We start from the raw sequence: 56,500 nt of genomic DNA, 5'->3' as shown, positions 1-56,500 counted from the left end.
CAGCCGGCCGAAGGCGCCTTCAACGTCGCGCAGATCGCGCACCAGGTCTGGGCCGAGGGCGTCAAGCGGCTTGCGATCGTCTCGGACGATCCCAGCAAATATCCGGAAGGAAACTACTTCCCGCAAGGCGCGACGATCCATCACCGCCGCGAGCTCGACGCCGTGCAGCGCGAGCTGCGCGACATCCAGGGTCTCACCGTCGTCATCTACGACCAGACCTGCGCGGCGGAAAAGCGCCGCCGCCGCAAGCGCGGGCTCTATCCCGATCCCGCGAAGCGCGCCTTCATCAACGAGCTCGTCTGCGAGGGCTGCGGCGATTGCTCGCAGGCCTCCAACTGCGTCTCGGTGCAGCCGCTGGAGACCGAGTTCGGGCGCAAGCGCCAGATCGACCAGTCGAACTGCAACAAGGATTTTTCCTGCGTCGAGGGCTTTTGCCCAAGCTTCGTCACCTTGCATGGCGGTTCGCTCAAGCGCATGAAGACTTCGGCGGTGGATTCAGGCCAGCTGTTCGCCGATTTGCCGCTGCCGCCGGCGCGTGAGCTTGACGGCCCCTACAACATCCTCGTCACCGGCATCGGCGGCACCGGCGTCATCACCATCGGCGCCCTGCTCGGCATGGCCGCCCATGTCGACGGCCGCGGCTGCTCGGCGCTCGATTTCACCGGCCTGTCGCAGAAGAACGGCGCGGTGATGAGCCATGTCCGCATCGCGCCGAAGCCTGAAGACATTTCCGCGGTCCGCATCACCAGCGGCGGCGCGGACGTCATCCTCGGCTGCGACATGATCGTGTCGGCCGGCCCGACCGCGCTGAGCCGCGCCGAGCGCGGCGTGACCAAGGCCTATGTCAACGCCGACCTGCAGCCGACCGCGAGCTTCGTGCAGAACCCCGACCTCGATTTCGAGCTGGGCACGATGCAGACCGTGCTGCGCGATGCCGTCGGTGACAAGAACCTCGACATCATCGACGCGACAGGCATTGCCGCGGCGCTGATGGGCGACAGCATCGCGACCAATCCCTTCATGCTCGGCTTCGCCTTCCAGAAGGGCGCGATCCCGCTGTCGCTGGAGGCCCTGCTCCGCGCGATCGAGATCAACGGCGCCGCAATCGAGATGAACAAGCTTGCCTTCACCTGGGGCCGTCTCGCCGCCCACGACATGTCGCGGGTGCGCAGCGTGCTGCAGTTCAAGGCCCGGGCGTCCGCGCCGACCAAATCGCTCGACGACATCATCGCGACCCGAGCGGAGTTTCTGACCAATTATCAGGACAAGGCCTACGCCGACCGCTATGTCGCGGCGGTTGCCAAGGTGCGCAAGGCGGAAGCCGCCGCCTCGCCCGCATCCACGGAGCTGACCGAGGCCGTCGCCAAGAACCTGTTCAAGCTGATGTCCTATAAGGACGAGTACGAGGTCGCCCGCCTCTATACCGACGGCAGCTTTGCGAAGAAGGTGTCGGAAAAATTCGACGGCGACTTCACGCTGAAGTACCATTTGGCACCGCCGATCTTCGCCAAGCGCGATAAGACGACGGGACGGCTTCAGAAGCAGGAGTTCGGCGGCTGGATGATCCACGCCTTCCGCATTCTTGCAAAACTGAAATTCCTGCGCGGCGGCGCCCTCGATCCGTTCGGCCGCACCGAGGAGCGCCGGACCGAGCGGAAGCTGGTCGAGGATTATTTTGCGATGATCGACCAGCGGATCGCCAGACTGACGGCGGAGCAGATCCCGCTGCTGGCGCGGCTCGCGAGGGTGCCGGAGACGATCCGCGGCTTCGGGCATGTCAAGGAAGCCAATATCAAACTGGCCGCCGCCGAAACGGCGCGGCTGGACGCGGAGCTGGAGAATAGCCGCTTTGCGGCGGCGGCGGAGTAGCGACTAGCCTACTCCCTCTCCACTCGTCATTGCGAGGAGCGAAGCGACGATGCAATCCAGACTGCCTCCGCGGAGAAATTTCTGGATTGCTTCGCTACGCTCGCAATGACGTGGAATAGCGCGGGCACAATCAGACAGCCGCATTCGCAGCGTTCGTCGTGCTTGCCCCAGCCCCCTCCGCCAGATGCCTCCCCGCGATATACCCGAACGTCAGCGCCGGGCCGAGCGTGATCCCGGGCCCCGGGTAATTCCCATTCATGATCGAGCCCATGTCGTTGCCGCAAGCATAGAGCCCCGCAATCGGCGTGCCGTCCTCGCGCAGCACGCGCGCCTGCGCATCCACCCTCATCCCGATCGCCGTGCCGAGATCGGCCGGATGGATGCGCATCGCGAAGAACGGCGCGCGAACTATCGGCGCGACGCAGGGATTCGGCTTGTGAGCGGCATCACCAAGATGCCGCTGATAGATGGTGCTGCCGCGGCCGAATTCGGGATCGCGGCCTTCCCTGGCATCCGCGTTGTAATTCTCAATCGTCGCCGTGAGGGTGGTTGGCTTGATGCCGAGCTTCGCCGCCAGCTGCGCAATATCAGGAGCCTCGACCAATTCGCCGCTGGCTACATAGCGCCGCACATTGCGCGTGAACGGCTTGATGCGGCCGAGACCGTAAGCCCGCAGGAAGTGGCGGTCGCAGATCAGATAGAACGGCCGGTCCGGCTCGCCATTGCCGTCGCGCAGCATCGCGAGCACGAACTCATGATACGACAGCGCCTCGTTGACGAAGCGGCGGCCGGCGGCATTGACAGCGATCACGCCGGGCTTGGCGCGGTCGGTCACCGTATGAGGGAAGACACCACGGCTGCCGTCGGCGCGACGGAACAGCGAGGCCGGCACCCAATAGGCCGGGCTGGTGGCATCCGTGTTGAGGGCAGCGCCCGTCGCGGTCGCGAGTCGGAGGCCGTCCCCGGTGCCTGATGTGTTCGTCGCTGAGACAAATCCGGCCGCCGCAGGGAAGAAGCGCTTGCGCAAAGCAGCATCATGCGAGAAGCCGCCGGTCGCCAGCACCACGCCGCAGCGCGCCGCGATCGGGCGATCACGGGCGCCATGGCGGATCACCACGCCCGCGACGCGATCGCCCTGCATCGATAGATCCTCGACATCGGCGCTGAAGAGGATCTCGACCTCCCGCGCCAGCAGCGAGGCGTAAAGCCGCGCGGCCAGAGCATTACCGAGATGCAGCGTCGTGCCGCGCGGGCTGCGCAACCGCTGCAATGCGTATGCGGACACCAGTTGCGCCGCACGCAATGTCGAGCGCAGCGATTTGCCGATCCGGCGCAGATGCGGGATGTCGAGCCGGTTGACCATCATCCCGCCGAACAGCGTGAACTCCGGCAGCGGCGGCCGCAGCCGCGCGAAAGCCCGGCCAAGCCGTGTGCCGTCGAACGCCACCGGCTCCAGCACGCGCCCGCCCGGCGTCGCGCCGAGCCGCTCCGGATAATAATCGGGATAGGCTTTCACCGGCTGAAGGCGGACCTCCGTGTTGGCTTCGAGATATGCGACCGCCTCCGGCCCACGCGCGAGGAACGCAGCACGCAAGCTGGCATTGGCAGGCTCGGGGACCATGCTCGACAGATACTGGACCGCATCCGTGATGCTGTCGGAGAGCCCCGCTTCCTTCATCTTGGCATTGGCGGGAATCCAAACCATGCCGCCGGACCAGGCCGTGGTGCCGCCGACAAAGGCGGTCTTCTCGATCACCAGCACGCGCAAGCCTTCAGCGGCGGCCACTGCCGCAGCCGTCATGCCGCCGGCACCGGCGCCGATGACAATGACGTCGTAGGTCTCATGCGCCGGCATCATGCGGCGGGGGTCCGGAGGCGAGGCATGCGATCGTCATACCCCGCCCGCGGGCTCGCAGCTAGCGCTGTGGCTTGCGCTCGATCGGGTCGATGTCGATCGCCCGCAGGCGGCCGAGCCGCAGCACGTCCATGGCGAGCCGCCGGCCGATCCGGTCGCGGTCGAGCACGCGGATCAGATCGTCGACGCCGTTGATGTCGACGCCGTCGAGCCTGATCACGACGTCGCCGGGCAGCAGGCCCGCCTTGGCCGCCGGCCCGTCCGGCTCGATCTGCATCAACAGCGCGCCCATCTTGTTCTCGACGCCGGCCAGCACCGCATGCCGTCGCGGGACCGGCGCGGTCTGTCCAGCCACGCCGATATAAGCGCGGCGGACATAGCCGTGGCGGATGATCTCCGAGAGCACGAATTGCGCGGTGTTGCTGGCGACCGCAAAGCAGATGCCTTGCGCGCCGTTGATGATGGCGGTGTTGATGCCGATCACCTCGGCATTCGACGACACCAGCGGGCCGCCGGAATTGCCGGGATTGAGCGCGGCATCGGTCTGGATCACGTCCTCGATGGTGCGCCCGCTCACCGAGCGGATCGAGCGGCCGAGCGCCGAGACCACGCCGGCGGTCACGGTCGATTCGAAGCCGAGCGGATTGCCGATCGCGATCACGAGCTGGCCGCGCTTGAGGCTCTTGGAATTGCCGAGCGCAGCATAGGGCAGATCGCGCACGCCGTTGGCGCGGAGCAGCGCAAGATCGGTGTCGGGATCGACGCCCAGCACCCGCGCATCGCCGACATGGCCCTCGACGTCGCGCAGGCGGATCTCCCTGGAGGAGCCGACCACGTGGCTATTGGTGAGCACGAGTCCGTCCGGCGAGATCACAATGCCCGAGCCAAGCCCGCCGCGCTCGCGGCCGTTCGGCACCTTTGGCCCGGTCTCGACCCGCACGACGGCGGGGCCGACGCGGTCGGTGACGTCGATCACGGCGTTGGAATAGGCGTCCAGCAGCGCCCGGTCATCGGCCGGCGCAGCCGCCGCCGTTCGCGATGACGGGGCGTCATCGGCGATATCTGAGGTAAAATCCAGCATGGTAGGCGTCCTTGAGGCTCACACAGATGGTGGCCTGTTCCCTCCGGCGCAAGTAGCCCACCGGGCGCGCAAGGCTGGACTGCCCAGGTGGCTAGGGCGCCCGCCGCAGCGTGCCCGCCCTCGCCTTGACCGGATCGAGCAGCGACCAGTCGCCGTCCGGGAGCACATGGCCCTTGGGGAACGGCGCACGCAGCTCCAGCCCGAGCGAGCGCAACACGCGGTCGTCGCGGTAGTAGCATTGCAGCACGACGCGAACGAGCGTTGCGGCAGGCGCGCCGCCGGAGTTGCGAAACTCCTGCGCCACCGCGTCGCGCGCGGCAGGTTCGAGATCAGCGAGCGGCATGCCCGCAAGCCGCGCCACATGATCCAGCGCTGCCGCGACAGGTCTGGTGTCGCGGCCGAGCGTTGCAAGGATGTCGGCCTGGATGATGTCGTCATCAGCGCCGGGCACACGGTATTCCTCGCTCGGTGGAATGATCATCGCGGCGATGGTGCGCAAGTCCTGGCGCTGCCGCGGCGAGAGGGTAATCTGCTCGGACATGTCGGTCCTCTAATCGAACAAATTTGCCAGCCGCTGCTTCATCTGGTCGGCGATGTAGAGCGCGAGGGCCTGGATGGTGGAGGTCGGGTTCACCCCGCCCGAGGTGACGAAGATGCTGCCGTCGACGATGAAGAGATTCTTCACGTCATGCGTGCGGCCCCATTCGTTGACGACGGAGCGTTCGGGCTCGGTGCCCATCCGCGCGGTGCCGAGCAAATGCCAGCCACCCCAGGGGATCGGCGAGTTGACGCAGATGTCGGTTGCCCCCGCCGTCTCGAGAAACTCCCGGCCGCGGGCGAGCGCATGCTCCATCATCTTCCGGCTGTTTTCGCTGATGGTGTAGTCGATCTTTGGGGCTGGAATGCCGTGACTGTCCTTCAGCACCGGATCGAGCGTGACCTGGTTGTGCTCCTCCGGCAGGTCCTCGCAGATCGCGGAGAAGCCCAGCCGATGACCGTTGAGCTTGCGGAAGACGCGGTGATGATCTTCGCCCCAGGGCAGAATTCCCTTCTGCTCGCTGACCACCGCCTCGAACACCGGCCCTGCGCCGCGCACGAACTGGACGCCATAGCCGCGCACGAAGCCGCGCGACAGGTCCGTGTCATACCACTCCTTGCTCCACAGGCAGGTCGGCGGCGCGCGGTTGCTGTCGGTCGGCTCCTTCACGTAGCCGTAGATCTGCGCATAGGGGTGGAACATCAAATTCTTGCCGACGAGGCCGGATGAATTGGCAAGACCGTTCGGGAAACGGTTCGATTTCGAATTGAGCAGCAGCCGCGGCGTACCGACGCCGTTGCAGGCGATAATGACGACATGCGCCGGCTGGAACTGCTCGACGCCGTCCTTGTCGTAATAGACCACGCCCGAGGCCATGCCGTTCTCGTCGGTGGTGATCTCGCGCACCCGGCAATGGGTGCGCAGCTCGACGCCGGCGCGGATGGCGTGCGGCCAATAGGTGATGTCGGTCGAGGACTTTGCGCCCTGCGCGCAAGCCGGCGTGCAATGGCCGAGATTGATGCAGCGCGCGCGGCCCTCATAATCCATGGTCGCGACCGTGGTGTCCGACGGCCACCAGTGCCAGTCGAGCTTGTTCATGGCCTTGCCGATGATCACGCCGGACAATCCCATCGGCTGTTGCGGCATCGGCGGATGCGTCAGCGGCGACAGCGGATCGCCCGATAGGCCCGACGTGCCCATCATGCGGTCGTTCTCTTCGAAGAACGAGGTCAGCGCGTCGTAATCGATCGGCCAGTCATCGGCGACGCCATCGAGCGTCTTCACCTTGAAGTCGGAAGGATGCAGCCGTGGCCAGTGCGCGGTGTACATCACGGTCGAGCCGCCGACCGCGTTGTAGTTGACGACCTTGATCGGCGAATTGTCGTCATTGATCGGGTAATCCTCGGGCCGGCCGCGCACGTTCGGGCTCGACGACCACTCGCCGTAGAACTTGGCCTCCCAGTCCCGGCCCGTGCTCGGATATTCCGCCGGGTTCATCCAGCCGCCTTGCTCCAGGCAGAGGATGTGCATCTTGGTCTCGGCCAGCGACCACGCCACCGCCGCGCCTGACGCGCCGGCACCGATGATCAGGACGTCCACGGGATCTTTCATTGCAACCTTGTCCTCCCCCCTCGCCGCTTTCCGGGCGATTCGGCCTCCGCAGTCCGGAAGGCTGTGCAAACGATAGGGGCAGAGCGACGGCTGAGTAAAGCCGCGAGGCCGGAATGTCGCACTTCGCAGGGCGCAGACCATTGGTAACGCCTCGCCCGGATGCTAGGAACAAGGCGCCAGAGCAATCGATAGCGAGACCGTATGTCCTTCCGAAGTTTCTTTGCCGCCGCCCGCGCTTTTGCGCTCGTTTCGTTTTTCGCTCTGCCCGGATTACTGGTCCCGTCCGAACCGGCCGCCGCGCTGACCGCTGCCGCGACGGTCCGGGACGGCAACTCCATCCAGCTCGGCGATGTGACCTATCGGCTCGACGGCGTCGATGCGCCCGAGCTGGACCAGGTCTGCATCGACGACCACGCCGATCCCTGGACCTGCGGCATCGAGGCCCGCGAGCAGCTGAGCAAGCTGATCAACAAGCGCTCGGTGCGCTGCGACGACGTCGGGCCGGAAAAGAGCTTTGGCAAGCGGCACCGCGCGATCTGCACCGCCGAGGGCGACAAGGCGAGCTTGAACGAGCAGCTGGTCAAGCTCGGCTACGCCATCGCGCGCGAGCCGATCAAGGCCAACGTCAAGCCAGCGGCGGCCGACGCCAAAACTGCATCAACCGGGATCTGGAAGGGCTGCTTTGTTGCACCGCAAGATTTCCGCACCGGCAAGAAGGACGGCGCGCTGCTGGGCGCCGCCTGCCGCGCCGACCGCGACAAGGAAATCCGCGCCGTACTCTTTCCGGAGGATCTGACCATGCCGCCGAGCTGCAGCATCAAGGGCAAGCTTGCGGTGCGCGCACGCGTCACCGGCAATATCGGCATCTACCATTTGCGGGGTTGCCCGAGCTACCCGGCGACCACCAAGCCGGACCGCTGGTTCTGCTCCGAGGACGACGCCCAGGCCGCGGGGTTCCGCAAGGCCTACAACTGCCGCCGGCCAAAGTGAACAAGGGGTTTCACGCAGCCGTGAGTGGTACTCCGAGACAGTATTGATCCGGAATTGAACTTCAGCGGGAGTTGCTGCACCTATATGTGTACGCAAGCGCTTTGCGCGAGCGTTTCCTTGGCAGCAATCCGGCTTCGGCCGATTGTCTTTGCTCGGGCGTTTCCTCCCTAGACTTGGGCCGCTTGTCACAAACAAGCGGCTCTTCTTTTTTGCGGAGCTGTGGGTGCCAACTCCGGCCGTCATGCCCGGGCATCCACGTTCTTCATGCCGAGAAGCAAGACGCCGATAGCCGGGTCAAGCCAGGCCATGACGACGCGGTGAGATCAACGCATCAAGCTCAAGACTTCCTCAGCTGCCATGCGAGCTACTGGCGCATCATGATCTGATCCATCGGCGGCATGTTCTGGTTGAGATGCGACATGATCCAGACGGTGCCGCCAACCACCAGGAAGACGACCAGCAGCCCGAACGCCAGCGCCAGTACGTTGTTAGTGTTGTCCGGGCCCGTGGTGATGTGCAGGAAGAACACGAGATGCACGCCCATCTGCGCGATCGCGAGCACGATCAGCGCGACGGGGATCGAAGGCTGCCAGACAAGGTCGGTCCCCGCGATGAAGAACGACGTCGCCGTGAGCAGCAGCGCCAGGACGAGGCCGACGACATAGCCGAGGATCCGTTCGCCGACACTGTGTTGCTCTTCCTCGCCTGGTGCGAGGTCATGTTCGGCATGCATGTGCGTCTGATCGCTCATACGGCACTCCCGAGCAGGTAGACGACGGAGAAGACCCCGACCCAGATGATGTCGAGCGCGTGCCAGAACAGCGCAAAGCACATCATCCGCCGCAGGACGTCGGCGCGAAAGCCCTTGGCGAAGACCTGGGCCATCATGGTGAGCAGCCACAGGACACCGGCAGAGACATGCAGGCCGTGGCAACCGACCAGCGAGAAGAACGACGACAGGAAGGCGCTCCGTGACGGGCCGTAGCCGCGCGCAACGAGATCGGCGAATTCGCGGAATTCGATGACGAGGAAGATCAGGCCGAGCACACAGGTCACGGTCATGCCGAGGTAGAACCAGAACCGGTTGCGCACGTCGGCTGCAATGCTGGCCATGCCGCAGGTGAAGCTCGACAGCAGTAGGCAGACCGTCTCGATCGCGACATTCCGCTGTTCGAAGATCTCCGAGCCCTTCGGTCCGTCTGCGGTCTGATGGACAAGCACCGCATAGGCAGCGAAGAAGCAGGAGAACATCACGATATCGGAGAGCAGGAAGACCCAGAAGCCGTACGCGGTCACGATCCGCTTCGACGCGGGCCCGGGATGCTCGATGACAAGGCCGATGTGATGGGGATCGGCATGGGCGTGGCCGGCGGTCGCGGTCATCGACATCAGACTGCTCCCGCCATGCTGACGAGGCTGCGCCGCTCTTCGAGATTGACGCGGTCGATGCGGGCGACCTCGGCGGCCGGAATGACGTATTCATCATGGTCGCGCCAGGCGAACACGACGAAGGTCGCGAACGCACCGACACCACCCACCATCACCATCCACCAGATGTGCCAGATCAGCGCAAAGCCCATGATGGTGGCGAAGAAGGCGCAGACGAAACCGGTCGGCGAGTTCCGGGGCATCTCGATGTCCTGATATTCGGGCTCGTCGTGCTCGAGCGATTGCTGCTGGGCTTTGGCCTTCATGTCCCAATAGGCGTCCTCGCCGCGTACATCCGGATTGAAAGCGAAATTGAATACGGGCGGGGGCGACGAGGTCGCCCATTCCAGCGAGCGCCCGTCCCAGGGATCGCCGGTGCGGTCGCGCAGCGCCTCGCGGTTGCGGATGCTGACCACGAGCTGCATGATCTGGCAGATCACCCCGACGCTCAGCACGGCCATGCCGAACGCTGCCACGAACATCCATGGCCGCCACGCAGCGACATCGTAGTGCTGCAGCCGCCGCGTCATGCCCAGCATACCGGCGATGTAGAGCGGCATGAAGGTGACGTAGAATCCGACGAAGGTGAACCAGAACGCGGCCTTGCCCCAGCGCTCGTCGAGGCGGAAGCCGAACGCCTTCGGAAACCAGTATTCGAAGCCGGCGAAGGCGCCGAACAGCACGCCGCCGATGATGACGTTGTGGAAATGCGCCACCAGGAACATGCTGTTGTGGAGCATGAAGTCGGCCGGCGGCACCGCGACCAGCACGCCCGTGAGGCCACCGATGATGAAGGTGACCATGAAGCCGACCGCCCACAGCATCGGCGTCGCAAAGCGGATGCGGCCGCCATACATCGTGAACAGCCAGTTGTAGATCTTCACCCCCGTCGGCACCGCGATGATCATGCTGGCGATGCCGAAGATGGCGTTGACGTCGGGGCCCGCGCCCATCGTGAAGAAATGGTGCAGCCAGACCATGAAGGAGATGACGCAGATCGCCATGGTCGCGAGCACCATGGAGCGGTAGCCGAACAATGCCTTGCCGGAGAAGGTTGACACCACCTCGGAGAAGATGCCGAAGGCGGGGAGCACCAGGATGTAGACCTCCGGATGTCCCCAGGCCCAGATCAAATTCATGAACATCATGACGTTGCCACCGGCTTCATTGGTGAAGAAATGGAAGCCGAGGTAACGGTCGAGCAGCAGCATCGCGAGCGTGGCGGTGAGGATCGGGAACGCGGCGACGATCAGGAGGTTGGAGGCGAGCGTGGTCCAGCAGAACATCGGCATGCGCAGATAGTTCATGCCCTTCGTGCGCAGCTTCAGAACCGTCGTGACCAGATTGATGCCGGCCACCAGCGTGCCGACGCCCGAGATCTGGAGCGACCAGGCGTAATAATCGACGCCGACGCCCGGCGAATAGGACAGTCCCGACAGCGGAGGAAAGGCGAGCCAGCCGGTGCGCGCGAACTCGCCGATCACCAGCGAGAGATTGACCAGCAGCGCGCCGGTCGCCGTCAGCCAGAAGCCGACCGAATTGAGCGTCGGGAAGGCAACGTCGCGCACGCCGAGCTGGAGCGGCACGACGAGGTTCATCAGCCCGATCACGAACGGCATCGCGACGAAGAAGATCATGATGGTGCCGTGAGCCGAAAAGATCTGGTTGTAGTGCTCGGGCGGCAGATAACCCTGCGACTGGTAGGCGACTGCCTGCTGGATCCGCATCATGATGGCGTCGCTGCCGCCGCGTAGCAGCATCACGGACGCGAGCAGGATGTACATCACGCCGATGCGCTTGTGGTCGACGCTGGTGATCCATTCGTGCCAGAGATAGGGCAGATGTCCCCTCACCACGACCCAGGCCAGCACGCCCAGGATCGCCACCAGCACGACCCCGCCTGCGACGAGCGGAATGGGCTGATCGAACGGGATCGCCGACCAATCGAGCTTACCGAGCATCAAGGCCTCCACTGTGCGGCCGGCCGGCGCCGGACGCGAGCTCCGGTCCAGGCCCCGGCGGGATGTGCTGGGTCGAGATCAGGTCGAACAGGCGAGGATCATCGAGGCGATAAACCGGCCGGCCCCGCTCGATGCCCTGCTGCATCAGCTTCTTGTAGCTGTCCTCGTTCAGCACGGCGTCGGTCTTCGCGGTGTTCGCCACCCAATCAGGGAAAGCGAGCGGCGAGACCACGTTGACGTCGAACAGCATGTCGGGAAAGCCGTCACCGGAGAAATGCGCCGACAGGCCCTGGAGCTTGCCCTCATTGTCGGCGCGCAGGTTCAGCCGCGTCACCATGCCGTTCATGGTGTAGATCATGCTGCCGAGCTGCGGGATGAAGAACACGTTCATCACGCTCGACGAGGTCAGCTGGAAATTCAGCTCCGCACCGGCCGGCACCGTCAGCGTGTTGACGGTGGCGATGCGCTGGTCGGGATAGATGAACAGCCATTTCCAGTCGAGCGAGACGGCCTGGATCCGCAGCGGGCTGCCGGTGCCCGGCACGGGGGCGGCAGGATCGAGCTGATGCGAGCCGATCCAGGCGACGCCGCCGAGCAGGATGACGGTGAGCGCGGGGATCGCCCACACCACCATTTCGACGCGGCCGGAATAGACGAAGCCCGGCTGGAAGCGCGCTTTGGTATTGGAGGCGCGAAACCAGAACGCGAACGCCAGGATCGCGAAAATGGTTGGCACCACGATCACGAGCATGATGAAGACAGAATCGACCAAAATGGTGCTGTTGGCCGCAGCTACGGGCCCTTGTGGATCAAGCAGATTCATCGGCAAGCCACTGGCGGTTGGGAAGCCCCGAAGGAGAGCGTAACGCGAAAAGCTCCGTTGCAGCAAACGAAGTTGCATCGGGACAGTTCCACGACACACCGGTCGGCCGTACCGTGCGGCGGCATGCAATTCCATGCGATGTCAATGACATCGGAGCAGGACAGTCGGTCTTCTCACCTCCGCGCCGCATTGCTAACTTGCACGAAAAATATCGGGATGAAACGACATGCGGAGCCCTGAGGACAAAGCCGGCCTCGCCGGCAGGACGGCATTGATCAGCGGCGGCGGCGGCCGCGTTGCAGCAATTTGCTGGCCCGCGCCGGCGCAAAGGCGTCGTTCGCGGGTCGCGAGGTGACACTGTCCCCCGAACGCTAGTCACAAGAACATCAGAGGAAACACCGCAATGGCCCGCCTGCCCTATCTCGAGGCCGACCAGGTCGCGCCCGAATATCGCGACATGCTCAAGCGCAACACCAATCTGCACAAGCTGCTGGTCAACTCGCCAGAGATGGCGCGCGCATTCAACGGCATCGGCGGCTATATCCGCTTCACGAGCAAGCTCGATCCGCGCCTGCGCGAGCTTGCGATCCTCCAGGTCGGCTGGATGGAGAAGTCGGAATATGAATTCACCCACCACGTGAAGATCGGCAAGGAATTCGGCGTCACCGACGAGGACATTGCCGGCCTGATGGCCGAGACCGAAGGCAAGCCGTCGAAGCTGGAGCCGCTGGCGAAGGCGATCCTGAAGGGCGCACGCGAGATGGTGCGCGAGCTCGCGATGTCGGATGCGACCTTCGCCGCGATCAAGCAGCACCTGTCCGACGAGCACATGGTCGACCTCGTGCTGACCATCGCCTTCTATTGCGGCGTGGTGCGCGTGCTCGCCACCATGAAGATCGACAACGAGCCCTATTACAAAGAGGTACTCCAGCAGTACCCGATTCCGGGAGTGAATTGAGATGCGCTTGAAGGACAAGGTTGCGATCGTGGTCGGCGCCGGCCAGAGCCCCGGCGAAGGCATGGGCAATGGCCGCGCCACCGCGCTGACTTTCGCGCGCGAGGGTGCGAAGGTCTTGTGCGTCGACCACCATCTGGACTCGGCGCAGGAGACGGTTGCGATGATCGCCGCACAAGGCGGCACCGCCGCGGCCTGCAAGGCCGACGTGACCAAAGCTGCCGATATCAAGGCGATGGTGGCGGACGCGCAATCGCGCTGGGGCCGCATCGACGTGCTGCACAACAATGTCGGCGTCAGCCTCTCCGGCGGCGATGCCGAGCTGCTTCAAATCACCGAAGAGGCGTTCGACCGCGTCGTCGCCATCAATCTGAAGAGCTGCATTCTCGCCGCGAAGGAAGTGATCCCGATCATGCGCGCGCAGCGAAGCGGCGCCATCATCAACATCTCCTCCATGGCGGCGATCACGACCTATCCCTACGTCGCCTACAAGGCGACGAAGTCGGCGATGATCGCCTTCACCGAGCAGCTCGCCTACCAGAACGCCGAATACGGCATCCGCGCCAACGTCATCCTTCCCGGCCTGATGAACACGCCGATGGCGGTCGACACCCGCGCCCGCGAATGGCACAAGACCCGCGCCGAAGTCGAAGCCGAACGCGACAGCAAGGTGCCGCTGCGCAGGAAGATGGGCACGGGCTGGGACGTCGCGAACGCCGCGCTGTTCCTGGCGTCGGACGAAGCGAATTTCATCACGGGGGTGACGCTGCCGGTGGACGGCGGGGCGAGTGTGAGACGGGGGTAGGTCTCCTCCCCCTCTCCCCGCTTGCGGGGAGAGGCGAAGCGCGCGCTCAGCGCGAGTGCGTCACCCGCCAGATCGTGCCGTTGCCGTCCTCCGACACCAGCAGCGATCCATCCTTCGCGACCGTAACGCCGACCGGCCTGCCCCACACCTCCGTGTCGCTGACCACGAACCCCGTGACGAAATCCTCGTACTCGCCAGTCGGCTTGCCGTCCTTCATCCGGATGCGGATCACCTTGTAGCCGGTGCGCTTCGATCTGTTCCACGAACCGTGCTCGGCGGCGAAGGCATCGCCCTGATACTCGGACGGAAACTGCGTGCCCTGATAGAAGGTCATGCCGAGCGAGGCCGAGTGCGGCTGGATCAGCACGTCAGGCACCGTCACCTTGTCCTTGAGGTCCGGCCGCGCGCCGGCATGGCGCGGGTCTTCGTTGCCGCCGATATAGAACCACGGCCAGCCGTAGAACGCGCCCTCCTTCACGCTGGTCACGTAATCAGGCACGAGATCGTCGCCGAGACCGTCGCGCTCGTTGGTCGAGCACCAGGGCAAGCTGGTCTCCGGTTGGACCGCAAGGCCGACGCAATTGCGGATGCCCGTGGCATAGATCTTCCGATCCTTGCCATCAGGCGTGAAGGCCAGCACCGCGGCGCGCTCGAGCTCGCTCGCCCAGGCTGCGCCAAGCGGCCGCGCTTTCGCCCACGCCTGCATCCCGCCCGGCGGCGTGCCCATGCCCTCGGCGACGTTGCTGAGCGAGCCGACCGACACGAGCATGCGCTTGTTGTCGGGCGTGAAGACGACATCACGCGTGGAATGGCCGCCGTCATGCGGCAGGCTCGCCACGATCGTCTCCGCCTTGCCGCGCGCCTTGAGATCGCCGGCCTGATAGGGGAAGCGGATGACACTATCGGTGTTGGCGACGTAGACCCATTGCGGATTGTCGCCGTTCGGAAAGAAGGCGATGCCGAACGGCTGCCTCAGGCCGCTGACGAACACCTCGTTGGTCGCGAGCTTGCCGCCGTCGCCGCTACGCAGCACGCGAACGGCGCCGGCCCGCGTCTCCGCGACGAAGACGTCGCCATTCGGTGCGACCCTGATGATGCGTGGCGCACGCAAACCGTCCGCGAGTAACTCGATCTTGAAACCGGCCGGCACCTGGGGCGCGGCTTCCGACGGGCGCGACGCCACACGAGCCGAACTCGCAAACGAGCGCGTGGCACCGGGCCGCACCAGATCCTCCGGCCGGATCAACCGGACTGTACCGGGCTTGTCGGCCCGCCAATCGCCGTAGGCATCCTTGCCTTGCAGTACCGGCTCGGCCTGCGCAGCGGTCGCAACCACGACCGCAGTCATCGCGATGGAAATCCTGTTTCTCACCTCGGTCTTCCTCCCGGCCTGCACGTCTCGGCATCAACGCCGTTCAACTCGCAAACGTTCTGCGGCAGATCCAACGCCTGCCGAATCCCACGTCACGTCCTGCCCGCACGATGTGCATCAGCTATGACCTAGCATACTGGAAAATAGCACGGATCGGTGCGACACATTGTAGGGGTTGAGCCGCCGGTTGCGGTCATCAAAGCTGCGGCATCGGCGCCGCAATTGACGGGACGATCATGTGGGGATCCATCATATCGGAATGGGCGAGCCTGCTGCTTCGCTGGCTGCACGTGGTCGCCGCGATCGCCTGGATCGGCAGCTCATTCTATTTCATCGCGCTCGATCTCAGCCTCAGGCCGAAGGGCGACCTGCCCGGCGGCGTACAGGGCGAGGCCTGGCAGGTCCATGGCGGCGGCTTCTACCGGATCATGAAATATCTGGTGGCGCCGAGCCAGATGCCGGACGAGCTGACCTGGTTCAAATGGGAGGCCTACACCACCTGGCTGTCCGGCTTCGCGCTGATGGTGGTGGTGTATTATCTCGATGCCGATCTGTTCCTGGTCGACAAGTCGATCCTCGATCTCTCGCCATTCCAGGCCGGCCTGTTCAGCCTCGGCAGTCTTACTCTCGCATGGCTGCTTTACGAGACCGCGTGTCGCACCGGGCTGGCACAGCGCGAGCTGCCCTTCGCCATCGGCGGCTATCTGTTCCTGGTCGCGCTGACCTACGCTTTCACCCATGTATTGAGCGGCCGTGGCGCCTTCAACCAGATCGGCGCGATCATCGGCACCATCATGGTTGCCAACGTCTTCGCCCTGATCATCCCGAACCAGAAGAAGATCGTAGCGGCGCTCATCGCGGGACACGCGCCCGACCCGAAGCTCGGCAAGGCGAGCAAGGAGCGCTCGGTCCACAACAACTATCTGACGCTCCCCGTGGTCGTGCTGATGATCAGCAACCACTATCCCCTGCTCTACGCCACGCGCTTCAACTGGATCATCGTCGCGATCGTGCTGGCGCTCGGCCCCGTGATCCGCCACTTCTTCAACGAGCGCCATGCCGGGCGAAAATCGCCGTGGTGGGTGTGGGGCGTTGCGGCAGCCGGCGCGATCGCGATTTGCCTCCTTTCTGCGGCCGGCCCGCGCGAGGTGAAGACGAGCGCGCTACAGGCGCAGCCCACGTTCGCCAATGTCGAGGAGATCGTGATGTCCCGTTGCAGCATGTGCCATGCGGCCGAACCGGTCTGGGCCGGCATCGTGACCGCGCCGAAGGGCATTCTGCTCGACGCGCCCGAGCACATCCATCGCAACATCCGCCTGATCGGTCGTGTCGCGGCCTGGTCCAACGCGATGCCGCCGGGCAACATCACCGAGATGACCGGCGAGGAGCGCGCCATCCTCGCCGCCTATCTCGAGCAGGCGCGCTGACGTCGGGCCCGCCTTTGGCGGAATGAAATTCCGCATCTGCCGCCGATTTGAAAATGACTTGACCGCCCATCCGGCGTAGACATGTCTCGTGGCCGCTGCAGCGGCCGAAATCAGCTTGCATGCGGGGAAAGAATAGTGGCCCTCAAGAACGTCATCGGTATCGACCACGCCGTGGTCATGGTGAAAGACCTCGACAAGGCCGCCGAGAACTACCGGCAGCTCGGCTTCACCGTATCGCCGCGCGGCACCCACAGCGCGCATATGGGCACCGGCAACTACACCATCATGTTCGACCCCGATTACATGGAGCTGCTCGGCGTCCTCGTGGCAACCGAGCACAATGCGCCGGCGCGCGCCTTTGTCGACAAGCACGGCGAAGGCATCGAGCGCATCGCCTTCACCGCGGTCGACTCCGCCGCCGGCGCCGAGGAGATCCGCGCGCGCGGCTTAGAGCCGATCGGCCCGACCGATTTCGAACGGCCGGTGACGCTACCCGATGGCACGGTCTCGGCGGCGAAATTCCGGACCTTCATGTGGCCGACCGCGGAGGCGCCGGGCGGCGTGCGCATCTTCGCCTGCCAGCACAAGACCCGCGAGACGGTGTGGATCCCTGAATTGATGAAGCACGCCAATGCGGCCAGGCGGATCAAACAGACGCTGATCGCAACGGCGGAGCCGGCGAAGGAGGCCGCGCATCTCGCGCGTCTGATCGACCGCGAGCCGAAGGCGGAAACCGATGGTGCTGTGAAGGTACCCTCCGGCGGCGATCGTGCCGACTTCGTCTATCTGACCTTGGAGCAGCTCGGCCAACGCTATCCGGGCGTGCCGCTCGCGGGCCTCTCCGAGCGCGGCGGTGCGGCGCTCGTTCTCGTCAGCGGCGATCTCGCGGCGACGGAAAAGGCGCTGGGCTCGGCGTCAGTGCGCAGCGGGGCCGCGATCTGCGTGCCCCCGGCCAAGGCCAACGGCACCCTGCTCGCCTTCGTTGCCGGCTGATTTGAACTAATTCTTTAACAAGCGTTTACCGGGCAGGCCTTAGGATTTCCGGGCCTTTCACGCCGCCCCGGGTCAAGCGCATGTTCAAAGAGGAATCGCCGATCGCCTATGACGCGCCGGCCGAACTGAAGAAGTGGCCGTCGCTGAAGGGCGAGCGGCAGAAGGACAGAGGGCCGCCCTATCTCGTCTACAACGGCACGCTCGCCGAATGCGTCCGCGAGCTGATGGGCAAACCCATCAAGGGCATCTCGCTCTACGACATCATGACGAGACCGCAAGCGGCGTTCGACCAGACCGTGCTGTCGCCCGGCGATGCCGCCGAGATCGCGATGCGCAAGGACTTTCCCAAGACGTAGCCCCGCGCTACCGGTTGCACACCGCACTTGCCCGTGGTTCCCGGTTCTGCGGCGGGAACACCCGTACTAACACCGAGCCTCCAGCGGAATCGCAGCTTCGCCGCAATTGCGGTTAATGAAGTCCTCGTTGCCGGCGCACATGCCGGTCGTTCCCCCACAGTTCGAGGACTCTTACCGAGATGCGATTTCTCGTCGCGGCTTGCGCTGCGTTCCTGATCGTGATGTGCGACGTCGGCTCGACGACGTCCCGGCAAGCGGACAACACCGACAACGCCCTTCTCAAATCCGATCGCGGGCCCTCTCTGGTTCCCCTCGTCGAGCTCTTCCTTTCCAGCGTGCAGGCCATTGAGCTCGCGAATGCGCGCGCCGCCTATGAGGAGACGATCGCGCCGGCGCGCACGGTCGAAACCGTCGCTCCCGCCCCGCTTTCGCCGACTGAAAAATTCTGCCACGCGCTGCGCGAGGCCGCGGAGGCCAGCGGAATTCCGGTGCCCTTCTTCGCGCGCCTGATCTGGCAGGAGAGCCGCTTCAAATCCAACGAGGTCAGCCAGGCCGGCGCGCAAGGCGTTGCGCAATTCATGCCGGACACGGCCGCCGAGGTCGGGCTCGACGATCCCTTCGATCCGATGAAGGCGCTGCCCGCATCGGCGAAATTCCTGGGCAAGCTGCGCGACGATTTCGGCAATCTCGGTCTTGCCGCAGCCGCCTATAACGCCGGACCCGGCCGCATCCAGAAATGGCTCGCGAAGGAAAGCGAGCTGCCGCGCGAGACGCGCGACTATGTCCGCATCATCACCGGCACCAGCGCCGAAGACTGGACCGCGCGCGCCGAAGCGCTTGCGATCCGGATCGACCTGCCGCGTGAAGCACCTTGTGAAGGCATCGGCAGTCTTTCCAAGACCAGGGATGTCGCCTGGGTTCCGGTGAACCTCACGCCCTCGGTCGCCACCATCATGCGCAAGGCCGAGCAACTGGCAGCGCGTTTGACCGCCAACCGCGCGCGCAAGCGGCTCGCCTTGGTGATCCGGAAGACCACCAAGGCGCGCAGCATGATCGCGGCGCGCGCGGCCGGCAGGAGCGCCAAGGCCCGCGCCATCCGCCTTGCCGCGCGCGAAAGGTCTTCAGGCTGATGCGCGGACTGGAAACCGTTCGCCGGAGCGGCGTTGAACGACGTTGAGAGGCCTGTTCAGATTTCTCCGGGCCGTGACGCGATGAGGAACCAGCGATGCCAACGAGAAGCGCCGGGATCGTCGCCTATCGCATGCGATCGGAGCTCGAGGTTCTGCTGGTCCATCCCGGCGGCCCGTTCTGGCGCAACAAGGATCTCGGCGCCTGGTCGATCCCGAAGGGCGAATATGAAGACGGGCAAGATGCCGAGGAAGCTGCGCGGCGCGAATTCGCCGAGGAGCTTGGCGTGGAGGTGGCCGAGCCCCTCACTGCGCTGGGCGAGGTGAAGCAGCGCGGCGGCAAGATCGTCACCGCCTTCGCCATCGAGCTCGATGTCGATACGCACACTATCCGCAGCAACACGTTCGAGATCGAATGGCCGCCGCGCAGCGGCAAGCGGCAGGCGTTTCCCGAGATCGACCGCGCGGCGTTCTTCACGCTCGAGGAAGCGGCCGAGAAGATGAATGAGGGCCAGCGTCCGCTGCTGGAGCGGCTGGTGCGACTGGTCGGCGGCTCGGACTAGCTCGCCGCGGTGCGCTCCTCACCCGGCCGTCTCACTCCGCCTTGATGTTCGCGGCCGCGACGACCTCGGCGAGCTCCTTCGTCTCCTTCGCAATCTTGGCGGCATAGTCGGCCGGGCTCAGCACGCTGACGACGCCTTGCGTCTCCAGCCGCTCCTGCAACACCGGATCCTTGGCGGCGGCGACGATCTCACGGTGCAACGTCTCGAGGATCGGCGCGGGCGTCGCCTTCGGCATGAAGAAGCCGACCCAGAACGAGATGTCGAAGCCGGGATAGCCGGCTTCCGCGACGGTCGGCACGTCAGGCAGCGACGGCAGCCGCTCGGCGGAGGACACCGCAAGCGCGCGCAGCTTGCCGGCCTTCACCAGCGGCACCGCGGAGAGCGGATCGAACACGGCGAGCACCTCCTGCGCGAGGATGCCGACCTCGGACGCCGCCCCACCGCGATAGGGCACGTGGATCAGCTTGATGCCGGCTTTCTGACTCAGCAGCTCCATGGCGAGATGGGCGAGGTTGCCGTTGCCGCCCGAGCCGTAAGCGAGCGCGCCGGGCGCGGCCTTTGCGGCTGCGACGAGATCGGCGACGGTGTTGATGTTCGCCGTCTTGGGATTCTCCGGATTGACCACCAGCACCAGCGGCGCCGAGACGACGGTGGTGAGCGGCGCGAAATCGCCTATCGGATCGTAGCGGGCCTCCTTGAACAGCGTCTTGTTGAGGGTGATGGTGGACGAGTTGCAGGCAAGGATCGTGTAGCCGTCCGCATCCGCGCGCGCCACGCCCTCGGCTGCGATCATGCCGTTGGCGCCGGCGCGGTTCTCGACCACGAAGGGCTGTCCGAGCTTGTTGCCGAGGCGGTCGGCGACGATGCGCGCGACGACATCGACCGGGCCGCCGGCGCTGAAGCCGACCATGATCTTGGCCGGATGCGTCGGATATTTTTGCGCGAACGCCTGTGAAGACAGCGAGGCGCAGAGCGCGGCGATGAGCGCCAGCAGGCGAAGCGTTCGTTGCATTGGTTCTCTCCCCGACCTCGGCGCCTCTGATTGTTGTTGATGCGGCGCGTCGCCAACCATGAATAGCGGTCGCGCCGATTTCCGCAATCGCGTTTCCACGCCGGCATTCCGCCGCGCGGCAGGCGAGAGCCTGCTATCCAGACAAAACCGCGAAAACAACCCCATGCACAGTAGGCGGCGCCCGTCAGAACCGGGGCCCGCGCAAGACGATTTCGCGTATCCCGAAAATGCGTTTGACACGTCGGGCAAAACAGGTGCAGAATGGCATCATCGCGACAATCGCCGGAGCCGGCACCACGCCCGATCATGGGCGGCTCGACCTGGCGCGCGTAAACCCCTGAGCGACATCTCAAATCTCAACCGCCGCGCAACAGGCGCGCGATCGGCCTCGCGCTCCGCGAGCCCTCGCGCCTGTGCGGGCAAAGGACACCTTGCATGACGACATCCCCGACGAGCACCCAGACGATGCCCATCGCCGCGGACGACCGCGCCGCGACCATCGCAAGCCCGAAAGTCAAACTCCGCCGCAGGCGCATCGTGATCGACCATCCCGATCCGAGCGCCGGCGAAAAGCTGCTGGCGGATGCGCTCGGCGCCGTCGACCGCGACGCGCTGCATGGTCTCTTGAGCCAGTTGGCGAAAGCCAGCGTGGTTGCACGCAAACCGGACCAGGGCAATCTTGCCTTCATGGTCTCGATGCTGAAGAGCATCGCGGCAAAGGACTCGTTCGAAGCCATGCTGGCGGCGCAGATGGTGAGCGTCCACGTCGCGTCGATGCGCAGCGCCTGCCGTCTCGCCTGCACCGACGACGTGTCGCAGCAGGAGAGCCTCACGCGCGCACTGACCCGGCTGGCGCGCACCTTCGCAGCCCAGGTCGAGGCCTTGAACCGTCACCGCAGCAGCGGCGCGTGTGCGATCACGGTGCAGAATTTGTCGGTGCAGGATGGCGGCAGGGCCGTCGTCGGCAATCTCACACAACATGCGAACTTGATCGCTGCGCAGCCGGGCCTAGTGGACGCGGCGGCCGTCGGCGCATGAGTCATGCGCGCAACACAGCCCCGATGCGAACGAGCCCGCGTTGCGGGGCGCAAACGCGCGACGGCGACACCTGCCGCGCACCGGCGCTGCGCGGCCGGCCTCGCTGCCGCATGCACGGCGGCGCGGCGGGATCCGGAGCGCCCTTTGGAAACAGTAATGCCGTCAAGCACGGCTTTTTCACCAGCGAAGCCATTGAGGAGCGAGAGCTTGTTCGCACCGTGCTGAGGGAAGCAGAGAGACTGCTCCGCCAACTGCCCTCGGGATTCAAAGCCATCCGCAATTTTGGCGACACGGAACCCGAACACCCAACCGGGAACGGATCCGCCGCTGCGCACTTAACATATGATAAGTCAGTGAGGTGCAACCATGGGCCAATCAAAGCCGATCCGCCCGACCGCGATCGTCGTCGAGGACGATGACATTCAGCGCGAAATGCTCGCGCTGCTGCTCGAGGAAAGCAATTTCGACGTCTTGCAATGCGAGGACGCCGAAACCGCGGCGCTGGCACTGAAAGCGAAGCACCCTGCCCTGATCGTCACCGACATCAACCTGGTCGGAAAGATGGATGGCGTCGATCTTGCGCACTACGCACAGCAGCAACACGCCAATGTGCGGATCATCGTGATCTCGGGCCGTCCGCTGCCGCGGCCCCTGCCAGACGGCGCGAAATTCTTCACCAAGCCCATCTACCCGACGGCGCTGCTCGCGGAGGCGGCGCGCCGATAGCTGCGCTTTGTTGCAGTCAGAGGAAGGCGCTATCTCCGGCCCCCGCCGGCCGCAAGCAATCGCATGTGAAGACGAACGTGGCGAGAAGCTTACCCGCGGTGCATCCTTCGAGACGCCCGCCTTCGGCGGGCCCTCAGGATGAGGCCGGAGTCCGTAGCAGCGTTTCGACGGGCAAAGCTCGTCAGTCCGACGCCGTCTTGGCCGAGACATCGTGGCTGGTGCGGTGGCCCTCGCCATTGTCCAAATGATAGAGCGCGGTCGCACCGCCCGCCAGGACAAGCACGATGACAAGGATGGCAATGACGTTCTTTATGCTCACGGACGCCTCCTCCAGGTGACGAGATCAAGTGACGCGATGATGCCAGTCAATCGAGCGTTCTCAGGCGGAGTTCCGTGAATTTTCGATGACGCCGGCGGCGCGATCAGTCGCGAGATCTTCGCGATTCGAAATGTCCGTTGCAGGCCGGAACTTCTCGCGGTGGCGCCACTTTGAATGGGCAACGGACACACGCCGATGAACGCCGAAACGGAACTCAAATTCCGCCTTGCGCCGCGAAAGCTGTCATCCGTCTTGCGCGCCGCTAATTCGAACGGACGGCGTGGCGACCGGTCGGAGCAGGCGCTGTTGTCGACCTATTACGACACGGGCAAGCAGAAGCTCAGGCGACATGGTCTCACGCTCCGCGTCCGCAAGGTTGGCGATCGCTACGTGCAGACCGTGAAGGCGGGCGGCTCCGGAACCGTGACCCGCGGCGAATGGGAACATGAGGTCGCAGGCGCAAAGCCCGACTTCAAGAAGATCAAGAACACGCCTCTCGACGACCTCGCGTCCAAGAAACTTCCGCGCAAGCTGCGGCCGGTGTTTCAGACCGAGGTTCATCGTACGACCGAGGCAAGGCGGGTGCGAAAGAGCCAGATCGAGCTCGCCGTCGACCGCGGCCACGTCGCTGCCGGGCGGCACTCGCGGCCGGTTGCCGAGCTCGAGCTGGAATTGAAGTCCGGACAGGTCGCCGATCTGTTCCGACTGGCGCGCAATCTCGAACGCAAGACGGGCGCCGAGCTCGATCTGCGATCGAAAGCCGAGCGAGGCTTTCAACTCGTCACGGGACACGGCGCAGGCGCGCAGCACGCCGAACCGATCGCGCTGAAAGGCGAGCTCTCGCCGCGCAATGCCTTCGGCGTGATCGCGCATTCGACGCTGCGCCAGATCACGGCGAATGCCGATCCGGTGCGGGACATGGATTCGGAAGGTGTCCACCAGATGCGCGTCGGCCTGCGGCGCTTGCGGGCCGCGATCTCGCTGTTCTCCGACATCCTGCCGCGCGCCGGCACTGAGCGGATCAAGGCCGAGCTCAAATGGCTCACGGGCGAGCTGGCGTCGGCGCGCGAGATCGACGTATTCCTCAAGGAAAGCATTCAGCCGATCGCCGATCAGGGCGTGCCGAAGCGCGGCGCTCGCGCGATCGCCAAGAAGTTTTCCGCGGAACGAAGCGAAGCCTTCGCACGCGCCCGCGAGGCGGTCGGGTCGGCCCGCTACCGCCGCCTGCTGATCGGCGTGATCGAGTGGATCGAGACCGGGCAGTCCCGCGCCGGCGACGACCGGTCGATTGCCACCTATGCCGCGGCATTGCTCGACCGGCGGATCAAGAAGGTACGCAAGCAAGGCAAGCATCTGGACGATCTCGACCCGACGCAGCGCCACAAGCTGCGGATCAAGGTCAAGAAGATCCGCTACGCCGTCGACTTCTTTGGGAGTCTCTACAGCGATCGCGACCGCAAGCAGCTCACCAGCCTCTCCGGCAGCCTGAAGCAGATTCAATCCGCGCTGGGATCGCTCAACGACTTCATGGCGCATCGCGAGCTGGCGACCGAGGCGGCGCTGGCGGCGCCGCCGGCGAACCGCCGCGCCCAGGCGTTCGCATCGGGATTCATCGTCGGCCGCGAGCGCGAGGCGGCGAACGGTTTGATGAAGGACGCCGCAAAAGAACTGCATCGACTGCACCGGCTGCGCGTCGCGCCGGGCAAGTGAACGGGGGAGAACCGGCATGTCATGGGTCGGCAGTTGGCGAAACCAGTTCGGCTCCATCCTGCGCATCATCAGTGATGCGGAGGGACGCATCGAGGGCACGTTCGAGACCGCGCTGGAAGACAGCGGGTTCTATGGGCAGACGGTGCAGGTCACCGGATTTCATCGCGGCAATTGCATCGGCTTTGCCGCCGTCGGCTCGTCGGCGGCAGGCGACCGCGTCGTGACCTACGCGGGCTTGTTGCGTCGCGGGAAGATGGAGACCGCCTGGTTCGTGGTCGCCGACCAGGCGCTGGGCGCCGCCAGCGAAGGCGAGCCCGCCAAGCTCAAGCCGCTGAACTGGTGGCGCGCCGTGACAACCAATGTCGACACGTTCGAGCGGACGTAGCGTAAGGCGTGCGCCCGTCAACGCCGCCGTAGCCACCGAACCATCACTGCGCCGCCAAGACCCTGGATTTCTTCCGGTCGATCGTCTCGACGACGTCGAGATCGTCGTCGTCCGCAATGCCGTCGTCCTGGCGATCGCCGTCTGCGTGACGCGTCGGGCTCAGCCACTGCGAGACACGGTCGAGATAGAGATAAACGACCGGAGTGGTGAACAGCGTCAGGACCTGGCTGACCAGGAGGCCGCCGACCATGGCGTAGCCGAGCGGCTGACGGAGCTCCGAGCCGGTGCCGTGGCCCAGCATCAGCGGCACGCCGCCGAGCACGGCCGCCATCGTGGTCATCAGGATGGGTCGGAAGCGCAAGAGGCAGGCCCGGCGAATGGCTTCGACCGGCGACAGGCCCTGATCCCGCTCCGCCACGATCGCAAAGTCGACCAGCATGATGCCGTTCTTCTTGACGATGCCGATCAGCAGGACGAGGCCGATGAGACCGATCAGGCTGAAGTCGAAGTGGAAGATGAGGAGCGTCGCCAGCGCGCCGACGCCGGCGGACGGCAGGGTCGACAGGATCGTCAGCGGGTGGATGTAGCTTTCGTAGAGCACGCCGAGGATGAGGTAGACCACGATCAGCGCCGCCACGATCAGCAGCGGCACCGAGGACAGCGACTGCTGGAACGCCTGCGCCGTTCCGGCAAATGTGGAGGTGATGGCGGCGGGCAGGTTCATCTGCCGCTCGATCGCGTCGATCGCCTGCGTCGCCTGGCCGAGCGCGACGTTGGGCGCGAGGTTGAAGGAGATCGTCACCGCCGGGAATTGGCCCTGGTGGTTGATGGCGAGCGGGCGCACCGGCGCCGTGGTCCATTTGGTGAAGGCCGACAGCGGCACCTCGCCGCCCGTCGTCGGGGAATGCAGATAGATTTGCTCCAGCGTGGACGGGTTCTTCTGCAGCGAGGGCAGCACTTCGAGGACGACGTAATAGGTGGACAATTGGGTGAAATAGGTCGCGATCTCCCGCTGACCGAAGGCATCATACAGGGTCGCGTCGATCACGTCGGGCGTGACTCCGAAACGCGCGGCCTGATTGCGGTCGATCGACAGTGTCAGCGTCGTGCCGGACGTCTGCTGGTCGGACGCGACGTCGCGCAGCTCGGGCATCTCCTTCATCTTCGCGAGCAGCTTCGGGGCCCATGCGTTGAGCTGGTCGATGTCGGTCGACTGAAGTGTGAACTGGAACTGCGTTCGCGACGCGCGGCCCCCGACTCGCACGTCCTGCGCCGATTGAAGATAGAGCCGCGCGCCCTGAACCTTCGCGGTCTGGCCCTGCAGGCGCCGGATGACCTGGTCGGCCGAGGCGGTGCGCTCATCGCGCGGCTTCAACGTGATGTACATGGTGCCGTCATTGAGCGTATTGCCGCTGCCGCCCATCCGCATCGCCATGTGGTCGATCGCGGGGTCCTTCAGCACGATCGCGCCGATCTCCTGCATGTGCCTCGACATGTCGGCGATCGACACGTCCTGCGACGTCTCGACGATGCCGGTGATCAGCCCGGTATCCTGCTGCGGGAAGAACCCCTTGGGAATGATAACGAACAGATAGACCGTCAGCGCGATGGTCGCGAAGAACACCATCAAGGTGGCGAAGCGGAAGCGCAGCACGAGGTCGAGGCCGCGCTCGTAGCCGTCCACGAGGCCCTGGAACATGCGCTCACTGAGCATGTAGAGCCTGCCGTGATGCTCCTCGTCGTGCGATTTCAGGAAGCGCGAGGCCATCATCGGCGTCAAGGTCAGCGACACCAGGGCCGAAACGGCGATCGTCATCGCCAGCGTCACCGAGAACTCGCGGAACAGGCGGCCGATGATGCCGCTCATCAGCAACAGCGGAATCAGGACCGCGATCAGCGAAACCGAGATCGAGATGATCGTGAAGCCGATCTCGCCGGCGCCCTTGAACGCGGCGGCCATCGGACTCTCGCCCTCCTCGATGTAGCGGGTGATGTTCTCCAGCATCACGATGGCGTCGTCGACCACGAAGCCGACCGCGATAGTGAGCGCCATCAGGGAGAGATTGTCCAGGCTATAGCCGGCCATCCACATCAGCGCGCAGGCGCCGAGCAGCGCGAGCGGCACCGTGATCGATGGAATGATGGTGGCCCAGACGCTGCGCAGGAAGACGAAGATCACCATCACGACGAGGCCGATCGTCAGCGCCAACGTGAACTGCACGTCCTTCACCGCGGCGCGGATCGTCTGGGTGCGGTCCGACAGCACCGAGACCTTGATCGCCGGCGAGATGCCCGCCTGCAGATGCGGCAGCTGCTTCATGACGCTGTCGACGGTGTCGATGACGTTGGCGCCGGGCTGCTTGAAGATCACCAGGAAGACGCCGGGCTTGCCGTCAACCCAGCCGTACTGGGTGTTGTCCAGCGGCGCGCTGACGGCATGGCCGATATCGCCGACACGGACGGGACTGCCGTTGCGGTAGGCGATGACGATGTCGTTCCAGGCGTCGGCCTTGGTGAACTGGTCGTTGGCATAGACGGTGTAGGTGCGGGTGTCGCCGTTGAGGGTGCCCTTGGGATTGTTGACCGTGATCACCGACAGCGGGGCGCGCACGTCCTCCAGCGACAGGCCCTTGGCGACCAGCTTGGCGGGATCGATCTGGACGCGGATCGACGGGGCCTGCTGTCCACCGACACTGACCTGGCCGACGCCGCTTATGTGGCTGATGGCCTGCGCGAGCTTGGTGTAGGTCTCGTCGGACACCTGCGTCATCGGCAGCGTCGACGACGTGGCGCCGAGCGTGAGAATGGGCGAGTCGGCCGGGTTGACCTTCCGGTAGGTCGGCGGAGTCGGCATGTTCTTGGGCAATTGCCCGCTCGCCGCATTGATGGCGGCGAGCACGTCGGAGCCGGCACCGTCAATATTGCGAGAGAGGTCGAACTGCAGAACGATCTGGGTCGAGCTGGTCTGGCTCTGCGACGTCATCTCCGAGACGCCGGGAATGAGGGCGAATTGCGATTCGAGCGGCTGCGCCACCGAGGATGCCATCGTCTCGGGGTCGGCGCCGGGAAGATTGGCGGAGACCTGGATGGTGGGAAAGTCCACCTCCGGCAGCGGCGCCACCGGCAATCGCGGATAGGCGATGATGCCGACGAAGACGATGCCGACCATCAGCAGCGACGTCGCGATGGGGAGGCGAATGAAGGGAGCCGAGATGCCGCCAGCCATGTCAGTCAGCCGATCCGGTCTTGGTTCCACTGTTGGCCTGCGCGGCGGCGGCGCTGGCGACCTGCGGCTTCTCGTCAACCAGCGCGCCGTCGAACAGGCGCGACTGCCCGGCGACCACGATCCTGTCTCCGACCTTCAGGCCCTCGGAGACCACCGCGTTTGCATCGCCGCTCTGGCTGACCTTGATCGGCCGCGCGCTGACCTTGCCATTGTCGCCGATGACGTAGGCGAACAGGCCTGACGGCCCGTGCTGCACGCCGTCCTGCGGCACGACGATGACGTCTTTGCGCGTGTCGATCAGCATCCGCGTGGTGACTGACAGACCCGGCCACAGCGCATTGTCCTTGTTGTCGAAGCGCGCCTTCAGGCTGATGGTCCCGGTGGCCTGGTTCACGGAATTGTCCATGATCACCAGCTTGCCTTGCGACAGCGTCCTGGTTCCGTCCGAGCTCCGCGCTTCCACCGGCACCTCGCCGGAATCATAGGCCTTGTCGATCGCCTGCAATTGCTCCTCGGGCTCGGTGAACTGCACCGCAATCGGCTGCAGCTGGGCGATGGTGACGATCCCCGTGGTATCGGCGGCATGCACGATGTTGCCGGGATCGACCAGGCGGAAGCCGGTTCGTCCGCTGATCGGCGCCTTGATCGAGGTGTAGCCGAGATTGGTCTGCGCGTTGTCGATGGCGGCCTGGTCGCCCTTGATCTGCGCGATCATCTGATCGACCAGCGCCTGCTGGGCATCGAGATTCTGCTGGGTCTCGAACTGCTGCTTCGCGAGCTTCTGGAAGCGCTCCAGGTTCAACTGGTCGTTCTTCAGATTGGCCTCGTCCTGGGCCTTCTTCGCGACCGCCTGCTCGAGCGCCGCGATGAAGGGGCGCTGGTCGATCTCCAGCAGCGGGTCGCCCTCCTTCACCATCTGGCCCTGCCTGAAGAACACCTTGGTGATCTGACCGTCGACGCGGCTCCTCACCGTCACCGTCTTGAACGGCGAGACGACTCCGAGACCATAGGTGTACACGGGAAAGTCGGCCGTCTTCACTGCGAATGAGGTGACGGGGACCTTCGCCGCTGCTTGACTGGAAGCGCTCTGCGCGGCCGCCTCGACGGGCTTGACGCTGCCGATGAGTTCATACCAGGCACCACAGGCAATCGCGCCTGCCGCGGCGACTCCAAATATCGTGAGGCCGAGTTTCGGTCGCCTGATCATGTCAATGGCCATCCAGTTGCCTGCGGCTGCCTTCCGGTGAATTTGCCGCGTGGACGTGAACACACTGTTGGAAGCGAAGTATCGGGGACAGGTTCGCGGCGTCAAAATAACGATCGCGTGCGGCAATCTGTACAATTCGTCATGTTCACGCGTCTGCAAACGCAATTGCTCGAAGCGGCGGATCGATCGGCAGAGAAGCAACAAACAGAAACGAGATGGACGAATGTTAAGGATCGCCGCGACATCACGCTGAATTGCAACGGCGCACAGGAATTTAACGAACGCTCGCTGCAAGCGGGCCTTATCGTCGGCGTGTTGATGGCAACACCAACTGTCAGTCGAGGCGCATGATGAGGGCCAATCAGCACAACCTCGGGGGAAAGATCATACCGTTTCGAAAGCCATCGTCAGACCGGAGAGCTCTGCCTGACGATGGACGGTCCGAGACGATCCTGCGCATGCTCGACCTCTCGAAGTTCGAGCAGGACCGTCACGCTGCCGGACGCGGCCCAGGGATGCGCTCGAACATCGCGGCCATGATTCTGCTCGGGCTCCTCGTCCTCGTTGCGACAGAAGACTTCTCCAGGCTCGAGCAATCGAACCTGTGCCTGCAGAGCTCGGAGTGCAGGAATTGAACAGGGAAGCTCCGGAAGGCACTAACATCGCGTGCCGGACCTGCTTTCCCACCATTGGCATCCTCTCCGCGATCGTGTAACCCGGCCAAAACCCTTGCCGGGACGGGACGCTGATGACTGCGGTTGCGACGGATGAAGCGGGACATGGCACCCGCGCGCTGATCTTTGCGCTGCTTGCGCTCGCCTGCGGGCACATGCTCTCGACCTTGCTGCGCACCATCCCGGCGGTCAGCCTCGATCTGATGGCGGCGGATTTTCATATCGAGCCGCAGGCGCTGGCGAGCCTCACCTCGGTCTATCCCTTCGCCTTCGCTGCCGCGCAGATCCCGGTCGGCGCGGCGATGGACCGGTTCGGCGTGCGGCCGGTGTCGCTGAGCCTGCTCGCGGGAACCGTGGTCGGCGCCATCGCGTCGGGCTTTGCGACGGGACCTGCGAGCTTTGCCTTCGGGCAGGTGCTGCTCGGCGTCGCGACCTCGGGCATGCTGATGTGCCCGATGACGCTCGCCGCGAAGCAATTGTCGGCGGCGCGGTTCGGGCTGTGGTCGGGCGCGATCCTCTCGATCGGCAATATCGGCATGCTGCTGTCGTCGAGCCCGCTCGCCTTCGTGGTCGACAATTACGGCTGGCGCGCCGGGTTCTGGATCTCCGCGCTCGATGGTATCGCGGTCGCGCTCGCGGTGTTCCTGCTGGTGCCGAGCCAGCCGGCCGAGCACAAGGACGATTCCTCGCCGCTGTCGCAGATGATCGAGGTGCTCAGGCTCGGCTTCTCGCGGCCCCTGCGCGGCCTGATCGCGCTGGCGCTGGTATCGCTGGCGACCTCGCTGGTGCTGCGCGGGCTGTGGGGCGGGCCGTGGCTGATGGACGTCAAGGGGCTGACGCGGGTCGAGGCGGGCAACCAGCTCGGCGCGTTCACGCTGGCGATGATCGCGGGGCCGCTGTGCATCGGCATGATCGACCGCAGGCTCGGCCGCCGCCGCGCGCTGGTGGCCGGCTCGCATATGGCCGGGGCGCTGCTGCTGACGCTGTTGGCGCTCGGGGCACCGCATTATCCGGTCTCCGCGCTGCTGGGCCTGCCGGTGATGCCGCCGCAATACGATCTCGTGCTGTTCGTGCTCGTCGGGCTTGCGACCTCGGCGCAGCCGCTGCTGTTCGGCATGTCCAGGCAGCTGGTCGATGCGCAAACCGCAGGCAAGGCGCTCGCGGCCGTGAACCTCGCCTTCTTCCTCGGCGCAGCGCTGATGCAGTCGGTCACCGGCGCCGTCGCGGCGCTGGCCGGGCTGCCGGCGGTGCTGCTGTTCATGGCTGCAATGCTGGCATTCGGCGTGCTGATCTTCTTGGCTTACACCTCGCCCAGCCCATAGGATGGCCGGCACCGTTCGCCAAAGGAATCAAACATGCCCGTCGACCACCAAGCCGCCACCGATCGCCTCATGCGCTTCCTCGCCGTCGAGGGCGTCACCGGACAGGAGGCGGCGATCGGGCGTGAGCTCACCGCCGCGCTGAAGGAGGCCGGCGTGCCCGCGAAGGCGATCCGGCTCGACGATGCCAACACCCGCATTCCCGTGCCGACCGAGACCGGCAACCTCATCGTCGACCTGCCCGGCCGCGGCGCGCTGCACAACCAGCCGCGCATCATGTTCATGACCCATATGGACACGGTGCCGCTCTGCGCCGGGGCCAAGCCCAAGAAATCCGGCCGCAAGATCGTCAACGAGGCCAAGACCGCGCTCGGCGGCGACAACCGCTGCGGCTGCGGCGTGCTGGTGACGCTGGCGGCCGAGCTTGCCAAGCAGAAGCTCGACCATCCGCCGATCACGCTGCTGTTCTGTGTGCGCGAGGAGAGCGGGCTCTATGGCGCGCGCCACGTCAAGCTGGAGGAGCTCGGCAAGCCCACGATGGCGTTCAACTATGACGGCGGCGCCGCCTCCAATGTCGTGATCGGCGCGGTCGGCGCCGATCGCTGGACCGTCGAGATCATGGGCCGCGCCTCGCATGCCGGCGTTGCGCCCGAGCGCGGCATCTCCTCGACCATGATCATGGCGCTGGCGCTTGCCGAGGTGAAGGCCGGCGGCTGGTTCGGCAAGGTGGTGAAGGGCAAGCGTCAAGGCACCAGCAATGTCGGCCCCGTCACCGGCGGCGAGGGCCGCCCCGCGGGCGATGCCACCAACGTCGTCACCGACTACGTCCATGTGCGCGGCGAAAGCCGCAGCCATGACGGAAAGTTCTTCAAGGAGATCACGAAAGCCTACAAGGCCGCGTTCGAGAAGGCGGCCAAGAAGGTGACGAATGCACAAGGCAAGTCCGGCAAGGTCAAGTTCAAGGCCGAGACCGATTATTATCCGTTCCGCATGAAGGAGAACCTCCCCGTGGTGAAACGCGCGATCGAGGCGGTGTCCGCGGTCGGCGGCACGCCGAACGTCCGCGCCGCCAATGGCGGCCTGGACGCCAACTGGATGGTCCGCCACGGCGTTCCGACCGTGACGTTTGGCGCAGGCCAGAACGAGGCGCACACCATCGACGAGTGGATCAATCTCGACGAATACGACCGCGCATGTGCGCTTGCCGTGCAGCTCGCGACGATGCGGTGATTGGCGTGGTTCGGGTCGCGCTCGCGGGATTTGCGCTGCTGGCGCTCGTGGGCGCGGCTCGCGCGGAAGAGGATAACAGCGCCTTGCTGGTTGATCTCTTCGCAAAGATCTGCGCGCCCAAGCCATCTCGGCCAAGCCAGGTCGAGCGCACCGCAACGGGTCTGGGTTTTGCCAGTGACGGCGGCCCGATCACGGCCGAGATGGAGCGTGGGGCAAAAATCGACCTTCTCTACTCGGCGAAGCTGCTCAGGCGGGACGAGAGGCTCGGCAGCATGACGGCCTATTTCGCAGGACCTGACGATGGTCCGAGCGTGACCTGCACGGTGTCGGCCGTCGGCGTCTCGGCCGATGCGCTGCCCGGGCTGATCGAGACATCATTGAAGGCCCGTGAGCGGACCGACAAGCCGTCCAACGACGACAATCATCGTCTGGCGAGCTGGCGTGTCGGCGCCGGCAGCGGCGACGCGCTCGATATGTCGGTGTGGCGAACCTCGCCGCACCGCGCCTCGATCAGCATCAATTATTACGCCACCAAGCGGTAAGCGGGATCGCCTGCGCCTTTTACGCGTTGCAGTGCGTAGGATGGGTAGAGCGTAGCGAAACCCATCGCTACTTGCGAAGATGAGGTTGATGGGTTTCGCTTCGCTCTACCCATCCTACGAAGAAGAAAAAACAGGGAGACTACATGCCACGTATCGCAAATCTCGAATCCGCCCTCTACCGGATCCCCCTGCCCGTCACGCTGTCCGACTCCACGCATGGCGAGATCGCGGCGTTCGAGCTGATCACCTGCCGAGTGCGCGATGCCGATGGCGCCGAGGGCGTCGGCTACACCTACACCGTGGGCCGCAATGGCGGGGCTGTCGCCGACATCCTCAAGCGGGAGATTCCGCCGCTGGTCGAGGGGCATGAGGCCGACGACACCGAGGCGATCTGGCACCACGTCTGGTGGGGCCTGCATTATGGCGGCCGCGGCGGACCGGCGGTGCTGGCGCTGTCCGCGCTCGACATCGCGCTGTGGGACCTGAAGGCGCGGCGCGCGAAGCTGCCGCTGTACCAGTTGCTCGGCGGCTTCGATGCGCACGTGCCCTGCTATGCCGGCGGCATCGATCTCGATCTCTCCGTCGAGGCGCTGCTCAAGCAGACCGACGGCAACCTCGCCAAAGGTTTTCGCGCCATCAAGATGAAGGTCGGCCGGCCCGATCTCAAATCCGACGTCGCGCGCGTCTCCGTGATGCGACAGCATCTCGGCGACGGCTTTCCGCTGATGGCGGACGCCAACATGAAGTGGACGGTCGAGGAAGCGATCCGCGCCGCCCGCGCTTTCGTTCCCTACGATCTCACCTGGCTCGAGGAGCCGATCATTCCCGACGACGTCGCGGGCCATGCCCGCATCCTGCAGGCCGGCGGCGTGCCGATCGCGGCGGGCGAAAATCTGCGCTCGCTGTGGGAGTTCAAGAACTACATCGTCGCGGGCGCGGTGTCCTATCCCGAGCCCGACGTCACCAATTGCGGCGGCGTCAGCGCGTTCATGAAGATCGCGCGGCTGGCGGAAGCCTTCAACCTGCCCGTGACCAGCCACGGTGCGCATGACATCACCGTGCATTTGCTCGCGGCCTGCCCGAACCGGTCGTATCTGGAGGCGCATGGCTTCGGGCTGGACAAGTATATCGAGCACCCGCTGGTGCTTCAGGACGGCAAGGCGCTGGCGCCGGACCGTCCGGGCCACGGCATCCGTTTTGACTGGACGGGGCTGGCGAAGCTGGCGGCGTAGGGCGTGAGGTCGTCATGGCCGGGCTTGACCCGGCCATCCACGTTCTTTGGCTCTGCAAGGCAAGACGTGGATGGCCGGGTCAAGCCCGGCCATGACGATAGAGCGAGCTGCTTTGCACGCGAGGCATTCCAAGGGGCTTGATGCGGGACGCAGATAATCGGCTATGGTGGCAACAGCCGACACCATCCGAAAGTCCCCCGCCTTGACCTCCGACCTGCACAAGAAACTGACCGAATGGCGCCGGCATCTGCATGCGCATCCCGAGCTGTCGCTCCAGGAGAAGGCAACTGCCGCCTTCGTGCAGGAGAAGCTGACCGAGCTCGGCATTCCCTTCAAGGCCGGCATCGGCGGCCACGGCGTGGTCGCGACCTTGAGGCGCGGGTCTGCGGAGGGCCGCGTCGGCCTGCGCGCCGACATGGATGCGCTGCCGATCACCGAGGATACCGGCCTTGCCTACGCCTCGACGACGCCGGGCGTGATGCATGCCTGCGGCCATGACGGGCACACCGCCTCGCTGCTCGGCGCTGCCGCGCTGCTCGCGGCCGACACCAATTGGAGCGGCACGGTCGACTTCATCTTCCAGCCGGCGGAAGAGGGCTTTGGCGGCTCGCGTGCGATGGTCGCGGCCGGGCTGTTCGAGCGCTTTCCGATGGACCGCGTGTTCGGCTTCCACAACTGGCCGGGCCTGGAGGCCGGCACCGTCGCGGTGCATGACGGCGTCGTCATGGCCTCCGGCGGGCGCATCACCATCACCATCGAGGGCCATGCTGGCCACGCCGGCATGCCGCATCTGACCCGCGATCCGGTGATGGCGGCGGGGCATCTCATCGTAGCGCTGCAGACAATCGTGTCGCGCAGCGTCGATCCGCTCGACACCGCCGTGCTCTCGCTCTGCACCATCGACGGCGGCACCGCGCCGAACCAGATCGCAGGCCGCGTCACCATCCGCGGCACGCTGCGCTACCACCGCGACGGCGTGAAGGACACCATCCTCGACGGCATCGAGCGCACCTGCGCCGGGATTGCGACGAGCTTCGGCGTCAAGGTGACGCCCGAGATCGTCATGGGCGTCGGCGTCGTGATCAACACGCCGGCGGAAGCGGACCTCGCCCGCATCGCCGCCGACAAGGCGCAGGCGCCCGTGCGCCGCGATCTTGCGCCCAGCATGGCCGGCGAGGATTTCGCCTTCTATCTGCAGAAGCGGCCGGGCGCGTTCGTCTGGATCGGCAACGGGCCGTTGCGCGACGGCGCCGAGCTGCACGGCCCGCGCTACGATTTCAACGACGCGATCCTCCCCGTCGCATCGACCTGGATGGCCGAGGTCGCCAAGACCGCGCTGGCGTCGAACTAGCTGATCTCGCGCGGCAGCTTCCACTCCGGCCGTGGCTCGCAGACCTCGCTCTCCTCCACCCGCGCGACGTGATATCCCTCGGGCAGAAGCCGGCCGCCTTCCTCGTCCGCGACCGGCACGTCGGTCACCAATCCCTCGATCAGGGCGGCTTCCCACACTTCCTTCTCGGAAGGAAAGGGATCGCCGATCTGCTTGTTGCCTTCGAACAGCGCGTACATCGGTTCCGGCCTCCCGTTGACCAAGCTCACGAGAAACGTATCGACAGCACGGACGTTCCTTTCGGCAGGCGAGGCTTCCGCCATCGCGCGAGCCGCCGCATCTCGCAGCTCGGCGGCAAGGTCGGACCGATCCTGTTCCAGCTGCCGCCGCAAATTCAAGGCGAACGCCGACAGGCTGGCGTCCTTCTTCAAGCTGCTGTCATGGAAGCGGCAGGGCTGCGACGTCTACGTCTATTTCGACAACGACCAGAAGAGCACGGCGCCCGCCGATGCCAAGGCGTTGAAACAATTGCTAGGGTAAGCCCGTGGCTCCCCCGGCTCCGTTGCGCTAGGATCAAAGCTGGTTCGAGCCAGCGAGATCCGGATGAACCGGCGCGAATTCGTCTCAAGGTTGACAGCCGCAACCGCGTTAGCGGGAATGGCGCCTTTGGCTGAAGCCGCGGACGGCCGCCGGGTCGCGCTCGTCATCGGCAACGGTGCCTACAGGAACGTGCCCGCGCTGCTCAATCCGCCGAACGATGCGAGCGACGTCGCCGCGGCGCTGAAGCGACTTGGCTTCGCTGTCTCCCTCGCCACCAACGCCAGTTTCGATGCCATGCGCCGCGGCCTGATCGCGTTGGGGCGCGAGGCCGTCGGCGCCGAGATGGCGGCGGTTTATTTCGCCGGCCATGGCATGGAGATCAATGGCGAGAACTGGCTGATCCCTGTTGACGCAGAGCTGAAGCGGGATACGGACGCGGCGAATGAAGCCATCAACCTGCAAAGCGTGATGTTGCAGGTGTCGAGCACCACGAGCCTTGGTCTCGTCATCCTCGACGCCTGTCGCAACAATCCGTTTGCCGCCAAGATGAGTAGGTCGATCGCCACGCGTGCGGCCTCCACGAGCGGGCTCGGCCGCATCGAGCCGGTCGGCAACGTTCTCGTCGCCTATGCCGCGCGCGACGGCACCACAGCGCTCGACGGCGACGCGCGCAACAGCCCGTTTGCCGCGGCACTCCTGCGCAACATCGAGGTGCCCGGCGTCGAGGTGACGTTCATGTTCCGCAACGTCCGCGACGACGTGATGGAGGCGACGCGCAACGAGCAGCAGCCGTTCGTCTATGGCTCGCTGTCGCGCAAGGCGATCTACCTCGCCGGCCCGCCACCCGCCGGCGCCGAAGGCGCAGCGTCGCCGAGCCCACTTCCGGCCGCCGTCTCCCCTGCTCCACCGCCCACGCCGGCGGCGCCAGGGATCGACCCCGCGCTGGTCGGCACCTGGGAGATCATGGTGCCGAGCGGCCGCGGGCAATCGCGCTGGATCTGGCAGATCATGGGCGACGGCACCTACCGATTCCACGCCGAGCCGCAGCGCTCGGCGCGTCCGCACGAAGGCACGATCACGGCCGCGAACGGCCGCTGGACCCTGCACGCAATCAGGGGCCTGTCGGGCTACAGCGACGGCGGCGCCTACGAGATCCGCGATGCGCTGGCTGTCATCACGGGCAAGCTGGGCACCGGCGCCTGGAAGCGTAGCGCCGACTAGCACGCCCGCGCGCGACGACGCCGCCGCGCTGAGGCCCGCGATCGCGGCCGCGCCATAGCGCCCATCCTGCTCTCTGGAACACGGGTTTCGCCGAGGCGTGCGCTTGACGCACGGCGCCCGGACAGGTTTAATGATCTTTAACAACAATTGTTCGCATTCCGAACACCGCAATCGGACAGAGCGGGCTGACAACACCGCGTCCGCGTCACCAGAGGAAACGTCACCGATGCAAGCCATCCTCAATGGCGAGAGCACGCTCATCGTCACGATGATCGTCGCCTACATCGCCTTCACCTCCTGGCTCACGCTCAAGCTGCGCAGCCGGACCAGCGACCAGTTCATGACCGCCGCGCGCGCCATGCCGGCCGTCGTCGTCGGCGTGCTGATGATGTCCGAGTTCGTCGGCGCCAAGTCGACCGTCGGCACTGCGCAGGAGGCGTTCCAATCAGGCATGGCCGCGGGATGGGCCGTACTCGGCGCCTCGATCGGCTTTCTGCTGTTCGGGCTGTTGATGGTGAAGAAGCTCTACAATTCCGGCGAATACACCATCTCGGCCGCGATCGCGCAGAAATACGGCAAGTCGACCATGCTCACGGTGTCCGTGATCATGATCTACGCGCTGCTGCTGGTGAATGTCGGAAATTACGTCAGCGGCGCCGCTGCGATCGCGACCGCACTGCATGTCAGCCTGCCGGTCGCGATGTGCATCATCGCGGTGGTCTCGACCTTCTACTACGTGTTCGGAGGGTTGAAGGGCGTCGCCTGGGTGACGATCCTGCACAGCGCCTTCAAGGTCGTCGGCATCGTCATCATCTTCGCGGTCGCGATGTCGCTGACCGGCGGCATCGCGCCGATCCAGGCCAAGCTGCCGGCCTATTACTTCACCTGGGACGGCAAGATCGGCTTTGCGACCATCTTCGCCTGGACCTTCGGCACGGTCGGCGCGATCTTCTCGACCCAGTTCATCGTGCAGGCGATCTCGTCGACGCCGAGCGCCGACGACGCCCGCAAGGCCACCTTCTATGCCGCCGCGTTCTGCCTGCCGCTCGGCTTCCTGCTCGCGCTGATCGGCGTTGCCGCGAAATACCTCTACCCCGACATGAACAGCCTCTACGCGCTGCCGGTGTTCCTGGAGAAGATGCCGCCGCTGGCCGCCGCCTTCGTCACGACGTCGCTGGTCGCCTCGATCTTCGTCAGCGTCTGCACCGTCGCGCTCGCCATCGCTTCGCTCGTGGTGCGCGACTTCTACGTGCCGTACTGGAAGCCGACGCCGGAACGGGAATTGAAGATGACGCGGGTGTTCTCGGTGGTGATCGGCATCGTGCCGCTGGTGTTCGTCTTCTTCATTCCGGAGATCCTCAAGCTATCGTTCTTCACCCGCGCGCTGCGGCTGTCGATCACGATCGTCGCGATGATGGGCTTCTATCTGCCGCTGTTCGCGAGCAACCGCGGCGCCACCGCCGGCCTGATCGGCGCCGCGCTCTCGACCACGGTCTGGTACATGCTCGGCAACCCCTTCGGCATCGACAACATGTATGTCGCGGCCGCAACCCCGCTGGTCGTGATGGCGATCGAGCGCCTCGTGCTCGGCCGCGCTCCGACCGCGGCGGCGGCGCCGCAGGCAGCACAGTCCAATGCATTCGTGGAAAGGACCTCGACATGATCATCGATACCGAGATCGTGACCATCGACATCGAGATCGCCGCCGACGGCGTCGTTCGCCCGGCCGCCGGCGATCCCGACCGGTTCGATGCCTTCATCCCCTCGCCTTGTGTGCAGAACCACGCCGCCAATCTGATGCCGCTCGCGGGGGGCGATCTCGCCTGCGTCTGGTTCGGCGGCACGCAGGAGGGTATGTCGGACATCTCGGTCTATTTCTCGCGCCTCGCCCGCGGCGCGACGCAATGGTCGCCGGCTGAAAAGCTATCCGACGATGCGGGGCGCTCCGAGCAGAACCCGGTGCTGTTCCCCGTCCCCGACGGCACGCTGTGGCTGATGTGGACGGCGCAGCTGGCGGGCAACCAGGACACCGCCCTGATCCGCCGCCGCATATCCCGTGACAATGGCAAGAGCTGGGGTCCGATCGAGACGATGTTTGCCGAAGAGCGCGGCCGCGGCACCTTCATCCGGCAGCCGATCGTCGTGCTCGACAACGGCGACTGGCTGCTGCCGGTGTTCTATTGTCACAGCACGCCGGGCCGGAAATGGAACGGCGACGAGGACACCAGCGCGGTGAAGATCTCGTCCGATGCCGGCAAGACCTGGCGCGACGTCGACGTTCCCGGCAGCCGCGGCTGCGTGCATATGAGCATCGCGCGGCTCGACGACGGCTCGCTGCTGGCGCTGTTCCGCAGCCGCTGGGCCGACAACATCTACCAGAGCCGGTCCAGCGATCACGGCCGCACCTGGCCGGCGCCATCGCCGACCGTGCTTCCCAACAACAATTCGTCGATCCAGCTCGCGCGGCTCGGCAACGGTCATCTCGCGCTGGTCTTCAATGACAGCAGCGCCAGCGACGCGACCGGGCGCCGCCTCTCGCTTTATGACGAGATCGAGGACGACCTGCCGCCGGTGCTCGCCGGCGACGGCAGCAAGGCCGACGGCCGCACCGCCTTCTGGGGCGCGCCGCGGGCGCCGCTGACGCTGGCGATCTCGGCCGACGGCGGAAAGAGCTGGAGCAAGCGTAACGTCGAGACCGGCGACGGCTATTGCATGACCAACAATTCGCGCGACCAGACCAATCGCGAGCTATCCTATCCCTCCGTCAAACAGACGGCCGACGGCGCGCTCCACACCGCGTTCACCTTCCATCGCCGCGCCATCAAATATGTGCGCGTGAGCGAGCCGTGGGTAGCACGCGGCGTGCAGGGCTGAGATAATGGACAAGCGGCCGCACGCCCTCGTCACCGGCGCCAGCTCGGGGATCGGCGCTGCGATCGTCGAGCGCCTCCTGCGTGACGGCTGGCGCGTCAGCGGCATCAGCCGTCGCCCTGCGCCGTTCGACCATCCTGCCTTTGACCATGTGTCGATCGATCTGAGCGATGTCGACGGCATCGCAGACGCCGTCGCGGCGATCGCACCGACCGCCCTGGTTCATGCCGCGGGCGCACTGAAGGTCGGCCAGCTCGGCGCGCTCGACCACGACGCCGGCGCCGCGATGTGGCGGCTGCACGTCGACGTCGCCGAACGCCTCGCCAATGCGCTGGCGCCGCGCCTGCCGCAGGGCGGGCGCATCGTCTTCATCGGCAGCCGCACCGCCTCGGGCGCAGCCGGCCGCGGCCAATATGCCGCGACCAAGGCGGCGCTGGTGGCGATGGCGCGGTCCTGGGCGATCGAGCTCGCGCCAAGGGGCGTTACCGTCAACGTCGTCGCACCGGCGGCGACCGAGACGCCGATGCTGAAGGACCCCGCGCGCGCCGATGTCGCGCCAAAACTGCCGCCGATCGGCCGCTACATCCGCGCCGAGGAAGTGGCGCATGCGGTGGCATTCCTGCTCTCGCCGGAAGCGGCCGCCATCACCGGACAGCAGCTCGTCATCTGCGGCGGTAGCTCGCTCTAGAGCCGGTTCCGTTGCGATGTAACGGGTTCTCTCAATATGGGTCCTCGCTTGCGGAGACACCCTCTCCCCAACCCTCTCCCGCAAGCGGGAGAGGGAGCGCGCCTCCCTTCTTCACGTGAACCGGTGTCCGCTTCGCTCAAAAAGGCGCTAGATGATCCCACCTTGCCGGAGCGCTGCGATCGCAGCCTTGTCATAGCCGAGCTCGGCCAAAACGACATCAGTGTGCTCGCCAAGCGTCGGCGGGCGGCTCGCGATTGCGCCGGGTGTTTCCGACAGGCGGACCGCGGCGCGGGCGACCGGGGCCTGTTTCGGCAGGCCCGGATAGTCGACGTCCTGCAAGAAGCCGGCGGCGCGGATGTGCGGATGATCCAGCGCCTGTTGCGGGCTCAGCACCGGCCCGGTCGGGATCATCGCCTCGCCCAACGCGTCGACGGCCTCCTGCGTGGTGCGCATCGCGCACCAGCGCGCCATCCGCTCGCTGATGACGGGGCCGTTATTGCCGCGGTTGATATCGTCGGCAAAGCGCGGATCGTTCAGCCAAAGCTCCTCCTCGCCCATCAGCCTTGCCCAGCGCTTGAACAGCGGCTGGCCCGTGACCTGGCACAGCACCCAGCCGTCCTTGGTGCGGTAGATGTCGGCGGGCGCGGCGGTCTGGCCGAGATTGCCTGTCGGCACGCGATTGACGTTGATGACGGCCTGCTCGATCAGCGTGGCATTGGTGAAGGACAAGGCGGTTGCGAGCAGCGCACCCTCGACGATCTGCCCGCGTCCGGACTTGCCGCGCTCGATCAGCGCGGCGAGCGTGCCGAAGGCACAATGCAATGCGGTGCCGAAATCGACCCAGTTCACCGCGGCGCGATAAGGCGGATCGCCCGCGCCAGTCATGTAGACCGCGCCCGACATGACCTGGCCGACGCCATCGAAGCCGACCCGGTCGGACCACGGCCCCGGCCCGCCGAACGCCGTCGCCGTGGTCAGGATGATGTCGGGCTTGATCGCCCTCAGCGAGTCGTAGTCGAGCTTCATCGCGCGCAGGGTCTGTGGCGGCAGGTTGGCGACGACGACATCCGCGGTCGCGATGAGGCGGCGCATCACCTCCTGCCCTTCAGCCTTCATCGGGTCGAGCGTGATGCACTTCTTGTTGCGGTTGACCTGGAGGAACAGCGCGCCTTCGCCGTTCTCGCCGACCGGCGCAACGAAGCGATCCTCGCTGCCGTCGCGCTTCTCCACGCGGATGACCTCGGCGCCGAACTCGGCCAGCAAGGTCGCGCAGTAAGGACCTGCGATATAGCGCCCGAAATCGAGGACGCGCACGCCCGCCAAAACTCCTCCCATCGATCCCTTCCCTTATTTTCTTCTATTCCCGCCAGATTACAGGGACTGGCTGCCGCGGCAAGGCGGCGACGGGCATCCTGCCCTGCGCCGAAGATGTGATCGCGAACCCGTTTCGGCTGGCGGAAATTCTGCTTTAGAATGAGCTGCCCGTCCCCCCTGAAGCGAGAAGCGCCCGGCCATGCCGCAACAATTCGACCGATCCGCAGAAGATCTCGGCAACGCGATCCATTTCGAGCACGTCAACATCCAGGTCCCCGACCAGCGCCTCGCCACGCTGTTCTACGTCACCGGGCTCGGGCTCACCCGCGATCCCTATCTGATGGTGTCCGACACCAACATGTGGATCAATGCCGGACGCAGCCAGTTTCACCTGCCCAGCGGCAAGGCGCAGGTGCTGCGCGGCCACACCGGGCTGGTGATCGAGGGCCGCGAGGCGCTGCTGGCGCGCCTGGCATCGGTTGCGAAGAAGCTCGAGGGCACCGCGTTCGCGTTCACCGAGCACAATGATCACATCGAGGCGATCTGTCCGTGGGGCAACCGGATGCGATGCTACGAGCCGGATGCGGCGCGCTTCGGCCGCATCGCGCTCGGCATTCCCTATGTCGAGTTCGACGTGCCCGTGGGCACCGCGAAGGCGATCTGCGCGTTCTATCCCGAGATCATGGGCATGCCCGCGACGATGCGGAATGGCGACGGCACGGTCGCCGCTGTGCAGACTGGCCGCGACCAGCATCTGCTGTTCCGCGAGACCGACCGACCGCAGGGCGGCTATGACGGCCATCATGTGCAGATGTACATCACCGACTTCTCCGGCCCCTACCGCAAGCTGCTGGCGCGCGAGCTGATCTCGCGCGAGGACAACCAGTACCAGTACCGGTTCTGCGACATCGTCGATCTCGACAGCGGCAAGCACCTGTTCACGGTCGAGCACGAGGTGCGCTCGGCGACCCATCCGATGTTCATGCGGCCGATGGTCAACCGCAACCCGACGGTGAACAACCGCAATTATGCCTACGGACACGATCAGACGTCATGGGCGATGGGACTGGATCAATACGAGGGATAGAGGGCGTGCCGTCTGGGCATTCGATGATTCGGGACGCATTTGGAAAAAGCACGACGCTGGCGGGCCGTGCTCTTTGAACGATCGAAAGAGCTGCTATCTTGTCGCAATGCAAATTCAGCATAGGCTTGTGGCCGCGCCGTGCCGGACAGCCCTAGCCCGGAGACATCGCGATGAAGAAGTGCGTCTATTGGGCCGCGGCGGCGGTCTGTCTCGCCGCCTCCAGCTCCGCAGCCGAGGCTCGCTCGGCTTATGACGGCGCCTGGGATCTCATCTTCGTGACCCAGCGCGGTGCATGCGATCAGAGCTACAGTTTCACCGTCAACATCACCGACGGGATCGTGACGCATCCGAACCTGGTCCGGTTCAGGGGCTACGTCGCAAGATCCGGGGCGGTTCGCGCCTCGGTGACCGTACAGGACAAATTTGCCTCGGGCAGCGGCCGGCTTTCGGGTAACGCCGGCCAGGGACGGTGGAGCGGTTATTCCGGGACCGCGCGTTGCTCCGGATATTGGACCGCACGGCGAAACTGATCAGCGGCCCTGCCGAGAGGCTTCGGAGCGGCACAACGCGGCGGACGAGACTTTACAAGTACGACATGGAAAGCCGCTATCCCGGTCGAGAGCCAAGGGGATCAGTTCATGGACACGCCGACCTCCGACACGGACAGTCAGGCCAAGGACGTTCAAGCCAAGGACAATCAAGTCAGGCCTGACGCATTAGGCGACGATCACAAGCCGGGCCCGCGCAGCGCGACGCGCACGCCTGCCATCATCGTCGCCATCGTGGCAGCCGTCGTCGCCGGGCTGTCGATCTTCTATCTGCTGCGGCCGGAGCCGCTGCTGGTCCAGGGCGAGGTCGATGCGACGCGGCTGGACATCGCGGCGCGCGTCGACGGCAGGGTCAAGGAGATCCCGGTCCAGCGCGGCCAGAACGTTGCTGCGCAGGCGGTGCTGGTGCGGATCGACAATCCGGAGACGATCGCCAAGCGCGACCAGATGAAGGCGGCAAAGGCCGTCGCCGACGCCCAGCTCGCCAACATCATGGTTGGAACGCGCGTCGAAACCGTCGCCGCGCGCAAGGCGGAGATGGAGCGGGCGCAAGCGGCGGTGGTGCTGGCGCAGAAGACATTCGACCGCACGCGGACCCTGACCGAGCAGGGCAACGCGCCGCAGGCCCGCCTCGACCAGGTGACCGATGCGCTGCACGAAAGCGAGCGCGCGGTCGATCAGGCCAAATCGGCCTATGAGCAGGCCGTCAACGGCTACACCAAGGAGGAACGGGCGATCGCGACGGCCAATGTCGAGAAGGCCGATGCCGATATCCAGAGCGTCCAGTCCATCATCGACCAGCTCGTGGTCTATGCGCCGGTCGCCTCCCAGATCTACCAGCGCAATGTCGAGCCGGGCGAATATGTGTCGCCGGGCGTGCCGCTGGTCACCCTGATCGACCTCGGCGATGTCTGGGTTCACTTCGACCTGCGCGAGGATCTGGTCAAGAGTCTGAAGGTCGGCGATCGTTTCGACGTCCGCATTCCCGCGCTCGACGACCGCAGCGTCACCGTCGAGGTCAAGCTGATTGCGACCAAGGGCGAATATGCCAGCTGGCGCGCCACGCGCGCCACGGGCGATTTCGATCTGCGCACGTTCTCGATCCGCGCCTATCCCGTGAAGCCGGTGCCCGAGCTGCGGCCCGGGATGAGCGCCTATCTCGACTGGCGGTCGCGGCAATGAAGCTTGCCACAAAGCCCGGATTCTGGCTGGTCGCGCGGCGCGAATGCCGCTGGCTGTTTCATGACCGGGTTGCGCTGCTGCTGATCTTCGGCGTGCCGCTGTTCGCATTCCTGGTGCTGACCACCGTCTTCAGCCATCCGGTCATTCGCGGGCTCGGGGTCACGGTCGTCGACGAGGACAAGTCGGATGCCTCGCGGGCGCTGGTGGAATATGTCGCGGCGTCTCCAAGCCTGAGGATCGTCGACCGCTCCGGCACGCTGTCCACGGCCGTCAAGGACATACGCTCCGGCAAGTCGATTTCGGCGGTCTTTATCCCGCCGGATTTCGAGCGCGACCTGAAGGCGGCGCGCCGCCCGCAGATCGTCGGATTCTACAACCAGCAGTTCTTGACGCCCTCCGGCATCGCATCCTCGGGCCTCAGCGACTCGCTTTCCGCAGCGGCAGCCGTGGCCGCGCCCGCCAGCCGCGCTGCGCCCGCGCCGTCGTCTTTGGGAACGCTCAAGGCGGAGACCATGGCGCTGGTCAATCCGCAGAAGAACTATGCGCAGTTCCTGCTGCGCGCGCTGCTGCCGACGATCATCCATGTGGTGATCACGCTGGCCGCCGGCTATTCCGTCGGCTCCGAATTCCGCCGCAGGGACGCGCGGGCCTGGCTCGCAAGCGCCGGCGGCGATCCGCTCGTCGCGCTGGCCGGCAAGCTCGCGCCGCTGTTCTGCATCTTCTTCCTGGTCATGCTGGCCGAGCCGCTGTTCCTGGAGGGTGTGCTGGACATCCCCTTCAGGGGCGACCTGCCGTTGATGATCGCGGCGGCCTCGCTGCTGATCATCGCCTATCTGTCGATCGGCGCCCTGCTCCAGCTTCTGGTCGGCGATCTCGCCACCGGGCTCGGGCTCGCGGGTCTCATCGCCTCGCCCGCGTTCGGCTATGCCGGCGTCGGCTTTCCCACCATCGCCATGAATACCTTTGCGCAAGGCTGGAGCGCGATCCTGCCGCTGCGCTGGTACATGGCCGTCCTCTTGGGGCAGGCGGCGCGCGGATTGCCGGTCGCCGATTCCGCCATTCCCTTTGCGGCGCTGGCGGTCCTTGCGCTGCTCTTTGCCAGCCTTGCGCTGCTGCGCATGGCGAGCCTCACGCGCCGGGGCTGGTTTGCAGCCGCGCGGCCGGCCGAGGCCGCCGAAGCCAGCGAGGCGCCGCGCGGCGTCGGCGGCGCCTTCGTCGCGGAGTGGCGGCGGGTGCTGGGCACGCGCAGCGCCTTCAGCCTCTTGTTTCTCGCACCCCTCATTTACGGCATCTACTATCCGCAGCCCTATCTGAACCAGATCCTGCGCAAGCTTCCGATCGCGGTCGTCGACAATGATCTCAGCGATCTCAGCCGGCAGATCGTCGAAACGCTGGATGCGAGCGGCGCATTAAGCGTGACGGTTCGCGCCCGAACGCTCGCCGAGGCGCGCTCCGCGATCGATCGCGGGCACGCCTTTGCCGTCGTCGAGATTCCGCCCAACACCGAGCGCGACGTGCTCAAGGGCATCACCGCGCACATCCCGGTCTATGCGGACGCAACCTATCTGTTCATCTTCAGAACGAGCGCCAGCGGGCTGGCCACCGCCATCGGAACGTTGGCGTCAGAGCTCGTTGCGCGCGGCGCGCGCCCGGATGGCAGCCTCGTCAAGGCCAAACTTGCGAGTTCGAGCCCGGCCGATGTCCTGCTACAGCCGATCTTCAACCCGGTAGGCGGCTATGCCAGCTACATCGTTCCGGCGGCGTTCATCCTGATCCTGCAGCAGACCCTTCTCATCGGCGCGGCGATGCTGACCGGCACGGCGCTCGCGGCCGGAGGCGGAGCCTTTGCCGGCGTGCTCGGCCGCGGCATCGCCCATCTGACCGTCTATCTTCCCGCGCTCGCGCTCTATGTCATCGTGCTGCCGCGCATCTACGGCTTCTCGACGCTCGGCCATCTCCCCCAGATCCTCGCGCTCGGGACCGTCTTCCTGCTGGCGACGAGCTTCATGGGACAGGCGGTCGGCGCCTGGTTCACGCGGCCGGAGAATCCGACCATCCTGCTGCTGGCGACCAGCCTGCCGCAATTCTTCATGGCCGGCTTTGCCTGGCCGCGCGAGGCGATCCCGGACGTGGCGCTCGCGTTCGGACGGATTTTCCCGGCGGACTCGGCGATCGACGGCCTCGTGCGCATCAACCAGATGGGCGCCAGCATCTGGGAGGTCGCCCATGACTGGCGCGTGCTGTGGGGTCTGGCGCTCGGCTATTTCTTGCTCGCGGTGATCTCGGCATTTGCCTTCAGGAGAGGACACCGACATGCGCAACCTTAGAGCTGCCGCCTTCCTCGCAATTCCGCTCGCCCTCGTCGCAGCCGCACTGATCTATGCCACGCGTCACTCCGAACTTCCCGCGACCATCGTCGGCATCGTGCGCGCGACCGAGGTCAGGGTGGAGCCGGAGGTGAGCGGTCAGCTCGCCGCGATCGCGGTCGAGAAAGGCGCCCACGTGAAGGCGGGCGACGTGATGGCGCGGCTCTCGGCGGTGGAGCTGACGGCGCAGGCGGACCAGGCACGTGCCGCGCTCGCCTCTGCCGTCGCGAACCGCAACAACGTCTATGCCGGCGTCCGCCGCGAACAGGTCGAATCCCTGAAGGCCGCCATCGCCAAGGCGCGCGCCCGCCTCGACTATGTGGAGGCCCAGCTCACGCGCACCAGCACGCTGGCGCGGCAGAGCTTCGAAACGCAGCAGGCGCTCGACCAGGCCGAGAACGACGTGGCGGCCGCGCGCGCCGGCGTCGCGGAGGCCCAGGCCAATTACGATGCGGCGGTGGCGGGTCCGACCCGCGAAGAGCGCGCCATCGCCGACACGCAGGTGCAGGCCGCAGCCGCGGCCGTCACCGTGCTCGAACGCCGCCTCGACAAGATGGTGCTGCGCGCCCCCGCCGACGGCACGGTCAGCGTCATCGCGGCGGAGGTCGGCGAGAATGTCCGCGCCGGCCAGCCGATCCTGATGGTCACGGCCGCAGGCCGGCAATGGCTCTCATTCAACGTGCGCGAAGATCATCTCGGCCGGGTCGCGATGGGGACCACGGTGAACGTGGCGCGGACCGGAAGCGACGCCGCGACGCCGGCAGTCGTGACCGAGCTGCGGCCGCTGGGCGTGTTCGCCACCTGGCAGGCCGAACGGGTCATCGGCGATCATGACCGCAACACCCTGCGCCTGCGCCTCGATCCCGCGCGCGAGACGGCTGACCTCGAACCGGGAATGACGGTCTGGATCGCGCAGTGAAGCTGCGCACTTGCGCCCCTGCCAGAGCCTCTCGCGTCATCCTTTCATCGGCTGCACGCCATAGGTCCGATAGGCGTCGCTCTGCAGCTCCTCCTCGCTCCGCTCAGGAAAGAACAAATAGCTCGGCGCGAGGATCGGCGACGCGCGCTCGATGCGGACGGAGATCACGTGGCGGATCGGAAACTTGTCTGCGGTCATCCGAAGCAGTGGCGCGACCAGCTTGGTGAAATCCGGATGATCCGGAGCGATAATCTCGGCTGTGCCCTCCAGCTTTCGGCCTCGCTGAAGGAAGATGTCGATCACACTGACGCACACTGCCGGATTGGCTCTGATGTTCTGCACGCTGCGCGCCGAAGCGATATCGGCAATGACAAGCAAGCCGTCGCCGATCTCTGCAAAAATTTCCTTGGGTGTCACATTGGGCCTGTTGCTGGCGTCAACCGTTGCAAGCCAGCACAAGACCACCTCTTCGGCCTTCGCAAATCTCTTCGTCACGCTCGCCTCTCCGACATGAACCGAATCCCCAAGCAGCGTCACTGCCGACGCTATTCGAACAGCGCTTTGACCACCGTTGGAGTTTCCGTAAGTCCCTCCCATCGCGTCTCCAGCAGCAGACCTGGCGTCGGCCGCACCCGCGACAAGGCTCCGAGCCCCAGGCGATCCCCGGCCCGTAGCCTCACGCCGCGAATGTGCAGATCTCGAACAAGCCAAAGCACCGCGTTGAGGGGGCCTCCCATCATGGCGCTGGCCGATTGGCTGTCGATATGGCGTCCGGTGCTTGAGTCTGTCGTGGTCACGACGAGCGAGTTGAGCGCTCGAACAGCTTTCTCCGAACCATCGAAAGCGATAGGCCGGCCCAGGATCGCCGCGCGTGCGCCGACATTGTAGAGCATCAGGATCGGCGCCGTGAGCTTTTGCCCGATGTCAGCGAGAGAATCCCCAAGCTCGATGCTCGGTAAGATGTACGCAATGTGCTTCGCTGCGTCTTCGATCGTCTTCGCGTCGTTGATGGCATCGTCCCTGACCGCAACCATCAATTTCGCCTCGACGATCGGCCGATTGCCGTAGCTGACCGGGACCGGAGCGCTGCTCTCGAAACTGAACATTCCGGCCAAGTATGTGCCGCCCAACGGCTCCTTGATGCCCAGATCTCTCTGTGCCGGCGGCGTTATCGCCGCGACCTTATATCCCAGGGGAGCACCCAACAGCGGCTGAATGAGACTCAGGAATTTGTCTCTGGCGCACAGCGCCTTTTCCATGGACAGGCTCTCATCGATCAATGGAATAGATCTGCGTTCCAGCCAGCAGCTCGCCACAAGCTGTCCCAACTCCTCGCACGAGGCTTGACCAATCCTTGTGTCTTCTGCCCGCACAGTATTGGCCGCGCTGGCCAATGTCGCACCTGCCATGACCGCCACCTCACCTTACCGCAGCGACTGGGAGCCGCTCAGTGCCCGGTTGGTCGGACCGGGACCAAGCCTCCACTTGCGACATACACACCACCAGAAATCAGAAATATCGCGATCCAGTCACCCGTTGCTGGCCATTCGCCGAGGAGCGGGACGGACACGAGGGCCGTCACGGCAGGGCTTAGGGCTGCGAACGCCGAGCCGTTCGATGCGCCAAGAATGCTGACCGCGCGCCCGTAAAGCCAATACGAAACAATCGGCGTGAGAAATCCCTGGACAAGAACTTGCAGAGCGACGTCGCGCCAGGGTGCATTGAGCAGATTGGCACCTGGCATGACGGCGTACACCGGCACGTAAACGACCAATGACCCGACCGCGGCAATAGCGGCGGCGTGGAGCCCGTCCATTCTCGCTTTCCGCATCGCGACGGTATAGCAGGCCCACAGCATGGCCGCGCCGATGAACATGGCATGGCCGATGTTTTGCCGCGATCCGATCGTGCCACCCGCGCCACCGACGATGAGCAGAGCCCCAGTCACGATCAAGGCAAGTCCGATCTGCCTTGAAAGCGTGAATGCCTCGCCAAGCACGACAGCGGCCAAGATCGCAACGAGCAAGGGGATGAGTGCGGTGAATAGCGATGCCGCATGGGCCGCCGGAGCGAACTGCAGGCCTCCATAGGCGACCAGCACCATCGGCGCCCCGCCGCCCAGCACAATCGCCGCCAGCCCCGGTCCCCCCAGCCGGCCGACGGGAACGCCCACCTTCAGCAGATACGGCAGCAAGATCAGTCCAGAGACACCACAACGAATGGCCGTAATGTCAGAGGGGGTGAGGCTCGTTCTGAGCCCAAGCCGCGCGGCCACGATCCAGAATACCCAGATGCACACGGTCGCAAGGCCGTAAATTGCACCACGCAGGTACTCGGAGCTTGATGGCTGCGACAAGGGATGAATTTCTGTGATCTGCGGCAGGGGTCACAATAGCCGGCAAGTGCAAGCCGGTCAATATTTCGGACATACGTCCGATAAACGGACAAAGGCCGAATCCTTGAATTGCTGGGCGGTTTGTCCGATAAGCGGACGATGGGAAGTCGAGAATGAAAACGATCAAGACGGCCAAGCGCGCTGGCCCAGCCAAACAGCCGAGCTATTTCATCCAGGGGCTGCAGCGAGGACTCGAGGTGATCCGGGCCTTTGACCGTGATCACCCGTCGCTGACGATCAGCGAGGCTGCGCGGCAAACGGGCTTGAGCCGGGGCACCGTCCAACGCTTCCTCCTCACTTTGAATGATCTTGGCTATGCCAGCTTCGATGGGAAATCATTCACCCTCAGTCCAAAGGTATTGGACCTGGGGTTCGCGTATCTGTCCTCGCAAAATATGTGGGAAACGCTGGAGCCTTTCGTCGAAGAGGTCGTGAACGAGTTGAACGAGTCCTGCACCGTGGGGGTGCTGGATTGGCCTGACGTCATCTATGTGGCGCGTGTCCAGGCTCGACGGGTCGTCAATGCCACTCTCAGTGTCGGATCCCGCATTCCTGCTCACGCTTCCTCTCTGGGACACATCGTCCTCGGAGCTTTGGACCCCGCCGCGCTGGACGAGCTGCTTGGAAAAGCGAAGCTGGCGAAGCGAAGTCCGAACACCATCACCGACCCGGCGCGACTGAAGAAGGCGATCGCGCTTGCGCGTCAACGAGGCTGGGCTTTGGGCGATCAGGAATTCGAGGAGGGCGTGCGCTCGGTCGCCGTTCCCCTGTTTGACCGGAACGGGAAAATCGTTGCCGCGATGAAGGTGGTGGCGCCAACCAGTCGCGCGTCGATCGAAGACCTCCAGCGACGCTTCTTGCCGGTCTTGCAACGTGCCGCGGAGAAGGCCCACGACGTTCTTCGCGTTCGCATGTGAGCCACCTGGCAAGCCGCAAGGCTCATGCGCCGAACGGACTGCCATTTCCAAACGCGCGCGAAAGATCCGGCGGGGAGCAGAGCTGCTTCAATCACGAACTCAGCAACCTTAAGTGCTGGCTGGGGCGGGAGGGTACGCAGCCAGCCGAAGCCCCGCCACAAGCTACTGAAAATTCAGACAAATTCGGGCGACATCGAACGCTGTGTAGCATCCAAGTGCTGCATCATCAAGCGGTCCAGATGCGCTCGTTCGCCATGAGCTTTTCAGGCGTCGTGAAGCTGTTCTGGTCAACGGAACACGACAACACCAAACGGCATGAGCCGACATAGAAGCACCCTGCTCAGGCACGAGATCATCACTCAGGAGGAGCAGTCAGACCGACTACACGCCTCCATGCGGTGAGGGATCGGCCTCCGGCTTCTCGCGTACGGCAAAGGCCTCTACGTCGACGGAAACGGGGCGCTGAGGGCAATACGACGCCTCGCGCGTCCCGCAGGTCGACGCCCCTACGCGCACGCCTATCGCGGCCGATGAAGTTACTCGAAGAGGGTACCGCTGAAGGCCGCTGCCTGCGCGGGGCCGAAGTGCTCGCGCACCTTGGCGCGGATCAGATCGACCGAGGCCTTCTCCAGCACGCCGTCGTCGAGCAAATCCAGCACGGCGCGTCCCACGGCGCCTTCGCGGATGCACTGCTCTCGCACCGACACCTGGCGAAGCCGGCGCTCTTGAACCGCCAACTTGAGGCGAGCGGCTGCAACGCGCTCCTGCGCGCGCTCGACGGCGCTGCGGGGCTGCTCGCGCGGGGTGGAATCTGCGTTGTCCGCGGCATGGTCGGGCGGGCGGCGGGGAAAAGAGGTCGGCATCCAGAGCTCCTACGATCTTTGTTACAGGAGCAGCCCATTATCGATGGGCGCCGGCAAGGCGCCACCCCTCTCGTAAAAATTTCATTTCGGGTGGCGAGCCGAGGTTCCTGACCATGACGACGACGGGAGGATGCTGCCCCCAGGGGGCCTCCGGCTCTCTCTACGGATAGCCAATCCCTCCTAGCTAACGATCCTGCCTGCTCCGCCGCCCTTGGCTCACTTAGACGCCCCATTCGGCGGAGCCTACGGCAACGACAAAGAAGATGTCGGGTTGGCCTAGAACCCGGCGCTAAGCCTTCGCAAGGCTTCCAGTCGCTTTGGTTCGGAGACCAGCCCGCTTCGCGTTTGGGCCGGCTTTGAGTTTTGCTGCCGGCTCGATTAGCTTCCCGGCAGGCAGAAGGCCGGGCGCTTCATTTATACATTGGGTCGTGGGTCTCACATGGGCTTGGGCTTGAACTTGGGTTTGGTGCGACGCTCGCGAGGCGGAGACGCCATCGAACATTCGGCATATCTGCGCGGCGGCACGGCGCGCCGGCGCGACGGTTTGCTCGTGGACTTCTCACAGCGCACGGATGTGCTCAAGAATTTCGTGGTGCGTCCCCAAGGCACTCCGGCCTGGGCCGCCGACTGCGCGCAACTGTGGAAGCGCGCGGTAGCCGCGGAGAAACGGAAGAACGCACAAGAAGCGCGTCTAATTGAGCTGTCGATCCCGCGCGCGTTGCCCAGACAGTACTGGGTCGAGCTCGCTAAGCGCCTGGCTCGCGATCTCGCAACGCGCGGCATGGTCGTGCAGGTAGCTGTCCATTGCCCGATGGCGTCCGATGGACTGGAAAATCCCCATATTCATTTCATGGCCACGATGCGCGAGATCGTGAACGGTGAATTTTCACCGAAAAAGGCTCGCCACTGGAACGACCTTTTCCTTTTCAAAGCCAAGGCAATCCGCAGCCAGATGGCGGAGGCGCTGAACCAGTTTTGCGAGGAGAAAGACGTGTCCTATCGCGTCGATGCTCGCTCCAACGCAGAACTCGATCTGCCAGCCGCTGAAGTGCACATCCCGCGCTGGAACATCCTGTACTACAAGCGGACCGGCAAGAAGACCACTGCGATACAGCAGCGCGATGAGGAACGCGTGGCGCGTGCGGAAGTCGCCCGTCTGGAGGCAGAGTGCCGCAAGCTGGAGCGCGAACTCGAGGAAGCCCGCGCGGAGGCTTCGGTTCCCGTTGCGGATGAAATCTCCCTGGTTACGCCAGCCAAAATGGCGCGTCGCCCCGTGATCGAGGGACTCGCAAAGCCCAGTTTGCGGGAAAAGGTGCCGGCCGAGACCATGGCGCCGGTCTCGACGAACTTCGAACTGCCCGGTCCGCGATATGGGCCGTAGAGAAAGCAACCACGTCGATCACCTGCTGGTTGTTATGCCCAAATTGCTGCATCGCTCGCTTGCTGAAGCTATCGAAATGGAGACGGTGTTCGCGGACGGCATCCAGCAGGCAATGGCAGACGCCAAACCTTAGGAAGCACTCCACCTCAACCGGATTGGAACTCAGGGCACCGGGCCGCCCTGACCCGCGATGCGAGATTTCGGTCCGCGCTACACCGACTTCGGCTCGCTCCACTGGATTAGAAGGAAGCAACCGTAGTTGCGGAATGGTTTGCTGATAGATCTTGTGCGGACCCGCAGCGCCTCGATCCAAATTCGGCAAATGTACGATGTGGTATCGCCAAGCAGCGTTCTTGCGAAGCTGAACTATCGGTAACTCTGAACATTCGGGCCAGACGCGATAGGCGGCATCGGCTCTTCCGATGTCCATCGTAGCTCGTGTAGCTGGCGCTAACCTAGCGCCGCAGAGCCGAGCGGACGATCAGTCCGAATCTCGCTCGCGGATACCAACGGCGCGGTCTCCGTTGAACAAAAACTCTATCCCGCTCCGCTCCAGTGCAAGCCGCAAATCCTTGACCGTCCGAGGCATCGGCTCTCGCTTGCCCGTTTCAAAATCCTGGATCGTACGGCGCGCGACGAGAGATTCGGCAGACAATTGATCTTGCGACATGTCGAGCCAGGCCCTGGCCGCTTTGACTTGCTGACGCGTGACCGGTCGCGCGTCATCCCGCCGGGCGGGGCAAACCCAGCAAATCACGCAAGGTTGAGCCGTCGTACTCGGTCCGGAACAGGCCGCGACGTTGCAGCTCCGGCACGAGGCCATGGACCAGTTCCCCCAGGCCGCCCGGAAGGTACGGGACCTGCAACATGAAGCCGTCGCAGGCGCCGGCCTCGAACCACTCCTGCATCCGATCGGCGACCGTACCGGGCGTGCCGGCGAAGCCGCTGGTGGTCCTCCCGGCGCCGTAACGCTGTCCGAGCTCCGCAAGGCTCAAGCCCGAGCGGCGCGTCAGCTCGGAGACCTCGCGGTAGTGCCCCTCGACGCCAGGCACATTGAGGTCCTCGGGCAGGACCTGATCCTGCGGGAAACGCGAGAGATCGACACCGAGGTGATAGGACAATGTCGAGAGACCGGACTCCGGATGCGACAATTCGTGGAGCTGATCGTGCTGCGCCTTGGCCTGCTTCTCCGTGTCGCCGATGACGGGGACGATGCCGGGTAGCACCTTGATCGTATCGGGGTCGCGACCGAAACGGACCGCGCGGGCGCGCAAATCGTTGCGGAATTCGACGGCGACGTCGATCAGGCCTGGCGTCACGAAGATGATCTCGGCCCACCGCGCCGCGAAATCGCGGCCACGATCCGAGGCACCGGCCTGGATGAAGACCGGGCGCCCTTGCGGCGGCCTGCTGACATTGAGCGGCCCACGCACGTTGAACCATTTGCCGGAATGATCGATCCGGTGCACCCGCGCCGGGTCGGCGAACAGCGGGGTCTCGCGGTCCCTGACCAGCGCGCCGTCCTCCCACGAATTCCACAGCTTGGTCACGACCTCGAGAAACTCGTCGGCACGTTCGTAGCGCCCTTCGCGCGACAGCTGCTCTGTCAGGCCGAAATTGCGCGCCTCCGCCTCCTGGAACGAGGTGACGATGTTCCAGGCAGCGCGACCACCGCTGAGGTGATCGAGCGTCGCCAGCGCCCGCGCCAGGACATAGGGCTGGGCGTAGGTTGTGGAGATAGTCGCGCCAAGACCGAGATGTTTGGTCGCGCCCGCGATGATCGAGAGCACGACCAGCGGATCGAGCCGCAGCGCGCCCAGCGCGCCATACCGAAGCTGGCTGTCGAGGCTGCCGCCCAGCGTGTCCGGGATCGCGAGGATGTCGGCGATGAACAGAAGATCGAAGCGCCCCTGCTCCAGCAGCCGGCCGATATTCTGGTAGTACGCAGCGGACAACAGATCGCCATCCGCTTCCGGATGCCGCCATCCGGCATGGCTGCCGGAGACAGGACCTGCGGAGACAAAGGCGGCAAGGTGCAGTTTCTTGTCAAGCATGGGTCAGCTCACAGTCCAGGAGATCTCGACGGAACCGCCACGCTTCAGAGTGTTGTAGATCGGACAATTGGCGGTGAAACCGGCAACCAGCGTCTCGGCCTCGCCGGCCGTCACGCCGGGCAGACGGACCGCGATACGAATCCATTCGTACTGCGTCGGATCGGTCGCGTGACGCCGGAATGAGACTTCGGACCCGGCCTCGCGCAGCACGATCCCCTGCTCTTTTGCCGTCTTCTGGATCAGCCCGAGCGAGCAGCTGCCGAGAGACGACAGCAACAATTCGCCAGCGTTAATCGCCTCGCCCGGGCCCCCGACGGCCACGCGCTGGTCCGAGATGAAATGGTTCTTGCCTGCGCTGAGCAAATATCGGCCGAACTGGCCGATGGTGGCGGAGGTGATCGACACCGTCTCGCCGGCTTGAGCGTTCATGATGCTTCCCCGTTGTTGGCT

The 56,500-nt window shown here is 65.1% G+C and carries 53 protein-coding genes and 1 pseudogene (1 of these 54 cut by a window edge); 33 read left to right on the top strand and 21 right to left on the bottom strand.

Annotated features, from left to right (window positions below):
* On the top strand, positions 1 to 1,869 hold the 3' portion of the coding sequence (locus WN72_RS14470) for an indolepyruvate ferredoxin oxidoreductase family protein (RefSeq protein WP_092214668.1). Its footprint begins 1,608 nt before the window's first position; 1,869 of the gene's 3,477 nt are visible here — the last part of the coding sequence; its start codon lies off the left edge, out of view; it ends in the stop codon at positions 1,867 to 1,869.
* Between the two features lie 130 nt (positions 1,870 to 1,999).
* Here the strand turns inward: WN72_RS14470 and WN72_RS14465 are convergent, their stop codons facing one another.
* The 4 genes from WN72_RS14465 to WN72_RS14450 all read right to left on the bottom strand — a co-directional run bounded on the left by WN72_RS14465 (position 2,000) and on the right by WN72_RS14450 (position 6,954).
* A complete protein-coding gene (locus WN72_RS14465) occupies positions 2,000 to 3,727 on the bottom strand; it encodes an FAD-dependent oxidoreductase (RefSeq protein ID WP_092214665.1) in 1,728 nt (575 codons plus the stop codon).
* Between the two features lie 58 nt (positions 3,728 to 3,785).
* The gene (locus WN72_RS14460; RefSeq protein WP_027558410.1) at positions 3,786 to 4,805 is read right to left on the bottom strand and encodes a S1C family serine protease; all 1,020 of its coding nucleotides are present in this window, start codon (positions 4,803 to 4,805) and stop codon (positions 3,786 to 3,788) included.
* 91 nt (positions 4,806 to 4,896) lie between these two features.
* Positions 4,897 to 5,346, bottom strand: coding sequence for a hypothetical protein (locus WN72_RS14455; RefSeq protein WP_027558409.1), 450 nt, complete (start codon positions 5,344 to 5,346; stop codon positions 4,897 to 4,899).
* Between the two features lie 9 nt (positions 5,347 to 5,355).
* Positions 5,356 to 6,954, bottom strand: a complete 1,599-nt coding sequence (locus WN72_RS14450) for a GMC family oxidoreductase (protein WP_027558408.1) — start codon at positions 6,952 to 6,954, stop codon at positions 5,356 to 5,358.
* 201 nt (positions 6,955 to 7,155) lie between these two features.
* Here WN72_RS14450 and WN72_RS14445 point away from each other — a divergent pair, with 201 nt between their 5' ends.
* Entirely contained in the window at positions 7,156 to 7,944 is a 789-nt protein-coding gene (locus tag WN72_RS14445) for a thermonuclease family protein (RefSeq protein WP_027558407.1), read from the top strand.
* 364 nt (positions 7,945 to 8,308) lie between these two features.
* Here the strand turns inward: WN72_RS14445 and cyoD are convergent, their stop codons facing one another.
* Genes cyoD through WN72_RS14425 form a run of 4 tightly spaced genes read right to left on the bottom strand, consistent with a single transcriptional unit; the run spans position 8,309 to position 12,105 of the window.
* Positions 8,309 to 8,695 (bottom strand): cytochrome o ubiquinol oxidase subunit IV, encoded by a 387-nt coding sequence (gene cyoD, locus WN72_RS14440; protein ID WP_027558406.1) that lies wholly within the window; start codon positions 8,693 to 8,695, stop codon positions 8,309 to 8,311.
* The gene (locus WN72_RS14435) at positions 8,692 to 9,333 is read right to left on the bottom strand and encodes a cytochrome (ubi)quinol oxidase subunit III (RefSeq protein WP_027558405.1); all 642 of its coding nucleotides are present in this window, start codon (positions 9,331 to 9,333) and stop codon (positions 8,692 to 8,694) included. Before WN72_RS14435 ends, cyoD begins: the two co-directional genes overlap by 4 nt.
* Positions 9,333 to 11,333: a cytochrome o ubiquinol oxidase subunit I gene (cyoB, locus tag WN72_RS14430; protein ID WP_092214964.1), complete on the bottom strand. Its 2,001-nt coding sequence runs from the start codon at positions 11,331 to 11,333 to the stop codon at positions 9,333 to 9,335. The genes WN72_RS14435 and cyoB overlap by 1 nt, the downstream gene beginning before the upstream one ends.
* Complete coding sequence (locus WN72_RS14425) at positions 11,323 to 12,105, bottom strand: cytochrome ubiquinol oxidase subunit II family protein (protein WP_231164303.1); 783 nt, start codon at positions 12,103 to 12,105, stop codon at positions 11,323 to 11,325. Before WN72_RS14425 ends, cyoB begins: the two co-directional genes overlap by 11 nt.
* Positions 12,106 to 12,559: 454 nt before the next feature.
* On the opposite strand from WN72_RS14425, the gene WN72_RS14420 reads away from it, so the two are divergent.
* Positions 12,560 to 13,114: a carboxymuconolactone decarboxylase family protein gene (locus WN72_RS14420; RefSeq protein WP_027558402.1), complete on the top strand. Its 555-nt coding sequence runs from the start codon at positions 12,560 to 12,562 to the stop codon at positions 13,112 to 13,114.
* Between the two features lies 1 nt (position 13,115).
* A complete protein-coding gene (locus WN72_RS14415; protein WP_092214663.1) occupies positions 13,116 to 13,916 on the top strand; it encodes an SDR family NAD(P)-dependent oxidoreductase in 801 nt (266 codons plus the stop codon).
* Positions 13,917 to 13,962: 46 nt separating this feature from the next.
* On the opposite strand, the gene WN72_RS14410 is transcribed toward WN72_RS14415, so the two are convergent.
* Positions 13,963 to 15,288, bottom strand: coding sequence for a PQQ-dependent sugar dehydrogenase (locus WN72_RS14410; protein WP_092214961.1), 1,326 nt, complete (start codon positions 15,286 to 15,288; stop codon positions 13,963 to 13,965).
* Positions 15,289 to 15,524: 236 nt separating this feature from the next.
* Here WN72_RS14410 and WN72_RS14405 point away from each other — a divergent pair, with 236 nt between their 5' ends.
* From WN72_RS14405 to WN72_RS14385, 5 genes are all read left to right on the top strand, one after another.
* Positions 15,525 to 16,715: a urate hydroxylase PuuD gene (locus tag WN72_RS14405; RefSeq protein ID WP_092214660.1), complete on the top strand. Its 1,191-nt coding sequence runs from the start codon at positions 15,525 to 15,527 to the stop codon at positions 16,713 to 16,715.
* Positions 16,716 to 16,850: 135 nt separating this feature from the next.
* Entirely contained in the window at positions 16,851 to 17,708 is an 858-nt protein-coding gene (locus WN72_RS14400; protein ID WP_092214658.1) for a VOC family protein, read from the top strand.
* An 80-nt stretch (positions 17,709 to 17,788) separates the two neighbouring features.
* Positions 17,789 to 18,064: a hypothetical protein gene (locus WN72_RS14395; protein WP_027558397.1), complete on the top strand. Its 276-nt coding sequence runs from the start codon at positions 17,789 to 17,791 to the stop codon at positions 18,062 to 18,064.
* A gap of 179 nt (positions 18,065 to 18,243) precedes the next feature.
* On the top strand, positions 18,244 to 19,194 hold the full coding sequence (locus tag WN72_RS14390; protein ID WP_092214656.1) for a lytic transglycosylase domain-containing protein: 951 nt from the start codon (positions 18,244 to 18,246) through the stop codon (positions 19,192 to 19,194).
* A 95-nt stretch (positions 19,195 to 19,289) separates the two neighbouring features.
* Positions 19,290 to 19,754 (top strand): NUDIX hydrolase, encoded by a 465-nt coding sequence (locus tag WN72_RS14385; protein ID WP_092214654.1) that lies wholly within the window; start codon positions 19,290 to 19,292, stop codon positions 19,752 to 19,754.
* A gap of 31 nt (positions 19,755 to 19,785) precedes the next feature.
* Here the strand turns inward: WN72_RS14385 and WN72_RS14380 are convergent, their stop codons facing one another.
* Complete coding sequence (locus tag WN72_RS14380; RefSeq protein WP_027558394.1) at positions 19,786 to 20,766, bottom strand: Bug family tripartite tricarboxylate transporter substrate binding protein; 981 nt, start codon at positions 20,764 to 20,766, stop codon at positions 19,786 to 19,788.
* 435 nt (positions 20,767 to 21,201) lie between these two features.
* Between WN72_RS14380 and WN72_RS14375 the strand changes: the two genes are divergently transcribed.
* Genes WN72_RS14375 through WN72_RS14370 form a run of 3 tightly spaced genes read left to right on the top strand, consistent with a single transcriptional unit; the run spans position 21,202 to position 22,530 of the window.
* Positions 21,202 to 21,804, top strand: a complete 603-nt coding sequence (locus tag WN72_RS14375) for a hypothetical protein (protein WP_027558393.1) — start codon at positions 21,202 to 21,204, stop codon at positions 21,802 to 21,804.
* A complete protein-coding gene (locus tag WN72_RS47515; protein ID WP_347337468.1) occupies positions 21,801 to 22,223 on the top strand; it encodes an HGGxSTG domain-containing protein in 423 nt (140 codons plus the stop codon). Before WN72_RS14375 ends, WN72_RS47515 begins: the two co-directional genes overlap by 4 nt.
* On the top strand, positions 22,171 to 22,530 hold the full coding sequence (locus WN72_RS14370) for a response regulator (RefSeq protein WP_027558392.1): 360 nt from the start codon (positions 22,171 to 22,173) through the stop codon (positions 22,528 to 22,530). The genes WN72_RS47515 and WN72_RS14370 overlap by 53 nt, the downstream gene beginning before the upstream one ends.
* A gap of 181 nt (positions 22,531 to 22,711) precedes the next feature.
* Here WN72_RS14370 and WN72_RS14365 read toward each other — a convergent pair whose 3' ends face one another.
* Positions 22,712 to 22,849, bottom strand: coding sequence for a hypothetical protein (locus tag WN72_RS14365; protein ID WP_156950874.1), 138 nt, complete (start codon positions 22,847 to 22,849; stop codon positions 22,712 to 22,714).
* A gap of 195 nt (positions 22,850 to 23,044) precedes the next feature.
* Between WN72_RS14365 and WN72_RS14360 the strand changes: the two genes are divergently transcribed.
* Entirely contained in the window at positions 23,045 to 24,559 is a 1,515-nt protein-coding gene (locus tag WN72_RS14360) for a CYTH and CHAD domain-containing protein (protein ID WP_092214958.1), read from the top strand.
* A gap of 16 nt (positions 24,560 to 24,575) precedes the next feature.
* Positions 24,576 to 24,944: an avidin/streptavidin family protein gene (locus WN72_RS14355; protein ID WP_027558390.1), complete on the top strand. Its 369-nt coding sequence runs from the start codon at positions 24,576 to 24,578 to the stop codon at positions 24,942 to 24,944.
* A 43-nt stretch (positions 24,945 to 24,987) separates the two neighbouring features.
* Here the strand turns inward: WN72_RS14355 and WN72_RS14350 are convergent, their stop codons facing one another.
* Positions 24,988 to 28,170 (bottom strand): efflux RND transporter permease subunit, encoded by a 3,183-nt coding sequence (locus WN72_RS14350; protein WP_092214652.1) that lies wholly within the window; start codon positions 28,168 to 28,170, stop codon positions 24,988 to 24,990.
* Between the two features lies 1 nt (position 28,171).
* Positions 28,172 to 29,377 (bottom strand): efflux RND transporter periplasmic adaptor subunit, encoded by a 1,206-nt coding sequence (locus WN72_RS14345; protein WP_092214650.1) that lies wholly within the window; start codon positions 29,375 to 29,377, stop codon positions 28,172 to 28,174.
* A 141-nt stretch (positions 29,378 to 29,518) separates the two neighbouring features.
* Here WN72_RS14345 and WN72_RS14340 point away from each other — a divergent pair, with 141 nt between their 5' ends.
* The 12 genes and pseudogenes from WN72_RS14340 to WN72_RS14285 all read left to right on the top strand — a co-directional run bounded on the left by WN72_RS14340 (position 29,519) and on the right by WN72_RS14285 (position 41,024).
* Positions 29,519 to 29,728 carry a hypothetical protein gene (locus tag WN72_RS14340; protein ID WP_141262963.1) on the top strand — a complete coding sequence of 70 codons (210 nt, stop codon included), beginning with the start codon at positions 29,519 to 29,521 and terminating at the stop codon, positions 29,726 to 29,728.
* A 107-nt stretch (positions 29,729 to 29,835) separates the two neighbouring features.
* On the top strand, positions 29,836 to 30,012 hold the full coding sequence (locus WN72_RS14335; protein WP_156950875.1) for a hypothetical protein: 177 nt from the start codon (positions 29,836 to 29,838) through the stop codon (positions 30,010 to 30,012).
* A gap of 113 nt (positions 30,013 to 30,125) precedes the next feature.
* Positions 30,126 to 31,373 (top strand): MFS transporter, encoded by a 1,248-nt coding sequence (locus WN72_RS14330; RefSeq protein WP_092214648.1) that lies wholly within the window; start codon positions 30,126 to 30,128, stop codon positions 31,371 to 31,373.
* Positions 31,374 to 31,406: 33 nt separating this feature from the next.
* Positions 31,407 to 32,600 (top strand): M20/M25/M40 family metallo-hydrolase, encoded by a 1,194-nt coding sequence (locus WN72_RS14325; RefSeq protein WP_092214646.1) that lies wholly within the window; start codon positions 31,407 to 31,409, stop codon positions 32,598 to 32,600.
* Positions 32,597 to 33,142 carry a hypothetical protein gene (locus WN72_RS14320; protein ID WP_143130576.1) on the top strand — a complete coding sequence of 182 codons (546 nt, stop codon included), beginning with the start codon at positions 32,597 to 32,599 and terminating at the stop codon, positions 33,140 to 33,142. Before WN72_RS14325 ends, WN72_RS14320 begins: the two co-directional genes overlap by 4 nt.
* Positions 33,143 to 33,285: 143 nt before the next feature.
* Positions 33,286 to 34,374 (top strand): mandelate racemase/muconate lactonizing enzyme family protein, encoded by a 1,089-nt coding sequence (locus WN72_RS14315; RefSeq protein WP_092214642.1) that lies wholly within the window; start codon positions 33,286 to 33,288, stop codon positions 34,372 to 34,374.
* Between the two features lie 202 nt (positions 34,375 to 34,576).
* Entirely contained in the window at positions 34,577 to 35,725 is a 1,149-nt protein-coding gene (locus WN72_RS14310) for an amidohydrolase (protein ID WP_167380745.1), read from the top strand.
* Between the two features lie 314 nt (positions 35,726 to 36,039).
* A pseudogene (locus WN72_RS46925) lies at positions 36,040 to 36,244 on the top strand (DUF72 domain-containing protein); the annotation flags it as partial.
* Positions 36,245 to 36,370: 126 nt separating this feature from the next.
* Positions 36,371 to 37,465 carry a caspase family protein gene (locus WN72_RS14300; protein ID WP_159073920.1) on the top strand — a complete coding sequence of 365 codons (1,095 nt, stop codon included), beginning with the start codon at positions 36,371 to 36,373 and terminating at the stop codon, positions 37,463 to 37,465.
* Between the two features lie 226 nt (positions 37,466 to 37,691).
* Entirely contained in the window at positions 37,692 to 39,128 is a 1,437-nt protein-coding gene (locus tag WN72_RS14295; protein ID WP_027558379.1) for a sodium:solute symporter family protein, read from the top strand.
* Positions 39,125 to 40,339: a sialidase family protein gene (locus tag WN72_RS14290; protein ID WP_092214636.1), complete on the top strand. Its 1,215-nt coding sequence runs from the start codon at positions 39,125 to 39,127 to the stop codon at positions 40,337 to 40,339. The genes WN72_RS14295 and WN72_RS14290 overlap by 4 nt, the downstream gene beginning before the upstream one ends.
* A 4-nt stretch (positions 40,340 to 40,343) precedes the next feature.
* Positions 40,344 to 41,024: an SDR family NAD(P)-dependent oxidoreductase gene (locus WN72_RS14285; protein ID WP_027558377.1), complete on the top strand. Its 681-nt coding sequence runs from the start codon at positions 40,344 to 40,346 to the stop codon at positions 41,022 to 41,024.
* A gap of 147 nt (positions 41,025 to 41,171) precedes the next feature.
* On the opposite strand, the gene WN72_RS14280 is transcribed toward WN72_RS14285, so the two are convergent.
* Positions 41,172 to 42,359 carry a CaiB/BaiF CoA transferase family protein gene (locus WN72_RS14280; RefSeq protein WP_027558376.1) on the bottom strand — a complete coding sequence of 396 codons (1,188 nt, stop codon included), beginning with the start codon at positions 42,357 to 42,359 and terminating at the stop codon, positions 41,172 to 41,174.
* Between the two features lie 178 nt (positions 42,360 to 42,537).
* Between WN72_RS14280 and WN72_RS14275 the strand changes: the two genes are divergently transcribed.
* The 5 genes from WN72_RS14275 (at position 42,538) to WN72_RS14255 (ending at position 48,440) form a co-directional block, all read left to right on the top strand.
* Complete coding sequence (locus WN72_RS14275) at positions 42,538 to 43,425, top strand: hypothetical protein (protein WP_027558375.1); 888 nt, start codon at positions 42,538 to 42,540, stop codon at positions 43,423 to 43,425.
* Between the two features lie 170 nt (positions 43,426 to 43,595).
* A complete protein-coding gene (locus WN72_RS14270; protein WP_027558374.1) occupies positions 43,596 to 43,955 on the top strand; it encodes a hypothetical protein in 360 nt (119 codons plus the stop codon).
* A gap of 108 nt (positions 43,956 to 44,063) precedes the next feature.
* Positions 44,064 to 45,155 (top strand): HlyD family secretion protein, encoded by a 1,092-nt coding sequence (locus tag WN72_RS14265; RefSeq protein ID WP_051378017.1) that lies wholly within the window; start codon positions 44,064 to 44,066, stop codon positions 45,153 to 45,155.
* The gene (locus WN72_RS14260) at positions 45,152 to 47,482 is read left to right on the top strand and encodes an ABC transporter permease (protein ID WP_092214634.1); all 2,331 of its coding nucleotides are present in this window, start codon (positions 45,152 to 45,154) and stop codon (positions 47,480 to 47,482) included. Before WN72_RS14265 ends, WN72_RS14260 begins: the two co-directional genes overlap by 4 nt.
* Complete coding sequence (locus WN72_RS14255; RefSeq protein WP_092214632.1) at positions 47,469 to 48,440, top strand: HlyD family secretion protein; 972 nt, start codon at positions 47,469 to 47,471, stop codon at positions 48,438 to 48,440. The genes WN72_RS14260 and WN72_RS14255 overlap by 14 nt, the downstream gene beginning before the upstream one ends.
* A gap of 36 nt (positions 48,441 to 48,476) precedes the next feature.
* Here WN72_RS14255 and WN72_RS14250 read toward each other — a convergent pair whose 3' ends face one another.
* The 3 genes from WN72_RS14250 to WN72_RS14240 are packed head-to-tail and all read right to left on the bottom strand — an operon-like array spanning position 48,477 to position 50,796.
* On the bottom strand, positions 48,477 to 48,977 hold the full coding sequence (locus tag WN72_RS14250) for a pyridoxamine 5'-phosphate oxidase family protein (protein WP_199820229.1): 501 nt from the start codon (positions 48,975 to 48,977) through the stop codon (positions 48,477 to 48,479).
* An 8-nt stretch (positions 48,978 to 48,985) separates the two neighbouring features.
* Positions 48,986 to 49,849, bottom strand: a complete 864-nt coding sequence (locus WN72_RS14245) for a 2-keto-4-pentenoate hydratase (RefSeq protein WP_143130574.1) — start codon at positions 49,847 to 49,849, stop codon at positions 48,986 to 48,988.
* Between the two features lie 38 nt (positions 49,850 to 49,887).
* Complete coding sequence (locus WN72_RS14240) at positions 49,888 to 50,796, bottom strand: DMT family transporter (protein ID WP_092214628.1); 909 nt, start codon at positions 50,794 to 50,796, stop codon at positions 49,888 to 49,890.
* A gap of 152 nt (positions 50,797 to 50,948) precedes the next feature.
* Here WN72_RS14240 and WN72_RS14235 point away from each other — a divergent pair, with 152 nt between their 5' ends.
* Positions 50,949 to 51,752 carry an IclR family transcriptional regulator domain-containing protein gene (locus WN72_RS14235; RefSeq protein ID WP_092214626.1) on the top strand — a complete coding sequence of 268 codons (804 nt, stop codon included), beginning with the start codon at positions 50,949 to 50,951 and terminating at the stop codon, positions 51,750 to 51,752.
* Between the two features lie 536 nt (positions 51,753 to 52,288).
* On the opposite strand, the gene WN72_RS14230 is transcribed toward WN72_RS14235, so the two are convergent.
* A complete protein-coding gene (locus tag WN72_RS14230; protein WP_092214624.1) occupies positions 52,289 to 52,615 on the bottom strand; it encodes a hypothetical protein in 327 nt (108 codons plus the stop codon).
* Between the two features lie 451 nt (positions 52,616 to 53,066).
* Between WN72_RS14230 and WN72_RS14225 the strand changes: the two genes are divergently transcribed.
* Positions 53,067 to 53,996 (top strand): MobA/MobL family protein, encoded by a 930-nt coding sequence (locus WN72_RS14225; RefSeq protein WP_167380735.1) that lies wholly within the window; start codon positions 53,067 to 53,069, stop codon positions 53,994 to 53,996.
* Between the two features lie 481 nt (positions 53,997 to 54,477).
* Here the strand turns inward: WN72_RS14225 and WN72_RS46920 are convergent, their stop codons facing one another.
* Genes WN72_RS46920 through WN72_RS14210 form a run of 3 tightly spaced genes read right to left on the bottom strand, consistent with a single transcriptional unit; the run spans position 54,478 to position 56,479 of the window.
* On the bottom strand, positions 54,478 to 54,666 hold the full coding sequence (locus WN72_RS46920; RefSeq protein WP_244553717.1) for a helix-turn-helix domain-containing protein: 189 nt from the start codon (positions 54,664 to 54,666) through the stop codon (positions 54,478 to 54,480).
* A gap of 52 nt (positions 54,667 to 54,718) precedes the next feature.
* The gene (locus tag WN72_RS14215) at positions 54,719 to 56,050 is read right to left on the bottom strand and encodes an LLM class flavin-dependent oxidoreductase (RefSeq protein ID WP_092214620.1); all 1,332 of its coding nucleotides are present in this window, start codon (positions 56,048 to 56,050) and stop codon (positions 54,719 to 54,721) included.
* A gap of 3 nt (positions 56,051 to 56,053) precedes the next feature.
* On the bottom strand, positions 56,054 to 56,479 hold the full coding sequence (locus tag WN72_RS14210; protein ID WP_092214618.1) for an OsmC family protein: 426 nt from the start codon (positions 56,477 to 56,479) through the stop codon (positions 56,054 to 56,056).
* Between the last annotated feature and the right edge of the window lie 21 nt (positions 56,480 to 56,500).

This window comes from Bradyrhizobium arachidis, from assembly GCF_015291705.1.
Taxonomy (GTDB): domain Bacteria; phylum Pseudomonadota; class Alphaproteobacteria; order Rhizobiales; family Xanthobacteraceae; genus Bradyrhizobium; species Bradyrhizobium arachidis.
This window is presented reverse-complemented; position numbering and strand designations above follow the sequence as displayed.

Bases quoted from the DNA above. Each gene is read 5' to 3' on its own strand.
- WN72_RS14465 (WP_092214665.1), bottom strand. From the start codon at position 3,727: ATGATGCCGGCGCATGAGACCTACGACGTCATTGTCATCGGCGCCGGT.
- WN72_RS14415 (WP_092214663.1), top strand. From the start codon at position 13,116: ATGCGCTTGAAGGACAAGGTTGCGATCGTGGTCGGCGCCGGCCAGAGC.
- WN72_RS14435 (WP_027558405.1), bottom strand. From the start codon at position 9,333: ATGTCGATGACCGCGACCGCCGGCCACGCCCATGCCGATCCCCATCAC.
- WN72_RS14460 (WP_027558410.1), bottom strand. From the start codon at position 4,805: ATGCTGGATTTTACCTCAGATATCGCCGATGACGCCCCGTCATCGCGA.
- WN72_RS14230 (WP_092214624.1), bottom strand. From the start codon at position 52,615: ATGCCGACCTCTTTTCCCCGCCGCCCGCCCGACCATGCCGCGGACAAC.
- WN72_RS14390 (WP_092214656.1), top strand. From the start codon at position 18,244: ATGCGATTTCTCGTCGCGGCTTGCGCTGCGTTCCTGATCGTGATGTGC.
- WN72_RS14265 (WP_051378017.1), top strand. From the start codon at position 44,064: ATGGACACGCCGACCTCCGACACGGACAGTCAGGCCAAGGACGTTCAA.
- WN72_RS47515 (WP_347337468.1), top strand. From the start codon at position 21,801: ATGAGTCATGCGCGCAACACAGCCCCGATGCGAACGAGCCCGCGTTGC.
- WN72_RS14445 (WP_027558407.1), top strand. From the start codon at position 7,156: ATGTCCTTCCGAAGTTTCTTTGCCGCCGCCCGCGCTTTTGCGCTCGTT.
- WN72_RS14385 (WP_092214654.1), top strand. From the start codon at position 19,290: ATGCCAACGAGAAGCGCCGGGATCGTCGCCTATCGCATGCGATCGGAG.
- WN72_RS14210 (WP_092214618.1), bottom strand. From the start codon at position 56,479: ATGAACGCTCAAGCCGGCGAGACGGTGTCGATCACCTCCGCCACCATC.
- WN72_RS14420 (WP_027558402.1), top strand. From the start codon at position 12,560: ATGGCCCGCCTGCCCTATCTCGAGGCCGACCAGGTCGCGCCCGAATAT.
- WN72_RS14350 (WP_092214652.1), bottom strand. From the start codon at position 28,170: ATGGCTGGCGGCATCTCGGCTCCCTTCATTCGCCTCCCCATCGCGACG.
- WN72_RS14455 (WP_027558409.1), bottom strand. From the start codon at position 5,346: ATGTCCGAGCAGATTACCCTCTCGCCGCGGCAGCGCCAGGACTTGCGC.
- WN72_RS14285 (WP_027558377.1), top strand. From the start codon at position 40,344: ATGGACAAGCGGCCGCACGCCCTCGTCACCGGCGCCAGCTCGGGGATC.
- WN72_RS14255 (WP_092214632.1), top strand. From the start codon at position 47,469: ATGCGCAACCTTAGAGCTGCCGCCTTCCTCGCAATTCCGCTCGCCCTC.
- WN72_RS14280 (WP_027558376.1), bottom strand. From the start codon at position 42,359: ATGGGAGGAGTTTTGGCGGGCGTGCGCGTCCTCGATTTCGGGCGCTAT.
- WN72_RS14370 (WP_027558392.1), top strand. From the start codon at position 22,171: ATGGGCCAATCAAAGCCGATCCGCCCGACCGCGATCGTCGTCGAGGAC.
- WN72_RS14260 (WP_092214634.1), top strand. From the start codon at position 45,152: ATGAAGCTTGCCACAAAGCCCGGATTCTGGCTGGTCGCGCGGCGCGAA.
- WN72_RS14215 (WP_092214620.1), bottom strand. From the start codon at position 56,050: ATGCTTGACAAGAAACTGCACCTTGCCGCCTTTGTCTCCGCAGGTCCT.
- WN72_RS14355 (WP_027558390.1), top strand. From the start codon at position 24,576: ATGTCATGGGTCGGCAGTTGGCGAAACCAGTTCGGCTCCATCCTGCGC.
- WN72_RS14450 (WP_027558408.1), bottom strand. From the start codon at position 6,954: ATGAAAGATCCCGTGGACGTCCTGATCATCGGTGCCGGCGCGTCAGGC.
- WN72_RS14295 (WP_027558379.1), top strand. From the start codon at position 37,692: ATGCAAGCCATCCTCAATGGCGAGAGCACGCTCATCGTCACGATGATC.
- WN72_RS14235 (WP_092214626.1), top strand. From the start codon at position 50,949: ATGAAAACGATCAAGACGGCCAAGCGCGCTGGCCCAGCCAAACAGCCG.
- WN72_RS14380 (WP_027558394.1), bottom strand. From the start codon at position 20,766: ATGCAACGAACGCTTCGCCTGCTGGCGCTCATCGCCGCGCTCTGCGCC.
- WN72_RS46920 (WP_244553717.1), bottom strand. From the start codon at position 54,666: ATGTCGCAAGATCAATTGTCTGCCGAATCTCTCGTCGCGCGCCGTACG.
- WN72_RS14245 (WP_143130574.1), bottom strand. From the start codon at position 49,849: ATGGCAGGTGCGACATTGGCCAGCGCGGCCAATACTGTGCGGGCAGAA.
- WN72_RS14325 (WP_092214646.1), top strand. From the start codon at position 31,407: ATGCCCGTCGACCACCAAGCCGCCACCGATCGCCTCATGCGCTTCCTC.
- WN72_RS14340 (WP_141262963.1), top strand. From the start codon at position 29,519: ATGTTCACGCGTCTGCAAACGCAATTGCTCGAAGCGGCGGATCGATCG.
- WN72_RS14290 (WP_092214636.1), top strand. From the start codon at position 39,125: ATGATCATCGATACCGAGATCGTGACCATCGACATCGAGATCGCCGCC.
- WN72_RS14345 (WP_092214650.1), bottom strand. From the start codon at position 29,377: ATGATCAGGCGACCGAAACTCGGCCTCACGATATTTGGAGTCGCCGCG.
- WN72_RS14405 (WP_092214660.1), top strand. From the start codon at position 15,525: ATGTGGGGATCCATCATATCGGAATGGGCGAGCCTGCTGCTTCGCTGG.
- WN72_RS14330 (WP_092214648.1), top strand. From the start codon at position 30,126: ATGACTGCGGTTGCGACGGATGAAGCGGGACATGGCACCCGCGCGCTG.
- WN72_RS14315 (WP_092214642.1), top strand. From the start codon at position 33,286: ATGCCACGTATCGCAAATCTCGAATCCGCCCTCTACCGGATCCCCCTG.
- cyoB (WP_092214964.1), bottom strand. From the start codon at position 11,333: ATGCTCGGTAAGCTCGATTGGTCGGCGATCCCGTTCGATCAGCCCATT.
- WN72_RS14395 (WP_027558397.1), top strand. From the start codon at position 17,789: ATGTTCAAAGAGGAATCGCCGATCGCCTATGACGCGCCGGCCGAACTG.
- WN72_RS14335 (WP_156950875.1), top strand. From the start codon at position 29,836: ATGCTCGACCTCTCGAAGTTCGAGCAGGACCGTCACGCTGCCGGACGC.
- WN72_RS14375 (WP_027558393.1), top strand. From the start codon at position 21,202: ATGACGACATCCCCGACGAGCACCCAGACGATGCCCATCGCCGCGGAC.
- WN72_RS14270 (WP_027558374.1), top strand. From the start codon at position 43,596: ATGAAGAAGTGCGTCTATTGGGCCGCGGCGGCGGTCTGTCTCGCCGCC.
- WN72_RS14360 (WP_092214958.1), top strand. From the start codon at position 23,045: ATGAACGCCGAAACGGAACTCAAATTCCGCCTTGCGCCGCGAAAGCTG.
- cyoD (WP_027558406.1), bottom strand. From the start codon at position 8,695: ATGAGCGATCAGACGCACATGCATGCCGAACATGACCTCGCACCAGGC.
- WN72_RS14275 (WP_027558375.1), top strand. From the start codon at position 42,538: ATGCCGCAACAATTCGACCGATCCGCAGAAGATCTCGGCAACGCGATC.